The sequence below is a fragment of the Pseudomonas sp. HMSC08G10 genome, from assembly GCF_001808425.1.
GTDB classification, from domain to species: Bacteria; Pseudomonadota; Gammaproteobacteria; order Pseudomonadales; family Pseudomonadaceae; genus Aquipseudomonas; species Aquipseudomonas guariconensis.
On sequence record NZ_KV793292.1, the window covers coordinates 57,672 to 109,279 of the forward strand.

At 63.8% G+C, this 51,608-nt stretch carries 42 protein-coding genes; 19 read left to right on the top strand and 23 right to left on the bottom strand.

The annotated features are described in order from the left end of the window. Positions 1–165 precede the first annotated feature (165 nt). From nfuA to HMPREF3173_RS03765, 3 genes are all read right to left on the bottom strand, one after another. On the bottom strand, positions 166–750 hold the full coding sequence (gene nfuA / locus HMPREF3173_RS03755) for a Fe-S biogenesis protein NfuA (RefSeq protein WP_043206916.1): 585 nt from the start codon (positions 748–750) through the stop codon (positions 166–168). 58 nt (positions 751–808) lie between these two features. Further along, positions 809–1,843 carry an acyltransferase family protein gene (locus HMPREF3173_RS03760; RefSeq protein WP_070571595.1) on the bottom strand — a complete coding sequence of 345 codons (1,035 nt, stop codon included), beginning with the start codon at positions 1,841–1,843 and terminating at the stop codon, positions 809–811. Positions 1,844–2,057: 214 nt separating this feature from the next. After that, positions 2,058–4,358: a fatty acid cis/trans isomerase gene (locus HMPREF3173_RS03765; RefSeq protein WP_070571596.1), complete on the bottom strand. Its 2,301-nt coding sequence runs from the start codon at positions 4,356–4,358 to the stop codon at positions 2,058–2,060. A gap of 173 nt (positions 4,359–4,531) precedes the next feature. Here HMPREF3173_RS03765 and metH point away from each other — a divergent pair, with 173 nt between their 5' ends. Next, positions 4,532–8,239 carry a methionine synthase gene (gene metH, locus HMPREF3173_RS03770; RefSeq protein ID WP_070571597.1) on the top strand — a complete coding sequence of 1,236 codons (3,708 nt, stop codon included), beginning with the start codon at positions 4,532–4,534 and terminating at the stop codon, positions 8,237–8,239. Between the two features lie 161 nt (positions 8,240–8,400). Further along, positions 8,401–8,619 (top strand): DUF2970 domain-containing protein, encoded by a 219-nt coding sequence (locus HMPREF3173_RS03775; RefSeq protein WP_043206924.1) that lies wholly within the window; start codon positions 8,401–8,403, stop codon positions 8,617–8,619. 265 nt (positions 8,620–8,884) lie between these two features. Here the strand turns inward: HMPREF3173_RS03775 and HMPREF3173_RS03780 are convergent, their stop codons facing one another. After that, on the bottom strand, positions 8,885–9,967 hold the full coding sequence (locus HMPREF3173_RS03780) for an ABC transporter substrate-binding protein (RefSeq protein WP_070571598.1): 1,083 nt from the start codon (positions 9,965–9,967) through the stop codon (positions 8,885–8,887). 217 nt (positions 9,968–10,184) lie between these two features. On the opposite strand from HMPREF3173_RS03780, the gene HMPREF3173_RS03785 reads away from it, so the two are divergent. The 3 genes from HMPREF3173_RS03785 (at position 10,185) to dkgB (ending at position 13,350) form a co-directional block, all read left to right on the top strand. After that, positions 10,185–11,837 (top strand): nitrite/sulfite reductase, encoded by a 1,653-nt coding sequence (locus tag HMPREF3173_RS03785; protein WP_070571599.1) that lies wholly within the window; start codon positions 10,185–10,187, stop codon positions 11,835–11,837. Beyond that, positions 11,821–12,315 carry a DUF934 domain-containing protein gene (locus HMPREF3173_RS03790; protein ID WP_070571600.1) on the top strand — a complete coding sequence of 165 codons (495 nt, stop codon included), beginning with the start codon at positions 11,821–11,823 and terminating at the stop codon, positions 12,313–12,315. Before HMPREF3173_RS03785 ends, HMPREF3173_RS03790 begins: the two co-directional genes overlap by 17 nt. 231 nt (positions 12,316–12,546) lie before the next feature. After that, positions 12,547–13,350 (top strand): 2,5-didehydrogluconate reductase DkgB, encoded by an 804-nt coding sequence (gene dkgB, locus HMPREF3173_RS03795; RefSeq protein ID WP_070571601.1) that lies wholly within the window; start codon positions 12,547–12,549, stop codon positions 13,348–13,350. A 75-nt stretch (positions 13,351–13,425) separates the two neighbouring features. On the opposite strand, the gene HMPREF3173_RS03800 is transcribed toward dkgB, so the two are convergent. Next, positions 13,426–14,094: a DUF3313 domain-containing protein gene (locus tag HMPREF3173_RS03800; RefSeq protein WP_070571602.1), complete on the bottom strand. Its 669-nt coding sequence runs from the start codon at positions 14,092–14,094 to the stop codon at positions 13,426–13,428. Positions 14,095–14,133: 39 nt separating this feature from the next. After that, positions 14,134–14,445, bottom strand: coding sequence for a hypothetical protein (locus HMPREF3173_RS03805; protein WP_070571603.1), 312 nt, complete (start codon positions 14,443–14,445; stop codon positions 14,134–14,136). A gap of 146 nt (positions 14,446–14,591) precedes the next feature. Between HMPREF3173_RS03805 and HMPREF3173_RS03810 the strand changes: the two genes are divergently transcribed. Then, on the top strand, positions 14,592–15,317 hold the full coding sequence (locus HMPREF3173_RS03810) for a response regulator (protein WP_043206941.1): 726 nt from the start codon (positions 14,592–14,594) through the stop codon (positions 15,315–15,317). Beyond that, positions 15,314–16,648, top strand: coding sequence for an ATP-binding protein (locus HMPREF3173_RS03815; protein WP_070571604.1), 1,335 nt, complete (start codon positions 15,314–15,316; stop codon positions 16,646–16,648). Before HMPREF3173_RS03810 ends, HMPREF3173_RS03815 begins: the two co-directional genes overlap by 4 nt. Before the next feature lie 12 nt (positions 16,649–16,660). On the opposite strand, the gene HMPREF3173_RS03820 is transcribed toward HMPREF3173_RS03815, so the two are convergent. Together HMPREF3173_RS03820 and HMPREF3173_RS03825 are read right to left on the bottom strand one after the other, a co-directional pair. After that, positions 16,661–17,281, bottom strand: coding sequence for a LysE family translocator (locus HMPREF3173_RS03820; protein WP_070571605.1), 621 nt, complete (start codon positions 17,279–17,281; stop codon positions 16,661–16,663). Between the two features lie 65 nt (positions 17,282–17,346). After that, complete coding sequence (locus HMPREF3173_RS03825) at positions 17,347–20,139, bottom strand: amino acid adenylation domain-containing protein (RefSeq protein WP_070571606.1); 2,793 nt, start codon at positions 20,137–20,139, stop codon at positions 17,347–17,349. Positions 20,140–20,362: 223 nt separating this feature from the next. Here HMPREF3173_RS03825 and HMPREF3173_RS03830 point away from each other — a divergent pair, with 223 nt between their 5' ends. Next, positions 20,363–20,983 (top strand): TetR/AcrR family transcriptional regulator, encoded by a 621-nt coding sequence (locus tag HMPREF3173_RS03830; protein ID WP_043206947.1) that lies wholly within the window; start codon positions 20,363–20,365, stop codon positions 20,981–20,983. A gap of 144 nt (positions 20,984–21,127) precedes the next feature. On the opposite strand, the gene preA is transcribed toward HMPREF3173_RS03830, so the two are convergent. From preA to hydA, 3 genes are all read right to left on the bottom strand, one after another. Then, positions 21,128–22,402, bottom strand: a complete 1,275-nt coding sequence (preA, locus tag HMPREF3173_RS03835; RefSeq protein WP_043206949.1) for an NAD-dependent dihydropyrimidine dehydrogenase subunit PreA — start codon at positions 22,400–22,402, stop codon at positions 21,128–21,130. Next, complete coding sequence (locus HMPREF3173_RS03840; protein WP_070571607.1) at positions 22,403–23,770, bottom strand: NAD(P)-dependent oxidoreductase; 1,368 nt, start codon at positions 23,768–23,770, stop codon at positions 22,403–22,405. Positions 23,771–23,883: 113 nt separating this feature from the next. Then, entirely contained in the window at positions 23,884–25,323 is a 1,440-nt protein-coding gene (gene hydA / locus HMPREF3173_RS03845; RefSeq protein ID WP_070571608.1) for a dihydropyrimidinase, read from the bottom strand. 540 nt (positions 25,324–25,863) lie between these two features. Here hydA and HMPREF3173_RS03850 point away from each other — a divergent pair. Together HMPREF3173_RS03850 and HMPREF3173_RS03855 are read left to right on the top strand one after the other, a co-directional pair. Then, positions 25,864–27,354: an NCS1 family nucleobase:cation symporter-1 gene (locus HMPREF3173_RS03850; protein ID WP_070571609.1), complete on the top strand. Its 1,491-nt coding sequence runs from the start codon at positions 25,864–25,866 to the stop codon at positions 27,352–27,354. 47 nt (positions 27,355–27,401) lie between these two features. Further along, positions 27,402–28,688, top strand: coding sequence for a Zn-dependent hydrolase (locus tag HMPREF3173_RS03855; protein ID WP_070571610.1), 1,287 nt, complete (start codon positions 27,402–27,404; stop codon positions 28,686–28,688). Between the two features lie 164 nt (positions 28,689–28,852). Here the strand turns inward: HMPREF3173_RS03855 and HMPREF3173_RS03860 are convergent, their stop codons facing one another. From HMPREF3173_RS03860 to HMPREF3173_RS03890, 7 genes are all read right to left on the bottom strand, one after another. Beyond that, positions 28,853–29,434 (bottom strand): nucleotidyltransferase family protein, encoded by a 582-nt coding sequence (locus HMPREF3173_RS03860; protein ID WP_070571611.1) that lies wholly within the window; start codon positions 29,432–29,434, stop codon positions 28,853–28,855. Continuing rightward, on the bottom strand, positions 29,431–30,402 hold the full coding sequence (locus tag HMPREF3173_RS03865) for an XdhC family protein (protein ID WP_070571612.1): 972 nt from the start codon (positions 30,400–30,402) through the stop codon (positions 29,431–29,433). Before HMPREF3173_RS03865 ends, HMPREF3173_RS03860 begins: the two co-directional genes overlap by 4 nt. A gap of 3 nt (positions 30,403–30,405) precedes the next feature. Continuing rightward, positions 30,406–31,617 (bottom strand): cytochrome c, encoded by a 1,212-nt coding sequence (locus HMPREF3173_RS03870; RefSeq protein WP_070571613.1) that lies wholly within the window; start codon positions 31,615–31,617, stop codon positions 30,406–30,408. Between the two features lie 2 nt (positions 31,618–31,619). Then, a complete protein-coding gene (locus tag HMPREF3173_RS03875; protein WP_043206967.1) occupies positions 31,620–32,159 on the bottom strand; it encodes a (2Fe-2S)-binding protein in 540 nt (179 codons plus the stop codon). Then, on the bottom strand, positions 32,152–34,983 hold the full coding sequence (locus HMPREF3173_RS03880; protein WP_070571614.1) for a xanthine dehydrogenase family protein molybdopterin-binding subunit: 2,832 nt from the start codon (positions 34,981–34,983) through the stop codon (positions 32,152–32,154). Before HMPREF3173_RS03880 ends, HMPREF3173_RS03875 begins: the two co-directional genes overlap by 8 nt. Positions 34,984–35,228: 245 nt before the next feature. Further along, on the bottom strand, positions 35,229–35,528 hold the full coding sequence (locus HMPREF3173_RS03885; protein ID WP_070571615.1) for a hypothetical protein: 300 nt from the start codon (positions 35,526–35,528) through the stop codon (positions 35,229–35,231). Positions 35,529–35,592: 64 nt separating this feature from the next. Beyond that, positions 35,593–35,937 (bottom strand): hypothetical protein, encoded by a 345-nt coding sequence (locus HMPREF3173_RS03890; RefSeq protein WP_070571616.1) that lies wholly within the window; start codon positions 35,935–35,937, stop codon positions 35,593–35,595. A 172-nt stretch (positions 35,938–36,109) separates the two neighbouring features. On the opposite strand from HMPREF3173_RS03890, the gene HMPREF3173_RS03895 reads away from it, so the two are divergent. From HMPREF3173_RS03895 to HMPREF3173_RS03920, 6 genes are all read left to right on the top strand, one after another. Continuing rightward, the gene (locus tag HMPREF3173_RS03895; protein WP_070571617.1) at positions 36,110–36,973 is read left to right on the top strand and encodes a sensor domain-containing diguanylate cyclase; all 864 of its coding nucleotides are present in this window, start codon (positions 36,110–36,112) and stop codon (positions 36,971–36,973) included. A 90-nt stretch (positions 36,974–37,063) separates the two neighbouring features. Continuing rightward, a complete protein-coding gene (locus tag HMPREF3173_RS03900; RefSeq protein ID WP_070571618.1) occupies positions 37,064–37,693 on the top strand; it encodes a hypothetical protein in 630 nt (209 codons plus the stop codon). Positions 37,694–37,798: 105 nt separating this feature from the next. Next, positions 37,799–38,446, top strand: a complete 648-nt coding sequence (locus HMPREF3173_RS03905) for a cupin domain-containing protein (protein ID WP_256543880.1) — start codon at positions 37,799–37,801, stop codon at positions 38,444–38,446. A gap of 165 nt (positions 38,447–38,611) precedes the next feature. Then, on the top strand, positions 38,612–38,806 hold the full coding sequence (locus tag HMPREF3173_RS03910) for a hypothetical protein (protein WP_070571619.1): 195 nt from the start codon (positions 38,612–38,614) through the stop codon (positions 38,804–38,806). Positions 38,807–38,934: 128 nt separating this feature from the next. After that, positions 38,935–39,609, top strand: coding sequence for a cysteine hydrolase family protein (locus tag HMPREF3173_RS03915; protein WP_070571620.1), 675 nt, complete (start codon positions 38,935–38,937; stop codon positions 39,607–39,609). A gap of 16 nt (positions 39,610–39,625) precedes the next feature. After that, positions 39,626–40,981, top strand: coding sequence for a purine-cytosine permease family protein (locus tag HMPREF3173_RS03920; RefSeq protein WP_070571621.1), 1,356 nt, complete (start codon positions 39,626–39,628; stop codon positions 40,979–40,981). 191 nt (positions 40,982–41,172) lie between these two features. Here HMPREF3173_RS03920 and HMPREF3173_RS03925 read toward each other — a convergent pair whose 3' ends face one another. Then, the gene (locus HMPREF3173_RS03925; protein WP_070571622.1) at positions 41,173–43,371 is read right to left on the bottom strand and encodes an OsmC domain/YcaO domain-containing protein; all 2,199 of its coding nucleotides are present in this window, start codon (positions 43,369–43,371) and stop codon (positions 41,173–41,175) included. Between the two features lie 402 nt (positions 43,372–43,773). Here HMPREF3173_RS03925 and HMPREF3173_RS03930 point away from each other — a divergent pair, with 402 nt between their 5' ends. Beyond that, entirely contained in the window at positions 43,774–44,955 is a 1,182-nt protein-coding gene (locus tag HMPREF3173_RS03930) for a GGDEF domain-containing protein (protein WP_070571623.1), read from the top strand. On the opposite strand, the gene HMPREF3173_RS03935 is transcribed toward HMPREF3173_RS03930, so the two are convergent. After that, positions 44,952–45,869 carry a LysR family transcriptional regulator gene (locus HMPREF3173_RS03935; protein WP_070571624.1) on the bottom strand — a complete coding sequence of 306 codons (918 nt, stop codon included), beginning with the start codon at positions 45,867–45,869 and terminating at the stop codon, positions 44,952–44,954. The two genes, HMPREF3173_RS03930 and HMPREF3173_RS03935, sit on opposite strands and share 4 nt — an antisense overlap. A 105-nt stretch (positions 45,870–45,974) precedes the next feature. Between HMPREF3173_RS03935 and HMPREF3173_RS03940 the strand changes: the two genes are divergently transcribed. Together HMPREF3173_RS03940 and HMPREF3173_RS03945 are read left to right on the top strand one after the other, a co-directional pair. Then, positions 45,975–47,720, top strand: coding sequence for an amidohydrolase (locus HMPREF3173_RS03940; protein WP_070571625.1), 1,746 nt, complete (start codon positions 45,975–45,977; stop codon positions 47,718–47,720). 95 nt (positions 47,721–47,815) lie between these two features. Continuing rightward, positions 47,816–48,547 (top strand): TorF family putative porin, encoded by a 732-nt coding sequence (locus HMPREF3173_RS03945; RefSeq protein WP_070571626.1) that lies wholly within the window; start codon positions 47,816–47,818, stop codon positions 48,545–48,547. Between the two features lie 172 nt (positions 48,548–48,719). Here the strand turns inward: HMPREF3173_RS03945 and lipA are convergent, their stop codons facing one another. The 3 genes from lipA to HMPREF3173_RS24805 form a co-directional block, all read right to left on the bottom strand. Beyond that, on the bottom strand, positions 48,720–49,703 hold the full coding sequence (gene lipA / locus HMPREF3173_RS03950; RefSeq protein ID WP_139146806.1) for a lipoyl synthase: 984 nt from the start codon (positions 49,701–49,703) through the stop codon (positions 48,720–48,722). Positions 49,704–49,727: 24 nt separating this feature from the next. After that, positions 49,728–50,849, bottom strand: a complete 1,122-nt coding sequence (gcvT, locus tag HMPREF3173_RS03955; protein WP_070571628.1) for a glycine cleavage system aminomethyltransferase GcvT — start codon at positions 50,847–50,849, stop codon at positions 49,728–49,730. Positions 50,850–50,927: 78 nt separating this feature from the next. Beyond that, a partial coding sequence (locus HMPREF3173_RS24805) for a serine hydroxymethyltransferase (protein WP_256543884.1) occupies positions 50,928–51,608 on the bottom strand: 681 nt, incomplete at its 5' end.

A 51,608-nucleotide genomic window follows, 5' to 3' on the forward strand; every position in this document is an offset into this window, starting at 1 on the left:
CATGACACCCCAAGGGCATCCACCCGACGAAGGAGGGATCGGCCTGCAGCCCTTGAAATCCGGGCTGCGGCCTGTTGTCGCAGGGCTTGATTCCGTAACACTTTGTTGCTAGGTGCAACATCTTGCAAAGAGAACGCTGGATGAACCCACGCCAGGCAGCATGGATCAGTAGTAGGCGTTTTCCTTGTTGCTGTGGTCGGTCACGTCACGCACACCCTTGAGCTCCGGGATACGCTCGAGCAGGGTGCGCTCGATGCCGTCCTTGAGGGTGACGTCGGCCTGGCCGCAGCCTTGGCAGCCGCCGCCGAACTGCAACACGGCGATGCCGTCATCGACCACATCCACCAGGCTCACGGCGCCGCCGTGGCTGGCCAGTCCCGGGTTGATCTCGGTCTGCAGGTAATAGTTGATGCGCTCGTTGAGCGGGCTGTCCTCGTTGACCATCGGCACCTTGGCGTTCGGTGCCTTGATGGTGAGCTGACCACCCATGCGATCGGTGGCGTAGTCGACCAGCGCGTCCTCCAGGAACGGCTCGCTGACCGCATCGATGTACGCGGTGAAGCTCTTCAGGCCCACGGCCGTGTCGTCGGGCTTCTCCTCGCCTGGCTTGCAGTAGGCAATGCAGGTTTCAGCGTACTGGGTACCCGGCTGGGTGATGAAAATGCGGATGCCAATGCCCGGGGTGTTCTGCTTGGACAGCAGATCGGCCAGGTAATCATGGGCGGCGTCGGTAATGGTTATAGCGCTCATGGAAGTTCCTCACAGACTTGTCGGCAAGTGTACGCCAACCTGGCCCCCGAACAAAGTCCTAGTATTTGACTCGGGAAAGCGCCAGCACCTGGGCTGGCTCCCTGTCTTCACGCAACCAGGCCTGCATACGCCGGTACAGGCCGCGCTCCAGCCAGTGGAAGCTGAGCCACGACATTAGTCCAATGGACAGCACGCAGACGGCAAACACTGCATAGGGATTCAAGCCCAGGCGCTGACTGGCGAACCAGCCGCCATAGAGCACCAGCACGTGAATCAAGTACACCGAATAGGAGCAGTCGCCCAGTGCCTTGAGCACCCGGTTGCCATGGAAATACGGCTCCAGTGCGACAAACGCCAACACCACCAACGCACTCGGCACGCCCCAGTGCAGCAGGCGCACGGAGGCATCCAGCTGATACAAGGCATACCCCGCCAACCCCAGTACCATCAGCGGCAACCACAGCCCTTCGCGCACCAGCCCGCGGCGGTACAGCACGCCAATGCCGATGCCCAGCAAGAACTCGTAGATGATGCCGTTGCTGTAGAAGCGGCTCAGTACGCCCATGCGTCCAAGCACCTCACTGACCATCAACAGAGCCGCGGTCACCAGCAACAGATGGTGTCGCCGTCGCACCAGGAAGGCCAGGCCGAACAACAGGTAGAAGAACATCTCGAAGTTCAGCGTCCAGCCGACGTTGAGTGTCGGATACAAGCCGTAGCCGCCGGGGTTCTCCGCCGGGATGAATAACAGCGACAGCAGCAGATGCTGCCCGTCGAACACTTGGTGCGGCATCCAGCGACTGGCCACCAGCAACAGCAAGGCCATCAGCAATGTGTAGAACCAATAGGCAGGAACGATGCGCAGCACCCGATTGAGCAGGAACTGCCCGGGCGCGATGGGTTTGTCGCGGGTCGAGAGGTAGATCACCAGCCCGCTGATGACGAAGAAGATATCCACGCCCACGGCACCTCGTTCGGCGAGCAGTCGGCCGATCGGCCCGGTGGCGTGGAAGTCGAAGAAGATCTGCATGAAGTGGTGGCAGACCACCACCCAGGCGGCGAATGCCCGGAGAGCCTGAAGCGAATACAGCATGCCGGTTCCTGCGGTTTTCGGTGCATTGAGGCCCCGATCGAACGCAGCGGCGCACACTGCGCGCTCGTCGAAGCTAAACCCGCTTGCGCACGGTTTGCGGCGAAACCGTGGGAGCGGGTTTACCCGCCAAGGGCTGCCACACAGCCCCCGCGATGGATCAGGACCACCCGGCAGGTCCGACCGCAACGTATCCGAAAAGGTCAGCCCGACCCGATCAAAGGTTCTCGTAGCGGTTCATGTCCAGCACACCCGCTTCCACAGGCTCGGTCTCCTTGATGAACGTGTTCAGGTCATGGAAGTAGCGCCAGAACTCAGGGTGGCTGCGGCGCACGCCCCAGCGCATGACGATCCGCTCGAACTTGGCCGTATCGTCGCGGGCAGCCTCCATGTCCTCGACGAACTCCGGCACATCCTGGGTCGGGATGTTGAAGATGAAGTTCGGGTAGCTGCTGAGCACGCCCGGGTACAGGGTCAGCGTGTCCAGGCCCGGCTGGTAGCGATAGGCCTCGCCGAGCAGGAAGGCAACATTGCTGTGGGCGCGGTTGCGCAACAGGCTGTAGACCTGGCGCTTGCCGCCCTGCCCTTCGACGCGCAGCTGGGTCGCCTCGGGCAACTGATTGATCACCTTGAGCCCGGCAGCCGGGCGCGAGACCAGACGGCTAAGACTCTGCTCGGCATCTTGGAACTCGGCGCTCATCTGCGGACGCGAGCAATGGGCACCGGTGCAGCGGTTGATCGGATCGGGCGCCGCGTTGAGGCTACCAGTGCGTTGCAGCAATTTAAGGCCGAAATCACGCTTGGGATTTGCCTCGTCCAGTTTCAGCGCACTTGGTGTACTGGTGTCGATGTCCTCGTAGTCGAGCCACATCTTTACCTTGCCGCTGTTCTGGTACCAGTCGCTCAGGATCGCGCCGCGCTGGTCGGCCGGCATCAGGCGCAGGAAGTTGATCTCGGCACCATTGCGGATCAGGTCGAAGTACAGGCGGGTCTGCAACTGGTGCGAGACGTTGCCGAATACATCGAAGTTCACCGCCAATTGATAGTAGGTGCGCTCGAACAGCGGGTAGTCGAACAACCAGGTGGTCAGCGGCACGTCGCCGATCAGGCCCTTGCTCACCGACGCGCTGTCGAAGTGGCGGAAGATGGTCAGCAGCGCGTTGTCATTGCCCGCCCACAGGGTCGACCAGCTCGGTGCAGGCATCTGGGCATAAGCTTCGCGACGCAGCTTCTCGTATTCGTTGCGCTTGTCGCGATAGGCATGCCACAGACTCAGCACACTGCCCACGTCGTCGATCTGCCCAGGCATCGCCAGCAGCGGTGTCGCCTTGCCGCGGTACTCGGCATCGGTGATGTAGCGGTCATGGGCCGGTTCCTGGAACAGCGCCCAGAAGTTGTCGCGGATCACATCGGTGGCGATCTGCCCACGGCACACCGGGCCCCGGATGAAGGTGCGCACGAAGTATTCGGCGTTATCCAGCATGAACTGGTAGCGCGCCACCGCCGGAATCGCCTCGAAGGTCTCGAACGGGTTGGAGCGGTGGCGCGGGCCGTACCCCGGCAGTGAAGTGGCGTGCCAGTCACCGCTATAGAACAGTTGCTTGACGCGCTTGAGCTTCTGCGGCCCCATCGGGTAGGTGATGTGGGTCTTGTGCACGATCACGCCCTGTACCGGGATCAGGCGGTAATAGAAGTCAGTGCCGGGCGGGTCGTTGGGCCTGCGGGTGGCGATGATGTCCACCGGCTTTCCGCTTGGGGTGCGCGAACGCACCCACTGGAAGAAGTGCCCCGGCTCGCCCCCGTTGAAATAGACATGCGCCAGGAACAGATGCTCGTACAGCCAGCGGCCCACCAGGGCCTCGGTGGAACCCGGACGGTTGAGCAGCTCTTCCCACTCGGCGATCTGCCGGGCCTCGATGGCGCTGGGCTGGATCGGTTGGTATTCGACCGGCGCACCGGCCGCCAGCCAGCGTTGCAGGGTCTGGTATTCGGCATCGGTGAGCCCGGTGACAGCTAGCGGCATCCCCTCCTTGGGGTGGGCACCGGCGTAGGCATCGAACTCATGGGGCAATGGGCACATGTTGTTACGGTTGAGCCCCAGGACGATCTCCTCGGGCAGCTTGGCGTTGGGCGTCAGCGGGGTCTTGTGACCCAGCTCGAGCATACGTGCCATCAACGCGGCCTGGCTGCCCTGGTTGTCGAGCACCGAATAAAAGCCCATCTTGCGCCAGGCCTGCTCGTCGTGGGCGTCATAGAACAGCCGCGTGGTGGGCACCGCCTTGCTGCGCTCACCCTGGTACACCGGCGTCTTGGAAGCACCGCGCACCGCACCTTCTGGGCTTTCCAGCTTGAGCTGGCAGGCCGCGTCGTTGCATGCATGGCAGGCCACGCACTTCTCAGTGAAGATCGGTTGAATGTCCCGGGTGTACGAAATCGCCGGGCTCGATTGAGGGGCTTGCCCGAACGCCACGCCGCTGATGAGCAGGGCGAAAGCGCCAGCAAGTAAACGATGCACCATGTGCCGAATGTCCTGATTCCTGAAAGCCATCACGATTGCCTGACCGGTCCTTGGGTGCTTTGGCGCGCTCACCAACATGAAGGAAATTCATGCAAATGGCCGGCACGCCTAAAATCCGTGCAGCTTTGTTATTATTCAGCACCTTCCGAAATTCGCCCGACCAGGTAGTTCCTATGTCCGACCGCAGCGCTCGTTTCCAAGCACTCCAGCAAGCACTCAAGGAGCGCATACTGATCCTCGACGGCGGCATGGGTACTATGATCCAAAGCTACCGCCTCGAGGAACACGACTATCGTGGCACGCGCTTCGCCGATTGGCCAAGCGACGTCAAGGGCAACAACGATTTACTGCTGCTCACCCGCCCCGATGTCATCGCCTCGATCGAGAAAGCCTACCTCGACGCCGGCGCCGACATCCTCGAGACCAACACCTTCAACGCCACGCAGATTTCCCAGGCCGACTACGGCATGGAAGCGCTGGTGTACGAGCTCAACGTCGAAGGCGCGCGCATCGCCCGCCAGGTGGCCGACGCCAAGACACTGGAAACCCCGGACAAGCCTCGCTTCGTCGCTGGCGTGCTCGGCCCTACCAGCCGCACCTGCTCGATCTCCCCGGACGTCAACGACCCGGGCTATCGCAACGTCACCTTCGACGAGCTGGTCGAAAACTACACCGAGGCCACCCGCGGCCTGATCGAAGGCGGCGCCGACCTGCTGCTGATCGAGACCATCTTCGACACCCTCAACGCCAAAGCGGCGATCTTCGCCGTGCAGCAAGTGTTCGAGGAAGACGGCGTCGAATTGCCGATCATGATCTCCGGCACCATCACCGACGCCTCCGGCCGTACCCTGTCGGGCCAGACCACCGAGGCGTTCTGGAACTCTGTGCGCCACGCCAAGCCGATCTCCGTAGGCCTGAACTGCGCCCTGGGCGCCAAGGACCTGCGCCCCTACCTCGAAGAGCTGGCCACCAAGGCCGACACCCACGTCTCGGCCCACCCCAACGCCGGCCTGCCCAACGCCTTCGGCGAGTACGACGAAACCCCGGCTGAAATGGCCGCGGTGGTCGAGGAATTCGCCGCCAGTGGTTTTCTCAACATCATCGGCGGTTGCTGCGGCACCACCCCGCCGCACATCCAGGCCATCGCCGAGGCCGTGGCCAAGTACAAGCCACGCGAAATTCCGGACATCCCCAAGGCCTGCCGCCTGTCGGGTCTGGAGCCGTTCACCATCGATCGCCAGTCGCTGTTCGTCAACGTCGGCGAGCGCACCAACATCACCGGTTCCGCCAAGTTCGCCCGCCTGATCCGCGAGGAGAACTACACCGAGGCGCTGGAAGTCGCCCTGCAGCAGGTCGAGGCCGGTGCACAGGTGATCGACATCAACATGGACGAAGGCATGCTCGATTCGAAGGCTGCCATGGTCCGCTTCCTCAACCTGATCGCGGGCGAGCCGGACATCTCCCGGGTGCCGATCATGATCGACTCCTCCAAGTGGGAGGTGATCGAAGCGGGCCTCAAGTGCATCCAGGGCAAGGGCATCGTCAACTCGATCTCCATGAAAGAAGGCGTCGAGCAGTTCAAGCACCATGCCCGCCTGTGCAAGCGCTACGGCGCCGCCGTGGTGGTGATGGCCTTCGACGAGGTCGGCCAGGCCGACACCGCCGCGCGCAAGAAGGAAATCTGCCAGCGCAGCTACGACATCCTGGTCAATGAAGTGGGCTTCCCGCCGGAAGACATCATCTTCGACCCGAACATCTTCGCCGTGGCCACCGGCATCGAGGAACACAACAACTATGCCGTGGACTTCATCGAGGCCTGCGCCTACATCCGCGAGCATCTGCCATTCGCCCTGTCGAGCGGCGGCGTGTCCAACGTGTCGTTCTCCTTCCGCGGCAACAACCCGGTGCGCGAGGCGATCCACTCGGTATTCCTCTACCACGCCATCAAGAACGGCCTGACCATGGGCATCGTCAACGCCGGCCAACTGGAAATCTACGACGAGATCCCTGCGGCGCTGCGCGAGAAGGTCGAGGACGTGGTGCTCAACCGCACCCCTCACGGCACCGACGCACTGCTGGCGATTGCCGACGACTACAAGGGCGGCGGCGCGACCAAGGAAGTGGAAAACGAACAGTGGCGCGCGCTGCCGGTGGAAAAACGCCTGGAGCACGCACTGGTCAAAGGCATCACCGCCTTCATCGTCGAGGATACCGAGGAGTGCCGCCAACAGTGCGCACGCCCCATCGAGGTCATCGAAGGGCCGCTGATGAGCGGCATGAACGTGGTCGGCGACCTGTTCGGTGCCGGCAAGATGTTCCTGCCTCAGGTGGTCAAGTCCGCCCGGGTGATGAAGCAGGCCGTGGCCCACCTGATCCCGTTCATCGAAGCCGAGAAAGGCGACACCCCCGAGGCCAAGGGCAAGATCCTCATGGCCACGGTCAAGGGCGACGTGCACGACATCGGCAAGAACATCGTCGGCGTGGTGCTTGGCTGCAACGGTTACGACATCGTCGACCTGGGCGTGATGGTGCCGGCGGAGAAGATCCTGCAGACCGCTCGTGAGCAGAAGTGCGACATCATCGGCCTCTCCGGCCTGATCACCCCGTCGCTGGACGAGATGGTCCACGTCGCCCGCGAAATGCAGCGCCAAGGCTTCGAGCTGCCGCTGATGATCGGCGGTGCCACCACCTCCAAGGCCCACACGGCGGTCAAGATCGAGCCCAAGTACTCCAACGACGCGGTGGTCTACGTCACCGACGCCTCGCGTGCGGTGGGCGTGGCCACCCAACTGCTATCGAAGGAACTCAAACCGGCCTTCGTCGAGAAGACCCGCCAGGAATACGTGGAAGTCCGTGAGCGCACCGCCAACCGCAGCGCCCGCACCGAGCGCCTGGGCTATGACCAGGCCATCGCCGCCAAGCCTCAGTATGACTGGGCGGGCTACACCCCAGCGGTGCCCTCCTTCACGGGCGTCAAGGTGCTCGAGGACATCGACCTGCGCGTGCTGGCCGAATACATCGACTGGACGCCGTTCTTCATTTCCTGGGACCTGGCCGGCAAATTCCCGCGTATCCTCACCGACGAAGTGGTCGGCGAGGCCGCTACCGCGCTGTACAACGATGCCCGCGAGATGCTCGACAAGCTGATCGACGAAAAACTCATCAGTGCCCGTGCGGTGTTCGGCTTCTGGCCGGCCAACCAGGTCGAGCATGACGACATCGAGGTCTACGGCGACAACGGCGAGAAGCTCGCCACCCTGCACCACCTGCGTCAGCAGACCATCAAGCCGGACGGCAAGCCGAACTTCTCCCTGGCCGACTTCGTCGCGCCCAAGGACAGTGGCGTGACCGATTACGTCGGCGGTTTCATCACCACCGCCGGTATCGGTGCCGAGGAAGTGGCCAAGGCTTACCAGGACAAAGGCGACGACTACAACTCGATCATGGTCAAGGCCCTGGCCGATCGCCTGGCCGAAGCCTGCGCCGAGTGGCTGCACGAGCAGGTCCGCAAGCAGTACTGGGGGTATGCCAAGGACGAACACCTGGACAACGAAGCGCTGATCAAGGAGCAGTACAGCGGTATTCGCCCTGCTCCGGGTTATCCGGCCTGTCCGGACCACACCGAGAAAGCCACGCTGTTCCGTCTGCTCGACGGCACAGCCATCGGCGAGACCGGGCCGAGCGGTGTGTTCCTTACCGAACACTTCGCCATGTTCCCGGCAGCGGCGGTCAGCGGCTGGTACTTCGCTCACCCACAGGCGCAGTACTTCGCCGTGGGCAAGGTGGACAAGGACCAGATCGAGCGCTACAGCGCGCGCAAGGGCCAAGACATCAGCGTCAGCGAGCGCTGGTTGGCACCGAACCTCGGTTACGAGAGCTGATCTGCAAGGCGGCCGCTTTGCGGCCCTTTCGCGGGTAAACCCGCTCCCACAGGGTTAGCAGTGATCCTTGTGGGAGCGGGTTTACCCACGAATAGACCTGCGCAGCGTCCACAGGCCTGTCTACACTGTCGTGTGATTGTCTCTGTTTTCAGGAGCCCTTCATGGATGACAACGACCCCGGCAAACCGCCCACCTTCTGGCAGATGCTTCACAGCATCCTCGCCGCCGCCTTCGGCGTGCAGAGCGGCAAGAACCGCGCGCGCGACTTCACCCATGGCAAGGCCAGCCACTTCATCGCACTGGGCACCTTGTTCACCCTGGTGTTCATCCTGGCACTGATCGGCCTGGTGCAATTGGCCATGCACCTGACCGCCCGCTAGAACGCAAGCCGCCCGCGGATATCCCTTCCGCGGGCGGTTCCGGTTTGCTCGAGGTCTGAAGATCGGCGCTATTGGTGGCTGACCCAATACACGGCGGCCACGACGACCAGGACGATCAGGCAGAGGATCGCCCAGGCGTCGACAGTGCTGTCAGCTTTGCGCAACTTGGTCGAGTTTCCCATTGCATTGCCTCTTGTAGTGGTTATGGGAATGCACTTCAACCAGCAGTTAAGCCCAGCAATGGCCTTCTCTCAAGCAAGGTCTTTCAATAGTCGACAGGCTTGGCCAAAAACGGATAACGAAAACCTTCCGGTCGCCCTTCTGCGCTGTAGCGCAGAAAATCCACGCCCATGTCGTTGCAGCTTTCCAGCAACTTGAGCCAGCGGCGGGCCTTGGCCTGGTCGAACGACTGCAACACCGGCATCGTGTGCGCTTGCAGACCATCACGATTGATCGCCAGCCCCAAGGCATCGTCATGCAACATCACCATGGCCCAGCCGCCCAAGGTGAAATGCCCGCCCATCAGCACACTCAGACGCCCATCGATTCGCGCGTGCAGCGCTTCGGGAGAGCTGTTGATGGCGCCGAAAATCACATCACGCCCAGGCGTGCGCCCCTTCTCTTCAAATGCCTGCATTGCACCGAAAGCCATCTCGTCGTTGGCAGACCACACCAACTGCGTATCCGGATAGCGCTCTGCCAGCAACTGGGCCTGTTCATAGGCGCGCTTGCGACTCCAGCCGCCATAGACCACCTGGCGCAGGCGCACCTGGGGGAAGTCCGCCAGGGCTTGGCGCATGCCTTGCTCACGCAATTGGGAGGCTGGGGTGGTCTTGACCCCGGCGAACGCCACCAGGTCCACCGGTCCCGGACCTGGCGGCAGCGTGGCAACCATCTGGCGCAGCATCTGGTAGCCCGCCTGCTCGTCGTTGGCGGTCAGGGTGCCCAGTACCTGCGCATAGCGATCCGGCTGGGCCTGGATGCTGCGTGCCTGGGTTTCGGTCAGGCCGTTGTTGACCAGGAACAACTTGACGCCAAGCCCCTGTGCCAGACGGATGATTTCCGGGGCCAGGTATTGCTCGTTGACCAGGACCAGGTAGTCCGGCCGCTGGGGCCCGGTCAGCACCGCGCGGGCCTGGGCCAGCGCCAGGTCCGTGCGCCGCTCGCTGTATTCGATGCGCAAGTCCATGCGCAGCTCCTGCGCGGCCGCCTGCATGAAGCGCGAGTAGCCGACCCAGAAAGCCTCATGGGAAAAGCCCGGGTTGAGGAACACCACGGAGGCGGCCTGCGCGTTCGCTGCTGCCAGGAGCAAGCTCAGCGACAGGGCCTGGCACAAGGCCTTGAGCATTCGATGACATCCGTTGCGAAACAAACGCGCGAGTATAAACGGACGGGGCCTGAAGGCGGGCAAATGCCAGTGGGTCTCACTTAGTCCTATTGGTTCTTTTCATATGCAAAAACATCACTTTAGCGCATAAACACAACCTGATATCGTGCTCCGGCTCCGAAGCGGAGTGCGCGGCCGTGCGCGCGAATAGCTGCCTGCAGCCTGAGACAGGACTTATATGTACGTATACGACGAGTACGACCAGCGGATCATCGAGGACCGCGTCAAGCAGTTCCGGGATCAGACCCGCCGCTACCTGGCCGGTGAGCTGAGCGAAGAAGAATTCCGCCCTCTGCGCCTGCAGAACGGCCTGTATATCCAACGTTTTGCGCCCATGCTGCGTGTCGCTGTGCCCTATGGCCAGCTGAACGCACGCCAAGTCCGCGTACTGGCGAAGATCGCCCGTGACTACGACAAGGGCTACGCCCACATCAGTACCCGCCAGAACGTCCAGTACAACTGGCCGGCACTCGAGGACATCCCGGACATCCTGGCAGAGCTGGCCACCGTGCAGATGCACGCGATCCAGACCAGCGGCAACTGCCTGCGCAACACCACCACCGACCAATTCGCCGGCGTCGCCGCCGATGAAGTGATCGACCCACGCCCGTGGTGCGAAATCGTCCGCCAGTGGACCACCTTCCACCCGGAATTCGCCTACCTGCCGCGCAAGTTCAAGATCGCCATCAACGGCTCGAAGGAAGACCGCGCCGCCATCGAAGTCCACGATATCGGCCTGGAGCCGGTGTACAACGAGGCCGGTGAGCTGGGCTTCCGTGTACTGGTCGGCGGCGGCCTGGGCCGTACTCCTGTGGTCGGCTCGTTCATCAATGAATTCCTGCCCTGGCAAGACCTGATCAGCTACCTGGACGCCATCCTGCGCGTGTACAACCGTTACGGCCGCCGTGACAACAAGTACAAGGCGCGGATCAAGATCCTGGTCAAGGCCCTGACCCCGGAAGTGTTCGCCGAGAAGGTCGAGGCCGAGATGGCCCACCTGCGTGGCGGCCCGACCACCCTGACCGAAGCCGAGTTGCAGCGCGTGTCGCGTCACTTCGTCGACCCGGCCTACCTGGCCCTGGACAACGTCGACTACGCCTCGCTGGACCAGGAGTACCCAGGCTTCGCCCGCTGGCGCTCACGCAACACCCGCGCCCACAAGAAGCCCGGCTATGTCGCTGTCACCCTGTCACTCAAGCCCACCGGCGTTGCCCCGGGCGATATCAGCGACAAGCAGCTCGACGCCGTGGCTGATCTTGCCGAGCGTTACAGCTTCGGCTTCCTGCGCACCTCCCACGAGCAGAACATCATCCTGGCCGACGTCGAGCAGCGCCAACTGCACGCCCTCTGGCTGGAGCTGCGCGAACAGGGCTTCGCCACGCCTAACGTCGGCCTTTTGACCGACATCATCTGCTGCCCGGGCGGCGACTACTGCTCGCTGGCCAACGCCAAGTCGATCCCGATCGCCGAATCCATCCAGCGCCGCTTCGACGACCTGGACTACCTATTCGACATCGGCGAGATCGACCTGAACATCTCCGGTTGCATGAACGCCTGTGGTCACCACCACGTTGGCCACATCGGCATCCTCGGTGTGGACAAGAAAGGCGAAGAGTTCTACCAGGTCTCCCTGGGTGGCAACGCCGCGCGCGATGCGAGCCTGGGCAAGATCCTCGGTCCTTCCTTCGCCCAGGACGAAATGGCCGATGTGATCGAGAAGCTGATCGACGTGTACGTGGAACAACGTACCGAAGACGAACGCTTCATCGACACCTACCAGCGTATTGGCATCGACCCCTTCAAGGAACGCGTCTATGCAGCGAATCATTAAAAACAACCAACTGGTCGACGAAACCTGGCACCTGCTGCCCAAAGGCACCTCGTTCGACGAGCTGACCAACTGCGACGACTACATCGTCCCGCTGCAAATGTGGCGTGACCACGCCCATGCCCTCAAGGCACGCGACGGCGGCCTGGGTGTATGGCTGGACAGCGACGAGGAAGCCGAAGAGATCGGCGAAGACGTGGATGCCTTCCAGGTCATCGCCTTGAACTTCCCGGCCTTCACCGACGGGCGCAACTACTCCAACGCGCGCCTGCTGCGGGACCGCTACAAGTTCAAAGGCGAGCTGCGCGCCATTGGCGACGTGCTGCGCGACCAGCTGTTCTACATGGCCCGCTGCGGCTTCGACGCCTTCGCCATCCGCGCCGACAAGGATCCAGAAGACGCGCTGCAGAGCCTGAAGGACTTCTCGGTGACCTACCAGGGCGCCACCGACGAGCCGCTGCCGCTGTTCCGCCGCCGCTGATCGTCACAGCCAGTACCGACCGGCCCGCCCATTGGCGGGCCGTGTCGTTTTCGCCCATTGCCCCTGTCTCACGCACGCGCCACCGGCCATTGATGATTTGAAGTCAAATGACCTTGGTTCACCGGCGTCTTAATCAATCTTCGGTAAATCCGCACACTGGTCTCACTCGATCGATTCCGGGCCACACTATCTCTGGATTCGATCCTTGCCACACTTACCAGGAGCAGATCAATGAGCATTCCCTCTTTCGGCCTCGGCACCTTCCGCCTCACCGGTCAAGCCGTCATCGACTCGGTCAAGTCCGCCCTCGAGCTGGGTTACCGCGTCATCGATACCGCGCAGATCTACGGCAACGAAGCCGACGTGGGCCAGGCGATCTTCGAGAGCGGCGTACCGCGTGACGAGCTGTTCATCACCACCAAGATCTGGGTCGATAACTATGCCGCCGACAAGCTGATCCCGAGCCTGCGCGAGAGCCTGACGAAGCTGCGCACCGAACATGTCGACCTGCTGCTGATCCACTGGCCAGCCCCCGGCAACGGCGTCGAACTGCGCGAATACATGACCGCCCTGGCCGACGCCAAGAAGCAAGGCCTGACGCGTCAGATCGGCGTCTCCAACTTCAACATCGAACTGACCCGCCAGGCCATCGAAGTAGTCGGCAAGGGCGAGATCGCCACCAACCAGATCGAACTCAGCCCGTACCTGCAGAACACCAAGCTCGCAGCGTTCCTCAAGGAGCAAGGCATCACCGTCACGTCCTACATGACCCTGGCCTACGGCAAGGTGCTCAAGGACCCTGTGCTGGCCGACATCGCCGCCAAGCACAAGGCGACCGTCGCACAAGTCGCGCTGGCCTGGGCGATGCAGCTGGGCTATGCGGTCATCCCCTCCTCCACCAAGCCCGAGAACCTGGCCAGCAACCTGCTTGCCCGCGACCTGCGCCTGGATGACGAGGACATGACGCGCATCGCCAAGCTCGAGCGCAACGGACGCGAGGTCAGCCCTGACGGCCTGGCGCCGATCTGGGACTGAGCCAGGGCAAACGTCTGCCAATGCGAAAACAAAGGGCTGCTATGCAGCCCTTTCGTTCATCCCGCGCAAGAGTTTCTACTGAAGACGCGCCGAATAGGCCGTACGCAGGTCACCCGCCCAGCCATCGAGCACCGCCTTGACGTTGTGCGCGGTCAAGACCTGCTTGTCATTTTCCAGCGGTACACCCGTACCCTTGCGCACCAGCTCGGCGACGACCGCGCCGGTTTCGCCGTCCTCGAAGGACACCTCGGTGGCGATCTCGCTGTCCTGGTCGCGTATCCCCGTCGCCGCACTCACGCCAGCGGCCACCAGCGTGACCGGCAGCCACTCATAGAAGCGCAGGCCTTGGGTGGAGGTGGCGATCCGGGTGATGGCAGGCCTGACGACCAACGTGTCCGGGCCAGGCTTCGAGGCCAGGGGGACGACTTTTCCCAACTCCAGCCTCAGCGCCGCATCGTAGTAGCCGGTGACGTTGATCAAGGTGCTGCGGGGGATCCGCTCGGTCGGCTCAGGCCGCGGATAGAACTGGCTCGGTTCCAAGTACACCTGTTTGTAGCGACCGGTCTTGAGCGCCGGGCTGACCCAACTCGACACAGGCTGGCCCGAGGGTGACTGGTGCGGCGCCAACTGGCTGTAGTCCTTCAGAAACCCCGTGTACATCTTGGGGCTGACGGACTTGCTGCTGCATGCCGACAGGCTCAGGGTGGCCGCCAGCATCAGCGGCAGCGAGCGATGCTTTTTCATCAATCAAAGGTCCTTGTTCTGCTCGATGGCCGGCGCCGCTCAGGCGTGGCCGTGGGTGTCCGGGGTGTTGTCCGAGCATTCGATGTGCAACTGGCCATGGGTCATGATCCAGTGGATGAAATCGGCCGTGGGGATCGAGTGGACGTATTGCACCCAATGTCCGCTGTCCGGGCTGTAGCGCTCGAAATAGCGACGCAGGACGATGCGCTCTTGATCCTCGGCCACGCCTAGGCAGGACTGCTGGAACAGAATCGGTGCATCCTGCCCTGGCGCGGTGGTGCGTTGGGCCAGGATCAAGGGGCGGTCAGCCGCGCCCTGATCGGTGGTGTACCTGTTGCTCAAATCCTTCATGCAAGCCCCCAAAAACGAAGGCGTGCAAAGTACCCAAGGCGTTTTGCCAGAGGATGTCCGCTTGATGTCAGGCCTGAAGGAATGTTGCTCGATTGAAATAAATGACCCAAGCAGCAGAATGGTTTTAGATACCGCCCTTTCTAGCCCTGGACCCTGTGAACGTGAGCCGATTGCTGATCGTCGACGACGACGTGGAAATCCTGACCCTGCTGAAGAAATTCTTCGTTCAGCACGCCTATGAAGTGGACGTCGCAGCCGACGGCGAGGCCATGTGGGCGGCGATTGCGGCGCAGCGGCCCGACACCGTGATCCTCGACCTGATGCTGCCCGGGGAAAACGGCTTGAGCCTATGCCAGAAGGTCCATGCCCAGACCGGTATTCCGATCATCATGCTCACCGCCATGGCCGAGCTGAGCGATCGCATCGTGGGGCTGGAGCTCGGTGCGGACGACTACCTGACCAAACCTTTTGCACCGCGCGAGTTGCTCGCCCGGGTTCGCGCGCTGCAGCGACGCATCGGCCAGCCAAACCTCCCGGCAGGCGAGCCGACACGGCCGGTCATCCACTTTGCAGGTTGGCACCTGGATATCACCTGCCGCGAATTGCGCTCCTCCGAGGGCGTGATGGTGCCCTTGTCCGGTGGCGAGTTCGACTTGCTGGTGGTGTTTCTCGAACACCCCCAGCGCATCCTCACCCGCGAGCAGTTGATCGACCTGGCCCACGGCCAGGGCCATGAGGCGTTCGACCGCAGCATCGACGTGCAGGTCAGCCGCCTGCGGCGCAAGATCGAGCCGGACAGCAAACGCCCCGAACTGATCCGCACGGTGCGCAACGGTGGCTACCTGTTCACGGCCAAGGTCACCCGCTCATGATCGGGCCACTGCTGCGTCGCGACACCCTCAGGCGCCGCATCGCCCTGACCATCGTCGCCGCGATGCTCGCCTCGCTGGCCCTCAACGCCCTGTTCGTCCAGATCGCCGGCACCTGGGCGCGCCCGCCCATCGAACGCACCGGCCTGCTGGAGCAGATCGCCTCGACCACCCGGGTGATCGAAGCTGCGCCTGCGCCGCTGCGAGCGCAATTGGCAAGCGCCGCCAGCAACCCCATGCTGCGGGTGGCCTGGAATGCGCAGCGCGCTGACTTCCAGCTGCCCAGCGATGGCGCACGGCTCGATGCAGGCCAGGTGCCGGTGCTGCACCGATTGCTGGGCGATGGCCGGGAAATCGACATCTACACCCCCGACGACTGGCCCGGCGATAGCCCTCAGGCCCGTTACGTGGCGCTGGTTCAGCTTCAGGACCGCAGCTGGCTGTCCTTCACCCCGCCCGAACGCAGCTGGGGCTTGCGCGCCAACGTGCGCATCGCGGTGATCATCGCCCTCGGCCTGGTGGCCACCCTGCTGGTGGCCTGGATCGCCACGCGCCAGCTGGCCGGTCCCTTGCAGCGCTTCGCCAGCGCGGCGCGGCGCTTCGGCCATGACCTGCGCGCCCCGCCCATCGAGGTGCAAGGCCCCGAGGAAATCCGCCAGGCGATCATCGCCTTCAATACGATGCAGGCGCAGATCCAGCATTTCGTCGCAGAGCGCACCCACATGCTCGCCTCGATCTCCCACGACCTGCGCGCCCCGCTCACACGTATGCGCCTGCGCAGCGAGTTCATGGAAGACCTGGATCACCAGCGCAAGCTCATTCGCGATATCGAGGAAATGCAGTCGATGATCAACGCCGCTTTGGCGTTCTTTCGCGAAGACACCCAGCGCGAGCCCAGCACCGCGTTCGATCTCTCCGAGCTTTTGCACACCATCGTCGACGACTACCGCGACCAAGACATCGCCGTCGACTTCACAGGCCCTGCCCACCTGGTGCACGTGGGGCGTCCGCTGGGCATCAAGCGGGTGGTCGTCAACCTGCTGGAAAACGCCCTCAAGTACGGACGAAACCCGGCCATCACACTGGCCCAGGACGATCAGGCGGTGCGCATCGACGTCAGCGACGAAGGGCCAGGGATTCCCGAGGCCGCGCTGGAGCAGGTGTTCGCCCCGTTCTTTCGCCTGGAGGCCTCGCGTAACCGTGACACCGGTGGCGTTGGCCTGGGGCTTTCGGCGGCGCGGGCGATCGTTCGCGAACAGGGCGGCGAGCTGACCCTGCGCAATCGCGACAGCGGCGGATTGCTGGCGCAGGTGGTGCTTCCCGTGCGCCGCTGAACCGCGTGCTGCTCAGCGCCGGCTCAAGGCCAGACGCGCGGCGAAGGCAACGAAGATCAGCCCGGTGGTGCGGTCCATCCATTGGATCACCGGGCCCCGGCGCAGCACCGCCGCCAGCGGCTGGGTCGCGGCGATCAGGGCGCTCGCCCAGAGCAGCCCCAGCACCACATGGATCCCGACCAGGCCGAAGGTCCAGGCCACCAGCGGCTCGCCTTGGGGGATGAACTGAGACAGGAAGGACACATAGAAGATGCCGACCTTGGGGTTGAGCAGGTTGCCCATCATGCCCTTGAGAAACCAATTGGCCACAGGCCTGGCCTGCTGGCCGGCAGGCGGCAACACCTGGCGCGGGCGTAACAGCATGTTCAGCCCCAGGTAAGCCAGGTAGGCCGCGCCGCAGTACTTCAGCAGGTTGTAGGCCAGTTCCGAGACCGCAATCAGGGCCCCGAGCCCGAATGCCACCGCAGCACCCCATAGCAGGCAGCCTGCGTTGATGCCCAAGGCGGCGCGCATGGCTTGGGTGCGGCTCTCCACCGTGGCTGTACGCAAAATCAATGCGGTGTCCAGGCCCGGCGTGAGGGTCAGCACCGTGGCGGCGAAGGTGAAGGCGATCAGGTTGTCGACGACGGGCATGGGGCGAGGCCTGTGCAGGTGCAAGTGGGCACGTTAGCAGGCCAGTCAGGCCCCGCACAGCCCCGTCACAGGACGCGCTCGAACTTTTCCGCGCTGCGCTTGGCGCCGCCACTCCAGCGCATCGAGGCGAAGCGGACGGCTTTGTTCCAGGCATAGGCCACAGCGATCCCGCCGACGACGGCCAGAACCACATCGAGCCCCGGCACATCGCCCAGGCGGCGCGCGACGGACTGGAACTGATAGTGGGTCAGGTAGATGAACAGCGTCGAGGACGCGATCAAGGCAGCCCCACGGGCAATGAGGTCAGGCAGGGGAACGGCGCGCCACCAGATCATCGTCAGCACCGCCGGGATGGCCACATCGACGTATTGGCTGAAGTCCACCCCATGCGCCAGCACATCCACCACACGCTGCCCGCCCAGCACGAGCACCACCACCGCGCTGGCCAGCCATTTCTGCGGCGTGGTCCGGGCAAAATGAATCGCCATGCCCAGCACCAGGACCGCAAGGTAATGCTGGGGCACGCGGTTGTAGAGCGCACTTGCATCGAAGACATAGGCATCGATCAACAGGCCCGCCACGGCCGCCGCGCAAGCACCGGCCAGCAGCACGCGAAACGGCGCCGCCATGATCAGCGCCCTGATCCGGGCGAACGACAGCACCACCGCCATGATCGCCAACATCTGCACCAGTAGCTCAATGTACCAATACGAAAAACCTCCCGTGACCGCTGGCGGGTACCAGTTCGCGATCAGCAAGAAGGCCTGCCAGTGCACGTTGCCGAACACGACCTGGGTCAACAGCGTATAGAGCAGGGTCGGTACCACGATGACGGCGATCGAGCGGAGCAGCGTGCGCACGCTGCCATAGTCGTCGATGGCCTTGAGTTGAAACCGCGCCAGGGCAAGCCCGGACACCGCGAACAACACCGACGTTTCGCCCACGATCGGCCAACCCGAGCCACCGTGAAAATGCCCGATGACGATCAGCAGGATCGACAGCACCCGCAACAGCACAGGGATCTCCACGGCGCGGATCACAGGCCTGGACGCCGGTCGCGTTGCACTTAACTGACACAGCTCATGGATGGGCTTGAGCTCCCATTGCGCCGGTAGCGGGCCGATGAGCGTCTCCAGCACCATCGAGGCCTGGACGAACGACAGCGAATCGCCGCCCAGTTCGACGAATGACAGGTTCGGGTCGATCTCAGGCGTCTGCAGGATTTCTGACCAGGCGCTGACCAGCTTTTGCGCCACGGGCGATAGCGCCTGGTTTGCCTGCGCGGTGCTCGCCTCGGTGTCGCCGCGCAGCGCCTGCAAGGCACGCTTGTCGACCTTGCCGTTCGGCGTGATCGGAATCGCCTCGAGCATCACGAACAACGCCGGCACCATATAGTCCGGCAATTGGCTGGCAGCGTACTCGCGCAGCGCCTGAGAGGACGCTGCGTCGTTGGCAACGCAATAGGCCACCAGCTTGGTGCTGGGGCCTTCGGTGTCAGCCAGCACCACGCATTGCCTGAGCTGCGGGTGCCGGGCCAACACCGCTTCGATCTCTGCCAGTTCGATCCGGTGCCCACGTATCTTGACCTGGCTGTCTCTACGGCCAAGGAAGGTGACGCTGCCGTCGGCACCGTAACTGCCCAGGTCTCCGGTGCGGTAGCACAGGTCGTCTTCGACCTGGGTGAAGGGGTTGGGCACATAGCGTTGGCGGGTCTGGACCGTATCACCCCAGTACCCCTGGGACAGATAGGGGCTGCGGATCAGGATCTCGCCAACCTGCCCTTGCCCGGCCAGTTGGTTAGCGTCATCCACGACCAGCAGCTGCGCGCCATCGATGCCTTTGCCCAGGGGGATCCTGCTGTGGTCGGCGCCCGGATCGATCCGGTGGTACGCCATGGCCTGGGGCGTTTCGGTGGTGCCGTAGAAGTTGACGCAGCAGGCGTTGGGGGCGATTTCGCGTATTTGCCCATACAGGGCGCTGCCCAGCGCTTCGCCGCCCCAGAACAGGTAGCGCAGCGCATCGAGCCTGATGCCGACGAGCCTGGCGCCGGTCTCGATCAGCTTGCCCAGGGGCGGTGTGAGGTGAATCACCGAAACCGCCTGGGCCTGCAGCCAGGCCGCCAGCGCAGCCGGGTCGATCACTGTAGTCTGTGCAGGGATCGCAACCCTGGCACCGATGGACAGCGGCGTGAACACATCCCGGTACACCGGGTCATGGCCCAGCCCGGAGAGCAGCGAGAAGCAATCGTCTTGGGAAAATCCATGCTGGCGAACATGCCAGCCGATGAAGTGCACCAATGGCGCGTGGGTCGTCACCACACCCTTGGGCTCGCCAGTGCTGCCGGACGTGAAGGTGATATAGGCCGGCTGATCAGGATCGACCGATGGCAACTGCTGTTGATGATGGGCAAAGCGCGCCAGTGCCTCACCTGCCGGCTCCGGCACCTGCTCAACCTGGATGGACGCGTCATCGAGTTCAAGCTGCGCCGCCCCGGCCAACAAGACGAAGGCAGGTTGCAGCGTATGCATGACCTGAGCGATTCGCGCCTTCGGGTAGGCCGTGTCGACCACCGTGAAGATCGCCCCCGTCCGCGAGGCACCGAGCATGGCGTAGACCAGCCCCGCGCACCGGCTCGAAACGATCACGACACGATCGCCTTGACGCACCCCGCTTTCGATCAACCACGCTGCAATACCCCGGCTGATCGCCTCAAGCTCAAGATAAGTACAAATGCCATGCTCGGAAAAAATGGCAGGCGCCTGCGGCGAGCGCTGAGACTGCTGCAAAAATTCCATGAAGATCGGCTGCCCAGCATCGTGGGCCAAAGGAAGACGCGGGTTCGGACGGACATCCTGCATTTGCTTGTCTACTCCGTAAGCCAAACGAGTGACGTCGTCCTGACAACGTTGATCCGTGGTCTGGGCATGAAAGACAGCGATGGATGGCGCAGGCCCCGTTGCTTGAACGGTAGTGCACAGTGGCCATAGATGCCAACCAGAGGCTTGCAGGTCGCGCATTCGCTTTGGGCCGTGCCCTTTAAAGCTGTTAGCCTTGGCGGGCGAAGGTTGCAATGGACAGGCTATGACCAACCACAAGATCGAGATCCGTCGACGCAACGTCGAAAAGATCCTGCAGGCCGCCGAAAAGGTATTTGCCGAAAAAGGCTATGCCGGCACCTCCATGGGCGATATCGCCGAGCAAGCCGAACTGCCCCGCTCCAACCTGCACTACTACTTCAGCACCAAGGACGAGCTGTACCAGGCCGTGCTGCGCGATCTGCTGGAAGTGTGGAAGCAGGACGCCCTTTGCTTCGAGCGCTTCGAGGATCCGCGGGTGGTACTGACCAGCTACATTCGCGCAAAGATGGGTCATTCGCGCTCGCGGCCGCTGGGCTCGAAGGTCTGGGCCGAAGAGATCCTGCATGGCGCGCCCCTGCTCGGCGCCAGCCTGGACGACGACTTGGTGCCCTGGGCGCTGATGAAGGAGGCCAAGATCCGTCGCTGGGTGGAGGAAAAACGTATCCTGCCGGTGGAGCCTTCGGCACTGCTGTACATGATCTGGGCCGCGACCCAGCACTACGCCGACTTCGGCTATCAGGTGACGCTGCTCAATGGCGGCGAGCCGCTGTCAGACCCGGCCTTCGAGCGGGCCGTGCAGACCGTGACCTGCGTGATCCTGCGCGGCATCGGCCTGGAGCCCTGATCCCATTGCTGCCCCAAGGGCCGATACGCGCCCCATCGCAGGCTGTCGCCAGCGCCCACAGATCTTGCTGTTTACCCGTGGGAGCTGGCGACAGCCTGCGATGGGCTGCGCAGCAGCCCCAAGCTCACGTCCGGCAGCCAGGGATCAACTGGCCTCGCGATAGGGATTGCGCGGATCCTGGGTCCAGTTGAGGTAGGGCTTGCCGGTGTCCTGCGCCACCATGTCGATGCAGCCCTCCACCGGGCAAGTGATCTGGCACAGGTTGCAGCCCACGCATTCCTTGTCGATCACGCTGTAGGCATGGGTACCGTCGGCCTTGAGGGTGCTGGCGATGGCCTGGTGCGAGGTGTCCTCGCAGGCGATGTGGCAGCGACCGCAGCCGATGCAGGCCTGCTGGTCGATGTGGGCCACAACCTGGTAATTCATGTCCAGGTACTTCCAGTCGGTCGTGTGCCCCACCGCCAGACCGCGGAAGGCCTCCAGGCTGTGATGGCCGTGCTGATCCATCCAACGCGACAGACCATCCTTCATGTCCTCGACAATACGGAAACCGTGCAGCATCGCTGCCGTGCACACCTGCACCGCGCCACAGCCCAAGGCGACGAACTCCGCGGCGTCCCGCCAGTTGCCGATACCGCCGATGCCGCAGATCGGCAGGCCGCGCGTCTGCGGATCCCGCGCGATCTCGGCCACCATGTTCAACGCAATCGGCTTGACCGCCGAACCGCAGTAACCGCCATGGGTGCTCTGCTCGCCCACGATCGGATGCGCGACCATCCGATCAAGGTCGACACTGGTGATGGAGTTGATGGTGTTGATCAGCGACACCGCGTCCGCTCCGCCACGATGGGCGGCGCGGGCTGACTGGCGTATGTCGGTGATGTTGGGCGTCAGCTTGACGATCACTGGCAGCGAGCAATGGGTCTTGCACCAGCGGGTGACCATCTCCACGTACTCCGGCACTTGGCCGACCGCCGCACCCATGCCCCGTTCCGGCATGCCATGGGGGCAACCGAAGTTCAGCTCGATGCCGTCGGCACCCGTGGCCTCCACCAGCGGCAGGATGAATTTCCAGGACTCCTCCACACAGGGCACCATCAGCGACACGATCAATGCGCGGTCAGGCCAGTCTTTCTTCACCTGAGTGATCTCGCGCAGGTTGATCTCCAGCGAGCGGTCGGTGATCAGCTCGATGTTGTTGATGCCCTGCACCTGGCGGTTGGGGCCGTAGTGCGCGGAGTAGCGCGACGACACGTTGACCGCCGCAGGGTCCTCGCCGAGGGTCTTCCATACCACCCCGCCCCAACCGGCCTCGAAGGCGCGCACTACGTTGTAGGCCTTGTCGGTGGGCGGCGCGGAGGCCAGCCAGAAAGGGTTGGGCGCCTTGATACCGGCGAAGACGATAGACAAGTCGGCCATTTACGCTGCCTCCACGTTGAGCATGAGTTCGGCATGGATGGCTTGGGCAGCCAATTTGCCATGTTGCACGGCCTGGACAGTCAGGTCCTGGCCCAGCGCGGTGCAGTCGCCACCGGCGTAGACGCCTGGCAGGCTGGTGCGCATCTGCGCATCGACGCGGATGCGCTCGCCGTCGCGCTCCAGCTGCGCCGCCAGCGGATCGGCCAGGCTTGCATCGTCGAAGCGTTGGCCAATGGCCTTGAAGATTGCATCGGCGGCCAGCTCGAACGTCTCGCCCGTGTCGGTCAGTCGCCCATCGACCAGCGCCGTGCGGGCAAAGCGCATGCCGCGCACCCGGCCGCAGTCATCGAGCAACACCACGTCGGGGCGCGCCCAGGTGTGCAGGCGCACCTGGTTGGCCTTGGCGATGTCCTGCTCATGCCCGGTCGCGCCCATGTCGGCCTGGCCGCGGCGATACACCAGATTCACGTCCCGCGCGCCCAGGCGGCTCATCTGCACCGCCATGTCGATGGCGGTGTTGCCTGCACCGATGACCAGGCAGCGGTCGGCCACGGGCAGTTGCGTCAGATCGCTGGTCTGGCGCAACTCGCGGATGTACGCAGTAGCGCCAAGCACGCCTGGGGCCTCTTCATCCTGTAAGCCCAATTGGCGCACGGCCCCAAGGCCCAGGCCGAGGAACACTGCATCGTACTGCCCACGCAGCTCCGTCAAGGTGAGGTTGGCTCCCAATGCCTGGCCATGGCGGATTTCGATACCGCCGATACCGAGCAGGAATTCCACCTCGCGCTGGGCGTAGTCATCCACCAGCTTGTAGCGGGCGATGCCGTACTCATTGAGGCCACCGGCCTTCTCCCGCGCTTCGAAGATCACCACATCGTGGCCCTGCATGGCCAGGCGATGGGCGCAGGAAAGCCCGGCCGGCCCTGCGCCGACCACGGCAATGCGCTTGCCGGTAGCCGGTGAGCGCTGGAACGGATGCTCGGTGAAACCTGCATTGTCCAGCGCGTAGCGCTGCAACTGGCCGATCAGCACTGGCGCGCACTCCTGGGCGTTGTTGCGTACACAGGCCTGCTGGCAGAGGATCTCGGTCGGACAGACGCGGGCGCAGCTGCCACCGAGGATGTTGGCCGAAAGGATGCGCTCGGCAGCGCCCTGCAGGTTCTCGTCGGCGATGCGATGGATGAACGAGGGGATGTCGATCTCGCTGGGGCAAGCGTTGACACAAGGCGCGTCGTAGCAATAAAGGCAGCGAGCGCTTTCCACGGCAGCCTGGCGCGCGGTCAGCGCAGGTGCGAGATCGGTGAACGCCTCGGCCAGCTGCTCACGGCTGGCCCGGGGCTTGGGCAAGTGGTTCAGGGCATCGATCACGGTTGTAGCCTCTCTTTCTTATTGGCCGGGCGGCGGTCACCCGCCCGGCGTTCTCGGGATGGCAGTCAACGGCAGTTCGTGGTGTCTGAGGGGCTGCCAGGCAGTCCCCAGGCTCAGCGGCTGACGGGCGTCGGCCGCTGCTGCTCGGCACGTCGGCCCAGCACTTCGTACACCGCTGGGTAGGCCGGACGCTCCACATAGCGCCCTGCCCCGGGCTCGGCGCGCAGATCGCCATCGGCCCAGCACACGCGGCCCTGACTGATGGTGTGGCTGGGCACGCCACGGACCGTGCGCCCTTCGAAGATGTTGAAGTCCACTCGCTGGTGATGGGTCTGGGCGGAAATCGTGCGCGTGCCTTGGGGGTCCCAGAGCACCAGGTCGGCATCGGCCCCAACGCGAATGGCGCCCTTGCGCGGGAACAGGTTGAAGATCTTCGCGGTGTTGGTGGAGGTCAGCGCGACGAACTCGTGCATCGACAGGCGCCCGCTGTTCACGCCGGCATCCCACAGCACCGCCATGCGGTCCTCGATGCCGGCGGTGCCATTGGGAATGCGGCTGAAGTCGTTGCGGCCCATGGCCTTCTGCTCGGCGCAGAAGCAGCAATGGTCGGTCGCCGTGGTATGCAGGCTGCCCGATTGCAGCCCACGCCACAGCGCCTCCTGATGTTCGCGCGGGCGGAACGGCGGGCTCATCACGTAGCCTGCAGCCGTGGCCCAGTCCGGGTCGCGGTAGACGCTGTCGTCGATCAGCAGATGGCCCGGCAGCACCTCGCCGTACACCGGCTGGCCCTTGGCCCGGGCGTAGGTGATCTCATCCAGGGCTTCGCGGCTGGAGACATGCACCAGGTACAGCGGTGTCCCGAGCGTCTCGGCGATGCGAATGGCGCGGCTGGCGGCTTCGCCCTCGACCTGCGAGGGGCGCGACAGCGGATGCGCTTCAGGCCCGGTCAGGCCTTGGGCAAGCAACTTCTGCTGCAAGTGGAACACCAGCTCGCCGTTCTCGGCATGCACCGTGGGCACCGCCCCCAGTTGCAGGCACCGTTCGAAGCTGGCGACCAGGGTGTCGTCGGCCGCCATGATGGCGTTCTTGTAGGCCATGAAGTGCTTGAAGCTGTTCACCCCGTGGTGGGCGACCAGTTCGCCCATTTCTTCGGCCACCTGCTCGCTCCACCAGGTAATGGCGACATGAAAGCCATAGTCGGCGGCGGATTTCTGCGCCCAACCACGCCAGGTGTGGAAGGCCTCCAGCAGCGATTGCTGCGGGTTGGGGATGACGAAGTCGATGATCGACGTGGAGCCACCGGCAAGGCCTGCGGCCGTGCCGCTGAAGAAGTCCTCGCTGGCTACCGTGCCCATGAACGGCAACTGCATGTGGGTGTGGGGGTCGATGCCGCCTGGCATCAGGTATTGGCCGCTGCCGTCGAGAATCTCGCAGTCAGCCGGTGGGTCGAGGTTTTCCCCGATGGCGCGGATCAGGCCATCGGCGCACAGGACATCTGCGCGATAGTGTTCTTCATGCGTAACCACGGTGGCGCCACGGATCAACAGGGACATGCCGTTTTCCTCGCAGGCTGACCGGTCAGGGCCGGTTCTTGAAATTGTTATGTGGCCTAGGCCTGGAAAGGAACATGCAATCCTGTCAGGCCTGACAAGATTGGAATCTAGTTGCTGATCCGGGTTTGGTCAAAAAATTAATTGGCAAAACCTTCAATCATTAACATCTTGTTTTTGTTAGTTTTTTATAAAAAACAGGAAAAACAGAGGACCTCGAACCAGCTTGACTTACTTGACAAGAAGCGAAATTGGTCGAGATTTTCCATGCAAATTCAGCTGTTTGAAATCTGGTCCGTACAACACGAAAACAGCGGGCGCGGCAAGTGCCGCGCCCGCTGTTGTTGTCGAGAAATGCTTTGCAGCGCATTACCTTCGGTCGGCGGCGGCCATCCGGGAAGGTCCAGGGCCAACCCGGCACGTTTGTTGAGTGCGGCCCCAACCGCCTGGCCGGACCGAAGGTGCAGTACTGGTGGTGTGTGTACTCCGGCCATCGCATCAGCCCGATGAGCGAACAACTACAAGAAAAACCTGGAGAGCCCCATGCAACAGAGCAGATCGCAAGTGATCGAGCAGGACGGGCTGTTTGAGCTGTCCGCCGGCAGCGATGTCCTGGACAGCCCGCGCTACAACCACGACATCGCACCGACCAAGGTGCATCAACGGACCTGGAACAAATGGCACATCACCGCCCTGTGGGTGGGGATGTCCATCTGCGTACCCACCTACACCCTCGGTGGCGTGCTCACCGCCTATTTCGGCCTGAGTGTCGGCGAGGCGTTGCTAGCGATCCTGCTGGCCAACCTGATCGTGTTGATTCCCCTGACACTCAATGCCTTTCCCGGCACCAAGTACGGCATCCCCTTCCCCGTCCTGCTGCGCGCCTCCTTCGGCATCCTGGGCTCCAACGTGCCCTGCCTGATCCGCGCGGTGGTCGCTTGTGGCTGGTTCGGCATCCAGACGATGTTCGGTGGCCTGGCCATTCACCTGTTCCTCGGGTCGCTGTTCGAGGGCTGGAAGTCGTTGGGCGGCACCGGCGAGGTGATCGGTTTCATGGTGTTCTGGTCGCTCAACTTGTGGGTGGTGCTGCGCGGTGCGGAGTCGATCAAATGGCTCGAGACCCTGTCGGCCCCACTGCTCGTGGCGGTGGGCTTCGGCCTGTTGATGTGGGCGCTGCCGCACATGTCGATGACCGAGTTGCTGGCCCAGCCGCCCAAGCGTCCGGAAGGCGCCAGCGTGGTGGGCTACTTCTGCGCGGGTCTCACGGCCATGGTGGGGTTCTGGGCGACGCTGTCGCTGAACATCCCGGATTTCAGCCGCTACGCCAGGAGCCAGAAAGATCAGATCCTCGGGCAGATCTTCGGCTTGCCGCTGACCATGTTCCTGTTCGCCTCCCTGGGCGTGATCATGACGGCGGCCTCGGCGTCCCTGGTCGGTGAGACAGTGTCGGACCCTGTCAGCCTGATCGGTCACATCCAGAGCCCAGGCTGGGTGGCACTGGCCATGGCGCTGATCATCATCGCCACGCTGTCGACCAACACGGCGGCGAACATCGTCTCGCCGACCAACGACTTCCAGAACATCGCCCCGCGACTGATCGGCCGTAGCCGCGCCGTGTGGCTCACCGGCTTCATCGGCCTGGCCCTGATGGCCCATGAGCTTTTGAAAAAGCTTGGCTGGATCGTCTCCGACCTGAGCCTTGAGAGTGTCTACTCCAATTGGTTGCTGGGCTACTCCAGCCTGCTCGGGCCGATTGCCGGGATCATGGTGGTGGACTACTTCCTGGTCCGCCGGCAACGCCTGGACCTGGCCGGACTGTACCGTGACGACGTTTACCCAGCCTGGAACTGGGCGGGTTTCGCCGCCTTCGCCCTGCCCGTGGCGCTGACGATCATGGCCATCGGCAACGACCGCTTCAGCTGGTTCTACGACTACGGCTGGTTCACAGGCTCCCTGCTCGGCGGCACGCTCTATTACGCCCTGGGCAGCGTGGCGCTGCGCAAACCCAGCCGACTGGCCAAACCGATACCGTGACGCAAGGCCTGCGCCCAACCGGATAACAACAGCCTGAGGAGATACCCATGAGCACTCCCGCCCAGCATGTCCTGCAATCGAGCGAGCGCCATATCGACAGTGCGCGCCTGTGGCAATCCCTGATGGACCTGGCGCGCCTTGGCGCCACCGCCAAGGGTGGCGTCTGCCGCCTGGCCCTGACCGACCTCGACCGCCAGGCGCGCGACTTGTTCGTGCAATGGAGCGAGGCCGCCGGTTGCGACGTCAGCATCGATGCAGTCGGTAACATTTTCGCCCGCCGGCCAGGACGCAATCCGAAGCTGCCACCGGTGATGACCGGCAGCCACATCGACACCCAGCCCACCGGGGGCAAGTTCGATGGCTGCTTCGGGGTCATGGCCGGCCTGGAAGTGATCCGCACCCTCAATGACTTGGGCGTGGAGACGGAGGCGCCATTGGAAGTGGTGGTATGGACCAACGAGGAAGGCTCGCGCTTTGCCCCGTGCATGATGGGCTCAGGTGTGTTCGCCGGTAAGTTCACCCTCGAAGAAACCTTGGCCAAAGTCGATGCCCAGGGCGTGACCGTCGGCGAGGCGCTCGATGCCATCGGCTATGCCGGTCAACGGGCCGTGCTCGGTCACCCGGTGGGTGCCTACTTCGAGGCGCACATCGAGCAAGGGCCGATCCTCGAGGACCAAGCCAAGACCATCGGCGTGGTGCTGGGCGCCTTGGGCCAGAAGTGGTTCGACCTGACCCTGCGCGGCGTCGAGGCCCATGCCGGTCCAACGCCGATGCACCTGCGCAAAGACGCCTTGGTGGGTGCCGCCGACGTGGTGGCGGCGGTAAACCGCACGGCGCTCAGCCACCAGCCTCACGCCTGCGGCACCGTGGGCTGCCTGCAGGCCTACCCTGGCTCGCGCAACGTCATCCCCGGCGAAGTGCGCATGACCCTCGATTTTCGTCACCTGGAGGGTGAACAGCTGGATGCGATGATCGCTGAAGTCCGCCAGGTGATCGACAGCACCTGCCAGCGCCATGGCCTGAGCTACACGCTGACACCGACCGCGGACTTCCCTGCCCTGTACTTCGACACAGGCTGCGTCGATGCCGTACGCGACTCGGCGCGCAACCTGGGCTTGGCGCACATGGACATCGTCAGCGGTGCGGGGCACGACGCGATCTTCCTCGCCGAGCTGGGCCCTGCAGGGATGATCTTCGTACCCTGCGAAGGCGGCATCAGCCACAACGAAATCGAGAATGCCACGCCAGAGGACCTGGCGGCCGGCTGCGCGGTGTTGCTGCGCGCCATGCTGGCGGCTTCGCAGGCGATTGCCAGCGGGCGCCTGGCGGCCTAGCCAGACGGAAGATCATCGGCGCTGCTGCGCAGCCCATCGCGGGACAAGCCCCGCTCCCACTGGGACAACACCGCTGAGCCGGTGGGAGCGGGTTTATCGAAGCGTCGAACCGCCGCGAAGCAGACTGTGCGGTGGCGGCCGGTGTTCGTGGTGTGAACCCGCTCTTACAGGGGCGAGGCCTTTGCCGCCAACGCGTCCGGCGTATCCACATCACGCAATACGCCGGCGTCGTCCACCTCGAGCAGCACACAGCAATCCCGGTGTGAGCGCACCACCGAGCGCGCCCCCTCGTCACCCGTAAGGCGCATCAGCTCCGGCCAAAAGGCACGGCCGAACACCACAGGATGCCCCTGTCGCCCCTCATGCGAGGGCAACAGGATGCTGGACGCCGAAGCGGCCTGCGCCATTCGCCGCAAGGTGTCCGGCAAGATCCAGGGCATGTCCCCCAACAGGATGGCGACCGCGTGGGCATTGCCGTCCTGGAGCGAGGCCACGCCCGCCGCGAGGCTGTGGCCCATGCCCAAGGCAGCATCCGGGCTGGGGACCACCCGGCAGCCGGCAGGCAGTCCCAACTCCTGCATACCTTCCCCCTCACGCAGCACCACCCGCACCTCATCGAACACGGCCAGGGCCTGCTCGACACTGTGGGCCAACAGGCTACGCCCGTCGTCCAGAGGCGCACGGCGCTTGTCGCTGCCGAAACGCACGCTGCGTCCGGCGGCCAGTACCAGCGCGACGACCGTCACAGCGCCTCGCGGGCGATGCCGCTGCGGGTACGCAGCACATCCGCAAGCACTGCCAAGGCGATTTCCGCAGGGGTCTTGCTGCCCAGGTTCAGGCCGATGGGAGCATGAATCCGCCCCAGCGCCTGCTCATCCAGCTTGCCGATGCGCTGGAGGCGTTCGCGGCGTTTCTCTGAGGTGGTGCGCGAGCCCATCACCCCGATGTAGAACGCCTCGGTGCGTACCGCTTCGAGCATGGCCAGATCATCGATCTTGGGATCGTGGGTCAGGGCCACGACCGCCGTGTCGCGGTGGCAGCCGCCATTGGCAATGAACACCGACGGCAGCTCGCGACGAATCTCGATGCCGTCGAGCACCACCCCGTCGAGCACCTCCTCGCGGGGTTCGCAGAGGATGACTTCAAAACCAAGCCCCTTGCCGAACTCCGCGCAGAAGTGCGCGACGCTGGAATACCCTGCCAGCAGCAAACGCTGGGCCGCGCCCACCCGCACATGGACGACGGCCTCGTCATAGGCCACCCGAGGCCCCTGCTCGATATCGTCGCTCAACCGGCGCTGGCCATCGTGCAGGCTCACCTGGCGTAACAGCCGACGCTGGCCGAGCAAGGCCGACTCCAGCTCGCGCAAGTGCGCCTGCACGTCGCAATCCGCTGGCAGGTTCTCCACCAGGACATCGAGCACACCGCCGCACGGAAGCCGAATGTTCGAGCGGCTGTCGCTACCATCGCCATAGCGCACCACCGCGACCGGCCCTGCAAACTCGCCTTCGCCGACCCGCGCCAGGAAGTCTTCCTCGACGCAGCCGCCAGAAAGCGACCCCACCCACTGCCCGCGCTCGTTGACCGCCAACAGCGAGCCCGGCGCACGGGGCGCCGAGCCGTAGGTGAAGAGCACGGTGCACAGCCACACACGCTGGCCCTGGCCGGACCATTGCAGCGCCTGTCGTACCACTTGCAGATCAAGATGCTGCACGGCTCACTCCGTCTTCAGGTTCGCCAGCTGCTGGGTACTCAAGTCCCCCGGCAGCCCGCCCCATGCTTCACGCAGGTAGTTGACCAGGTCGGTGACTTGCCCGTCGTCGAGCTTGTCGGCAAAGCCCGGCATGGGCTGCATGCGCTCGAAGCCGGTGAACTGCTGCTCGCGGATGCCTTCGAGGATCACCTTGGCCAGGTTGCGCGAGTCGGCCTGGCGCAGCACGGTGTTGCCCTGCATGGCGACCGCGATGTGCGGCTTGCCCTCGCCCTCGACGCCATGACAGCCGGCGCAGACGTTGAGATACTGCTGGCGGCCACGCTTGGCGCTCTCGCCGAGCTGGTCCACCGGCACAGCCTGCACGACCTTGGCCTTCGGTGGCTGGTCACCCAGCAGATAGGTCGCCATCGCGGCCAGGTCGGCGTCTTCCAGATGCTGGGTGCTGTGGTGCACCACCGGGAACATCTCGTTGAACATGCTGCCCTGGGCACTGATGCCGTGCTTGAGGAACGTGGTCAGGTCCGGCTGGGTCCAGCCGCGCTCGGCCAGGTCCTGGGCCAGCAGGCTGGGTGCCAGGTAGCCGGCCAACAGGCCACCGGTCAAGCGCTTGTCCTGCTCCAGGGCGCCGATGCGGTTACGTGGGGTGTGGCATTCGCCGCAGTGGCCGAGTACCTCCACCATGTACTGCCCGCGCTGCCAAGCCTCGCTCTTGCCCTCGGTGGCCTGCAGCTGCACGCTCTTGCCATACAGCATGTTCCAGCCGGCCAGGCCCATGCGCACGTTGAACGGGAAGCTCAGGCTGGTTTCAGGCGCGGGCCGGTTGATCGGCGGCACGGTCATCAAGTACGCGTGGATGGCGTCGGCATCCTCGCGCTTGATCAAGTGGTACGAGGTGTAGGGCATCGCCGGATACAGGTTGGCGCCGTCCTTGCGCTTGCCCTCGGTGAGGGCGGCGAAGAATTCGTCGCGGCTGTAGTCACCGATCCCGAACTGCTTGTCCGAGGTGATGTTGGTGCCGTAGATGGTGCCGAACGGAGAATGGATCGGCAGGCCGCCGGCGAACGGCGCACCGCCTTCGGCCGTGTGGCAGGCCATGCAGTCGGCCGCGCGGGCCAGGTATTCGCCACGCTTGACCTGCGCCTGGTCGGCTGCCTGTACACCGAGCGACAGCGCCGCACCCATGGCCAGCGCCAGGCCCGAAAGAACGTGCCTCATGCTCAACCCTCCTTGACCAGGCCGAGGTCACTGAGCACTTCGCGGGTGGCGTCGTAGTAACGCACATACCCGGTGCAGCGGCAGATGTGATGGCCGAGGCTGGCTTCGATGGCGCCTTCGAGCTCACTCTTTTTCAGCGGCTGGCGCTGGGCCTTTTCCACCAGCACGGTGGCGGCATTGACGAAGCCGGGTGCGCAGTAGCTGCACTGGAAGGCGAAGCGGTCGACGAACTTCTGCTGGATCGGGTTCAGCTCACTGAGGTTGCCCGCCTCGTCATGCTTGGCATGACCCTCGATGGTGCGCACCTTCTTGCCTTCGAAGTAATGCGCGCCGGTGATGCAGGTGCGCACTTCCTCGCTGGTGCCGTCGGGGTTGTCGACGATCACCACGCAGGCGTGGCAGATGCCCTGGCCACAGCCCAGGCGGGAGCCGGTGAGGTTCTGGTATTCGTGCAGGTAGTCGATCATTGCCAGGTCTTCGGGCACTTCGGCCGGACCGACGGTTTGACCATTCAAGGTCATTTGAAGCGGACGGTTAGCCATTGAGGGCCTCCTTGACGCGGGCGGGGGTGATAGGCAGGTCGCGAACACGCTTGCCGATGGCATGGGCCACGGCGTTGCCGATCGCGCCGACCACCGGGATCATCACCACTTCGGCGATGCCCTTGGAGGGGTCGGTCGGTGACAGTGGCGGCAGGATCTCCGATGTCTGCTGCCACACTGCCACGTCCTTGGCCATCGGCAGGCGATAGCGGTTGAAGTTCCAGTCGCCCTCGCCCGGGCCGCCTTCGTACAGCGGCATTTCTTCGGTCAGTGCATGGCCGATGCCCATGGCGATACCGCCTTCGAGCTGGCCCTTGACCAGTTCCGGTACCAGTACACGGCCACACTCCACCCAGCTGTGGTGGTTGAGTACCTGCACCTGGCCGCTGCCTTTGTTCACTTTCACCTGCACCAGGGTCGCCACCGGGCTGTAGTAGGTCACCATGGCGTTGTTCAGCTGGGTGGCCGGATAGGCGGCGTTCTGGCGGTCCAGCAGGTGGTAGCTGGCGCTGTTCATCTGCGCTTTCTTGACGTTCGGCGCGCCGTCGCCGTACTTGACCGCCATCGCATCGAGCGGCAGGCGCTCACGCACGCCATCGATGACGAAGTCGGATTCGGCCCAGCTCCAGCGGTTGAACGCGTGGACGCTGACGCCGGTCACCAGCCCCATCTCGTGGGCTTTCTTGGCCAGCTCGGCGAACGGGATCGGTGCCAGGCCATTGCCGGTGAGTTCACCGTTGACCCAGACCGCGTTCTCGCGGCGCACCACCAGCGGATTGGCCTGGCCACCAAACGGGCCCTGGCGCCACAGCGACAGCGCCGCCGGCCACAGGCCGTGGTTGAACAGCACACGTGCGGCTTCGCGCGTGGCGTGGCTGAAGTAGAAGGCCGAGTTGGTCGCCGAGGATGGCGAGGCCAACTTGCCGACCCAGCGTGGGTCGCGCAGGGCAGCGTCCTGCTCGGCCTGGCTCATCAGGTAGGGGTTGCCGTGGGTGGCCAGTTGCAGCTCCGGCCACTCGGTCTCGGCGGTTTTCACTTCATCGGCCGGACGCCCCAGGAAGTCGCTGACCACGAACGCCTGGGAGGTCGACATGCCAGTGCCCAGTTCGGTGCCGATATGACGCAGGCTGATACGCCCGTCGGCCGTGAATTCGATGCTGGCCATGGGCGCTTCGGCGCCGGTGCCGAAGTCCTTCTGGCAGATGGCAAAGCCCACGCCGTACCAGTTGTCGGCGTCCTTGGCTTCCATGGTCTTCTTGTAGGCGTCGCGGTTCTTCCACAGCTCGTGGGCGCTGGCCTTGTCGAGGATCTCGTGCAGGCGCAGGGCCCCGGCCGGCACGGCGCCCTGGGTGTTCTTCATGCCCGACTTCAGGGCATTGACCCGGCGCAGCTCGATGGCATCCACACCCAGGCGACCGGCGATCTCATCGACCATCATCTCGGTCGCGGCCATGGTCTGCAGGGTGCCATAGCCCCGCATGGAGCCGGCCTCGACACCGCGGGAGTGGTAGGCGGACACGGCCAGGTCGCTCTGTGGCATGTAGTAGATCGACTGCGCCGCGGTCGCGCCCACGGCGGCCACCGAAGAGCTGTAGTTGGCACGTCCGCCACCGTCGACACTCATGTCAGCGCGGAAGATCTTGAACGACATGTCCTTCTTGTCCACCGCCAGTTGGTAGTGGATGTCGAACGGATGGCGCTTGATGCCGCTCTGGAACTGCTCGTAGCGGTCGTTGGCCAGGCGCACGGGCACACCGTTGCCGTACAGGGCCGCGACGGCAGCGTAGAACACGAAGATGTTGTTGTCCTTGGAGCCGTAGCCGACCGTATAGCCGGGGTGCATGTTCAGTGTCTTGAGGGCAAAGCGCGACGGTTTGATCATGTGCACGCATTCCTGCGCCACCTCGAAGGGGCACTGGGTCGCCACTACGAAATGCAGGGTGCCGCTTTGTGGGTCGTACCAACCGTTGCCGTTGTCCGGCTCGAGCGCCGCCGGCTCGATGGAGGGCGTCTTGTAGCGCTCATCGAACACCAACCAGTCCTCGGGAGCCTGCTTGAGCTGCTCGGCCATGCGATCTGCATAGAACAGCCCTTGCTCGGTGAGGGTGCCGTGCTGCTTGGGCTCGTTGGTCCAGACCGGTTTGCGGTTGAGGATGGTGGGGAACAGCATGGAGTTCTTCAGGCTGGAGAACTCGTCCTCCTCGAACGGCGTCTTGCCCGCCACCCGCACGAAACGGAAGCTGCCATAGGGGTCGCCTTGATACAGCGGCGCTTGGGCGCCGTAGCGGATGGCCTTGTCGTTGAATTGCAGCTTGAGCTTGGCCTGGCGGTAACGCTCGAAGTCGTTCCAGATCAGGATCGCCACCGGGTGGCCGATGAACATCGGCACCTTGCCAGGTGGCAGCAGCGGGTCCGGCGAGTGGGCCTCAGGCCAGGCGATGCCATCCTTGTGCAGGTCTTCGGCGGTGACGACGCGGTCCGGCTGCAGGTCGGCGCCCAGCCAGGCAAGGTCCAGGCCTGCATAGATGCGGTCGGCCTTGATGGTCTTGAGCAGCAGGGCGTGGCCTTGCTGCTGGGGCCAGCCGGGCATGTCCTTGGCGCGGATGTCGCGGGCGAACACCTTGTTGCCGCACACCTTGGACAGCGCATCGTTGCGAAAACGTGTCTTGCCGTCATGGCTCATCCACTTCTGCGGGGAAGTGGTGACACTGTTTTCCATCAGGGCGGCGAAGGCCGGGCTGCCGAGCGGTGCGAGGGTCACCCCTACGCCCGCAATCACGCCGCCTTGCAGGAAGGCGCGCCGGGAAATATCACGGTGGGTCATGCTTCATCCTCTGGGCAGAGCGCGCCTGCCCATGACGTATTCTGGTACTTGATAGCTCGGAGGGCGGAATCACTGACGTTCCGAAAGCAAGGTCGGAGTGGAAATCACAAAAACTGACCTTGGCGTCAAGTTTAGCGCAACGACCGCGCCCCTGGCAAAGTCAAGCAGACAACTTGTCGCGCCGACGTACGAATTTTCGCCACAGCCATTGAGAATGAAGACAATTGCTCAGGCGGCGCTGGCCATCAGCGCTTGCACTTGGCCAACACCACCTGACAGGTATGCGGCGTACCGCCGGAGCGGCTGGCGTAGCGCATGCAGTTGTGCAGGGACTTCTGCCGGGCAATGCTCATGCTCGCCCCCCAGGCCAGACCGCCCTCGCCCGCTGTCGGCAAGGCCTTGGCATAGCAGTTCGACCCCGCTGCCGCAGCAGCGTACCGAGCCGTGCTGGCTTTGCTGCTGCAGCCAGCGGCCAGGGCGAGGTTGATGGCAAGCAAGGTGCACAAGGCCCATGACAGGCTCTGGCGCGCAGGTTTTCCCCACATGTCGAGGACTCCAGAAACAAAAGCTGCAGAGCCTGGCCGGTCTGCCTGAAGATTTCAACCGCGGCTATTGGGCCCTGAAACGCCAGACGATCTCGACCACCCGTGAAGCCAGAACCAGATAAAGCACGCACAACAACACCTGCAGCACCGAGTGGTAAGGCAGCTTGGCCAAGCGGTGCAACGTATCGCTGACATTGAGCAACAACAGCACCGCCGAGACCAGGATCAGGCCCCAACCCGTCAGATTCGATACCCAAAGCCCGAGCAGAACCTGGTGGTTACCGTGGATCGCCTCGGTGCCTGCCGCGAACAGCAACGCACAGACCAGCAGATTCTTGAAGTTATCGAAGACTTTGGTGCTCAGGTCGGCGTCCAGCAGCTCAAGGTACTTTCGCCAAAGTTTGCGCATAACCTCTCCCGACAGAGCGGTGCCCGCGTTAGCGAAATTCTAGAAGAAGTTGAACGACTTGCCGGCCATCGACAGGACGGGTTTTCTTTCCCGCCCCAGTAGTGACGCAGGCATGACCCTTGTATGCTGTCCTGCGCCGCGAACGCCCTTCTGCACCGGACTCCGCTGACCTATGGCCGTCGACCTCCAAGCGCTTTACCCCAAACTGATCCATCTGATGCTGGACACGGTCTTTGTGGTCGACCGGGACAACGAAATCGTCTTCGTGAGTGACGCCTGCGAAACCCTGCTCGGCTATCGAGCCAGCGAATTGGTCGGCACCCCGATCACCCACTACATGCATCCCGACGACCTGGAAGCCACCCGCGCCTCGATCATCCGCATCATGAATGGCCAGCCCCATGTGGATTTTCGCAATCGTTACATCCGCAAGGATGGCGGTGTGGTGCACATCCTGTGGGCGGCCTTCTGGTCCGATGAAGTCGGGGCCCGCATCGGCGTGGCGCGCAACGTCACGGCCCTGGCCCAGGCCGAGAAGGAACTGCGCTTTCTCGCCCACCATGACCCGCTGACTCAGCTGGTCAACCGCTCGCTGTTCAACGACCGGCTGGAATCGGCCCTGCACACGGCACACCGCCAACAGAGCACACTGGCGCTGCTGTTCGTGGACATCAACGACTTCAAGGGCATCAATGATGTCCATGGCCATGCAGCGGGCGACCGCGTGCTGTGCACGGTCGCGCGACGGCTCGAAGCCTGCGTGCGCGAGACCGACACCGTGGCACGCATAGGCGGTGACGAGTTCATCGTGCTGTTGACCGACATCCCATCGCACAGCGCGGTGGCCGAAAAGATCGCGCAGATCCTCGCGGCCATGGCCGAGCCGTTGGACGCCGAGTTCGGCGAGATCAAGATGCCTTCCTGCAGCATCGGCGTGGCCTGCTACCCGGCGGATGGCGAGGATGCCGACGCGCTGCTCAGCCATGCCGATCACGACATGTACCGGATCAAGCGACAGCGCTCGGGCACGCGCTGATACGCGCCTGAAATCAAGCGCTTGAGACAACCTGGCGCGATTGCGCGATACTATTGTGCCACCACTTTTTCTGGAAAAGGACTTCACCCCATGAAGCGTCTGTTTGCCTACACCCTGGTCGCGCTGGCCCTGGCCGGCTGCGACAAAGCCGAGCAGAACACCGCCCAGGCCACCGTACCCACCGGACAATGCGCCAAGGACATCGACTGCAAAGGCGATCGCATCTGCGAAAGCGGCCAATGCGTCAGCCCGCAGGCCCCGCACACCCTCGCCGCCAAGCCCCCGGTGGCGCCGGAACTGGCCCCCGCTGCACCGACCATGGCCTACGAAACGCTGCTGGTCAGCGGCGACAGCGCAGGCCCCTTCAGCATCCAGCGCATGGAACTGGGCACCGCGCTGATGTACCCGTCGCGGGCCGGCGTCGTGAACGTCATGGAGTCGGTCGTCGAAGATGTCGAAGCGACCGGCTATGTCACCATCGAGAAGGCCTATTCGTTCGGTCCCAGCAAATACGTGGTGGTGGTGTCCACCGGTGAAGGCGGTAACGCCTGCCCCGCGTCCACCTATGTCTTCAGCTTCGACACCAAGGGCGAGTACGTGGACGGCAAACAGGCAGTCGATGGCTGCTCCGAAGTCGTCGAGTCGCTGGCCGAGGGCAACAAGCTGACGGTCAAGAAGGATGGCGTCGCGACGGTGGTGTACAACGGCGTCGTGCAGTAACACCGGAACGCCCAAGCCCAGCGCCAGCACTGGGCTTTTTTCACCCTCGATTTTCCGGCCACGGCGGTGGATCATCAGTCGATCGGATGTGTGGAGATGACTTCGATGGCAATGCCGGCCCTGATCAATGCCGACCTGCGGCAAACGGTGATCGTGCAGGGACACGCCCTGCCCTGGATCCCCAGCCCGCAAGCCGGGGTGGAGCGACGCCTGTTGTTCCGCATCGGCCAGGAGCAGGCCCGCGCCACTTCGCTGGTGCGTTATGCGCCAGGCAGCCGGTTCAATGCCCACGCCCATCCGGGCGGTGAGGAATTCCTGGTGCTGGAGGGGGTCTTCGAGGACGAACAGGGGCAGTATCCAGCTGGCAGCTATGTGCGCAACCCACCCGGCAGCCGGCACTCGCCGGGGTCGGCCCAGGGCTGCGTCATCTTCGTGCACTTGCGCCAGTTCCATCCCGAGGACCATGAGCGCGTGGTCGCACAGGTGCCCGACCAGGGTGACCGGGCACTGTGGCACAACATGCATGAACGGGTATGGGTGCAGCAGGCCCGGCCCGGACAGACGCTGGAGATTGCCAACCCGCGAGGCCTGGAACTGTTCGTGCTCGACGGCCAGTTACGGGGTGACGGCTTCGCGTTGCGGCCCTGGAGCTGGATGCGCCTGCCGCCGGGGGCTGCGGTCCAGGCGGTGGCGGGCGATGCCGGGGCGCGGATCTGGATCAAGGATGCCGCGCTGGACCTCACGGCCTGTTGATCCAGCGCGCGCTTCGCTACTTTTGGTATCACAGTATTACGGTATACCTAAAATCGCGACACCTCTACGGCCCTGAAATGCCCTTGGAATGCGCCTTTTGGGCAAAACGCCGAGCGTGGCCCGAAGATTGCTTTGCTCTTTTCAACCGTTTCTGGGCGCACCCACATGGGCACTTTCTTCACCACCGCAGGCAATCGTCATCAAGCTGCCCCCAACAGGGCTGGCGATGACCGACATGCCCTGCCCAGTGCCATGCAAGGCTTCCTTCGCCATGGAGTCGCCCCCGCTCAGGTCACCCTGCCACGCCTGCCGGCCTGCGTGGCGGCCAAACAGAACGGGTTCTGGCAAATAGTCGCGTAAGCCCCCCCTTCGAGCGTCGTCTCGACCTTCCCACAAGCGCCCGGCTCGCCTGGACGCTGCGACTGTTCGTTCGCCCTCAAGGCGCCTCCTGCGACGGCGCCAGGGGCACTGTACCCGAGTGATTTACCATGACCTGTACCAGCGCACTTCTCGTGATCGACCTGCAACAGGAGGACGGCTTCCCCCTGGAGCGTTTCGACCAGGTCGTCGGCAACGCCGGCGCCCTCATCGGCGCAGCCCGCCGCCTTGCCATCCCCGTGATCTACACCCGCCACGTCAACAACGCCCAAGGCCACGACCTGGCGCACGGGGAGCCGGTGGACGAGCATGGCCAACCGACCAGCTACCGCGCCGGCACCTCGGCGGTAGAGGTCCTCGACGCCCTGGCGCCACATGCCGGCGACCAGGTGCTGGACAAGCACCGTTACAGCGCCTTCCATGGCACCGACCTGGCGCAGCGGCTTCGAAGCCAGGGGATCGAACATCTGGTGGTGTTCGGCGTGCTGACCGATGTGTGCGTCATGACCAGCGTGTTCGATGCCTACCAGCACGGCTTCACCCTGAGCCTGGTCGCCGATGCCTGCACGGCCACGACGCTGGGTGCGCACTATTCAGCCCTGATGATCCTCTCCAACTGGATCTACGGGCTGGAGATCTTCTCCACGTCACAGCTGCTGCGCCATTGGCAGCAGCAGCCGGCAGGCTCGGTGCGTACCGATACGCCCGACCACCTCGCCTTCCACCCCGAGGCATTCGTCGACGCGATCCAACGCTTCGAACACCGCCTTGCCCATGATTGCTAAGTGTGGAGAGATCCTGATGAAAGTTGAAAATCGCAGCATCGATTTCATCCCTGAAGGCGAGCGCTACGGCCAGGCGCGTTCGCTGTTCTTCGTGTGGTTCGGCGCCAATGCCAACATCACCACGGTCGCGGCCGGCGTCTTGCCCATCAGCCTGGGCCTCAACCTGTTCTGGAGTGCGCTGTCGATTCTTTTGGGCTCGATGATCGGTGCCCTCTTCATGGCGTCACATTCTGCCCAGGGGCCCAAGCTGGGCATCCCACAGATGATCCAGAGTCGGGCCCAGTTCGGCGTCTATGGCGCGATCGTGCCCTTGTTGTTCGTCATGCTCATTTACCTGGGCTTCTTCGTCAGTAATACCCTGCTCGCCGCCCAGGCCGTCGCCAGCGCCAGCCCGATCGGCAATGGCGGCAACATCGTGGTGCTGGGTGCGGTGTGCTTCCTGGTCGCGCTGTTCGGCTACCAATTGATCCATCGCCTGCAAAAGCTACTGACGCTGGCTTCGCTGGCGGTGTTCGGCATCGCGACCTGGCTGGCGCTCAGCTTGCCGTTGCCAGCCGGGCAATGGTCGCTCGAGGGCTTCAGCCTGCCGACCTTCCTCGCCTCGGTGAGCATCGCGGTCACCTGGCAACTTTCCTATGCGCCCTACGTGGCCGACTACTCCCGCTACTTGCCTACCGAAACCCCGACGCGGCAGGTGTTCTGGTACAGCTACCTGGGCACGGTGATCGGCGGGAGCTGGATGATGCTGCTGGGTGCGGTGCTGGCCAAGGCAATGGCCGGATTCGGGGACAACGTCGGCTTGAACCTGGTGGGCTTGCTCGGCGGCAGCACGGTGTTGATGTTCGCCTTCGTGCTCTACGGCCAGATCGCCATCAACGTCTTCAACCTGTACGGGGCATTCATGTCGACAGTCACCGTGATCGAGCCCTTCACCGCGCTCAAGGTCACCGCGTGGGTGCGGGCAGGGTTGCTGCTGGTGATTGCCGCTGCGGCTACAGGGTTGTGCACGCTTGCCCAGGATGACTTCATTGCGTTCTTCCTGAACTTCATCTTCTTCATGAGCTACTTCCTGATCCCGTGGACGGCCATCAACCTGGTCGACTACTACGTCGTGCGCAAAGGGGTATACCGCATCGAGGACATCTTCCGGCCGAGCGGGATCTATGGACGGGTGAATGGCGTGGCGATCGGCGTATTCCTGGTCACCATCGTGCTGGAGGTGCCGTTCATGAACACTTCGATGTACGCCGGGCCCATCGCCACCCACCTGCAAGGGGTTGACCTGGCCTGGGCAGTCGGCCTGATTTTCCCAGCGCTGACCTATTACTGGCTGATGGGCAGACGCAAGGCGCTGGCCGGCGCCTGCGCATAAGACCAGGCCCTTCTGCGGCGCGTTCTTCGCGGATGAACCCGCTCCTACAGGATCGGCGCCGATCCGGTGGGAGCAGGTTCATCCGCGAAAAAAAGCTGCGTGAGAGGGGCTACGGAGTTTGAGGGAGCGGCCGAAGGGCCGCGAAAGGGGCGCACCGCGCCCCCCGATAGCCGCCAAGGCTGGCGACTGGCTCAGCGCAGGGTCACCTTGGCCCGTGCGCTGTGCAGCTTCTTGTAGCTGTCGATCAAGCGCAGGTGGCGGTCGAGGCCTTCGAGCTTCATGCTCGTCGGTGTCAGGCCATGGAAACGCACGCTGCCGTCAACCGAACCCAGTACCGCATCCATGCGCGCATCGCCAAACATGCGGCGGAAGTTGGCTTCGTAGTCGGCCAGCTCCAAGTCCTCGTCCAGTTCCACTTCCAGCACCACGTTCAAGGCCTGGTAGAACAGCCCGCGCTCGACGGTGTTATCGTTGAACTGCAGGAAAGTCTCCACCAGTTCCTTGGCCGCCTCGAACTGCTCCAGGGCGAGGTAGATCAGCAGCTTGAGCTCCAGGATGGTCAACTGCCCCCAGACCGTGTTGTCGTCGAACTCGACGCCGATCAAGGTGGTGATGTCGGTGTAGTCATCCAGCTCGCTCTCTTCCAGCCGCTCGACCAGCGCCGCCAGGGCGTCATCGTCCAGGCGGTGCAAGTTGAGGATGTCGGCACGGAACAACAGGGCCTTGTTGGTGTTGTCCCAGATCAGGTCATCCACCGGATAGATTTCCGAGTAGCCCGGCACCAGGATGCGGCAAGCGGTTGCACCGAGGTGCTCGTACACCGCCATGTACACCTCTTTGCCCATGTCCTCGAGGATGCCGAACAATGTGGCGGCCTCTTCGGCGTTGGAATCCTCGCCTTGGCCGGAGAAGTCCCACTCGACGAACTCGAAGTCGGCCTTGGCACTGAAGAAGCGCCAGGACACCACGCCGCTCGAATCGATGAAGTGCTCGACGAAGTTGTTCGGCTCGGTCACGGCGTGGCTGGAGAAGGTCGGCTGAGGCAGATCGTTCAGGCCCTCGAAGCTGCGCCCCTGCAGCAGCTCGGTCAGGCTGCGCTCCAGTGCCACTTCGAAGCTTGGGTGTGCACCGAAGGACGCGAACACACCGCCGGTACGCGGATTCATCAAGGTAACGCACATCACCGGGAACTCACCGCCGAGCGAGGCGTCCTTGACCAGCACCGGGAAGCCCTGCTCTTCGAGCCCCTGGATACCCGCGAGGATCGCGGGGTACTTGGCCAGCACCTCCTGCGGCACATCCGGAAGCGCCAGCTCGCCTTCGAGGATTTCGCGCTTGACCGCCCGCTCGAAGATTTCCGACAGGCACTGCACCTGCGCTTCGGCCAGGGTATTGCCGGCGCTCATGCCGTTGCTCAGGAACAGGTTCTCGACCAGGTTGGACGGGAAGTACACCACCTCGCCGTCGGACTGGCGCACATAGGGCAGCGAGCAAATGCCGCGCTCGACGTTGCCAGAGTTGGTGTCGTACAGGTGCGAGCCACGCAGCTCGCCTTCAGGGTTGTAGATTTCCAGGCAGTACGGATCGAGGATTTCCGCAGGCAGTGCGTCTTTGCGACCCGGCTTGAACCAGCGCTCGTCCGGGTAATGCACGAACGGCGCGTTGGCGATGTCCTCGCCCCAGAACTGGTCGTTGTAGAAGAAGTTGCAGTTCAGGCGTTCGATGAACTCGCCCAGGGCCGACGCCAGGGCGCTCTCCTTGGTCGCGCCCTTGCCATTGGTGAAGCACATCGGCGAGTGGGCATCGCGGATGTGCAGCGACCATACGTTGGGCACGATGTTGCGCCAGGAGGCGATCTCGATCTTCATGCCCAGACCGGCCAGGATCTGCGACATGTTGGCGATGGTCTGCTCCAGTGGCAGGTCCTTGCCTGGGATGTAGGTGCTCGCGCTCGGGTCAGTGTCCACCATCAGCAACGCCTGGGCATCGGCGTCGAGGTTCTCCACCTCTTCGATGACGAACTCAGGCCCGGTCTGTACAACCTTCTTCACCGTGCATCGCTCGATCGAACGCAAGATGCCCTGGCGGTCTTTTTCGCTGATGTCCGCCGGCAGTTCCACTTGGATCTTGAAGATCTGTTTATAGCGGTTTTCCGGATCGACAATATTATTCTGAGACAGACGAATATTATCGGTCGGAATGTTTCGTGTATTGCAGTACAACTTTACAAAGTACGCCGCACACAAGGCCGAGGAGGCCAGGAAATAATCGAACGGCCCCGGTGCCGAACCATCGCCCTTATAGCGAATCGGCTGGTCGGCCACGACCGTGAAGTCATCAAACTTGGCTTCAAGTCGAAGGTTGTCGAGAAAGTTGACCTTGATTTCCATGCGGGGGATACCGTGATAACGAGCAAAACGAAAATGGCGGCCATTATCCGGTTTTTCCCCGCGAAAGTCTTGTGCTTTTCGGCCGTGGGCGCGGCGCCCGGCAGGCCAGGCGCAGGGCGCCTCCCGGCTTGTTCAGGCTCGCTCCCGGGCCTGCATGCACCGTGCTTGGTCACCTGCGCAAGCCCGACCAACCGGCCCGGCATAATGCTTCCCCGAACAATTAACAGATTGTTTAAAAATACTTTTCCCCGAGAGTACGCCATCCGTGAGCTTATTCTTGCGACATTAAGGACTGCCCCACCAATAGCGAATTTAATAACTTTCCGCACATTGGCAAACTGCCACGCTGGCGCTTAACATGGCAAAACTGATGGACCTGCCGCCGAGCCCAAAGGACTTCCCGTGCTCTTGAGTATTCCCACCCTCATTCTCGTCACCGTCTTCCTGCTCGGTCTGATGGGCACACTCACCCTGCACACCTGGGCGCGTGGCAAACGTGAGCGGCCGCTGGGTTATCTGGGCGCGATGTTGTTGCTGGCCTCGGTGGGCGTCGCCTTGATCAGCCTGCGCGAGCGCGGCTACGACCTCGTTCCCCTGGTGCTGGGCAATATCGTGCTGTTGTTGTCAGCCGCACTGGGCTGGACAGCCATGCGCACCCTGGCCGGGCGCGCGCCCTACTTGCCCGGCATTGCCATGGGTGTGGTGGTGTGGCTGCTGTTCTGCTTCACGCCGGTGTTCTACGACTCGCTGTCACTGCGCATCACGGTGTATTCGACCCTTGCCGCGGCCTACTCGGGCCTGGGCATCGTCGAGCTGTGGCGCAGCCGCAATCGCCTGGACATGGCGTACCTGCCGGCCCTGTTGATTCTGGGCATGCACACCATCTTCTACATCGTGCGCCTCATCGTCGATGAAGGCCTCTCGCTGGAAAACGCCTTGTCCGGCAGTGGCGATGGCGCACGGTTCTTTGCCGTCATGCTGTTCGAGTCGATGCTCTATGCCACTGGCATCGCCTATATCACCCTGGCAATGGTCAAGGAGCAGGCCGAGAAGAAGTACAAGACGGCCGCCAACACCGACGAGTTGACGGGCATCGGCAACCGCCGGGCATTCATCACCCAAGGTGAGCAGATCCTGGCCGAGGCCAAACGCACCCACACCCCCATCACCCTGCTGCTGTTCGACCTGGACCATTTCAAGCGCCTCAATGACAGCCTCGGTCACCAGGCAGGCGACCAGGCGTTGATCGCCTTCAGTCAGCTGGCGACCCGCAACCTGCGCCACGGCGATGTGTTCGGCCGGATCGGCGGCGAGGAATTCGCCTGCCTGCTGCCCGGTGCGGGGGAGCAGATCGCGACCCTGGTCGCGCAGAACATTCGTCAGCGCTTTCACAGCGCTGCACTGCCCACGCCAGGGAGTCTGAGCGTCAGCATCGGCGTTGTCACCAGCGAGGCCGCAGGCTACGAACTCTCGCGCCTGCTGGCGCTGGCGGACGACGCGCTGTATGCCGCCAAGGCCGCGGGACGCAACCGTGTCCATGTGTTCGAGCACAGCGCAGCCAACGAGCCGGCCATCGAAGGCTAGGCCAACCCCGTGCGCTCCAGGTATGCCGCCAAGTACTCGATGAACGCCAGCACCTTCCCCGTCGCCCGCCGATGGCTGGGGTACACCGCCAGGATCTTCGGCCCGAAGGCATCGGGGTCGATCGCGTAATCTTCCATCAAGCGTACCAGGCGCCCATCGGCCAGATAGGGCGCGCCACTCCACAGCGGCACATGAAACAACCCGCCACCGGCCAGCGCGCTGGCCAGCAGCAGGTCGTAGTTGTCGCTTTCCAGTCGAGCATGGGTGGGCTGCAGCAGGCTCAGACGCTCGCCGTCCTTCTCCACCCACCAGTAGGTGCGGCTCAGGGCGGCATGGCGATACAACAGCCAGTCGTGCTGATCGAGGGTCTGGGGCGTGACCGGTATCGGGTTGCGCGCCAGGTAGTCGGGGCTGGCGCACAGGGTCAGGCGGTTGCGACCGACCTCCTTGGCGATCAACCCGGGCAAGTCGTTGTGGCCTTCGCGCAGGGCCAGGTCGTAGCCGCTTTCCACCAGATCGACGAAGTCATCGGAGAGGTCCACGCGCAGGCGGATCTGCGGATAGTCGCGCAGAAACTGTGAGCACACCGGGTCCAGAAAGGCCCGCCCATAGGCCAGCGGCGCCGTCAGCCGCAGGATCCCATGCAGACCGTGTTGCATCTGCCCCACCACTTCGCCGACTTCATGCATGCGCATGAGCACCTGGCGCGCGGTTTCCAGGTAGACCTTGCCGGCTTCGGTCAGCACCGTGCGCCGCGTGCTGCGCTCGAACAGCCGCACGCCCAGGTCAGCCTCCAGATGGCTCACGGCTTTGGTCAGGGCCGACGGGGTCTTGCCCAATTGCTCGGCGGCGCGGCTGAAACTGCCGTGCTCGGCAGTGGCGACGAACATGGTGATGGCGGCGAACTTGTCCATGGTTTTTCCATTCAGGAAAAAAGCTTTTGCGCATTTCGGGCGTTCTGCCTGCCCGGGCCAGCCGTTAGTCTCGCCAACAGCCCCCAAAAAACAAGAGGTTTTGCAATGAGACGTTTCACGCCTACGTTGCTGTCCGTGGCGCTGGCCTTTGCCTCGATGGATTCGATGGCCGCTGTGGATCTGGTGCTGCTCAATGGCAAGCTGTACACCGCCGACCCCGCCCACCCGTCTGCGCAGGCCATGGCCGTACAGGACGGCAAAGTGCTCGAAGTAGGCACCGATGCCCAGATCAAGGCCCTGGCCAGCAGCACGACCCAAGTCGTCGACCTGGGCGGAAAGCGGGTCATGCCGGGGATGATCGACAGTCACTCCCACGCCATCTTCGGTGGCCTGGAGCTGTCGGCGGCCAGCCTGGCCGATGAGGAGGACGTGCCCACCGCGGAGCTGGAAAAACGCTTGCGCACCTGGCGTGACGACGGCACAGCCCGCCAGGGCGATGTGCTGACCGTGGTCGGGGTAAGCTCCACCTACTGGTCCAAGGCCGAGGAACTGGGCGCGACCTTCAACCACGGTGAGTGGGCAAAGGTGCCGGTGGTGTTCATCGGCAGTGACCATCACACCGCCTGGGCCAACCAGGCCATGCTCGACCGCGCCGGTATCGACGCCAAGCTGCTGGCCGCCCTGCCCGCCGCCGAACGCGACACCCTGGGCCAGAAGCAAGATGGCACACCCAATGGATTTGCCGTGGATGCCGGCTGGGACCGCATCAGCGCCGCCATACCCTCCCCCAGCGCCGACGCCCTGCTGCACGCTGCCGACGCCGCGGTGAAATACAACAACGCCTTCGGCATCACCGCCTGGATGGACCCGGCCGCCAACGCCGCACCTGGGGAGTCGGTGTTCAGCCTCAAGCCCACGGAAAAATCCATCGGCGTACTGCCGGCCTACAAGGCCCTGGCCGAGAAAGGCCAGTTGAACGCCCATGTCGCCGCGCTGCTGGTGGCCAACCCCAAGAGCCTGCCGGCCGACCTCGACACCCTGGACAAAGTTCGCCAGAAATTCCAGGGCATCCCCAACCTGACGCTGCCCGGCATCAAGGTATTCGCCGACGGCGTGGTGGAATACCCGGCGCAAAGCGCGGCGATGCTCGAGCCCTACAGCAACTCCCACAAAACCGGAGAGCTCTTGATCGACCCGGCGCATTTCGGCGAGCTGGTCAGCGCCGCCGACGCCCGAGGCTGGCTGGTACACATCCACGCCATCGGTGACCGGGCGGTACGCGAATCGCTCAACGGCATCGCCCAGGCGCGCAAGGACCGCCAGAGTGGCGTCACCCACTCCATCACCCACCTGCAACTGGTGAACCCCACCGAGTTCGCCCGCTTCAAGCCCTTGAACGTGATCGCCTCGATGCAACTGCTCTGGGCCTCGGGCGACGAATACACCCTGGACATGGTCAAGCCCTACGTCAGCCCCCATGTCTTCCCCTACCAGTACCCTGCCCATTCGCTGCTCAGCCACGGCGCCACCATCGCCGGGGCCAGCGACTGGTCGGTGTCCTCGCCCAACCCGTGGCTGGCCATTCACCAGGCCATCACCCGCGAAGGCCCCAAGGGTGTGCTCAATCCCAAGGAGCGCATCGACCGCCAGACCATGTTCCAGGCCTACACCCTCAACGCCGCACGCACCATTGGCCTGGACAAGCAGATCGGCTCGCTCACACCCGGCAAGCAAGCCGACTTCATCGTGCTGGACCGCGATGTGCTCACCGTTGCAGACAATGACCTGGCCGACACCCGCGTCCTGCAGACCTGGTTCGGCGGCCGCGAAGTCTACAAAGCCGAGCACTGATCCCCATTGCACCACACCAAGCTCCCGGGCCACCCGGGAGCCAGGCCGCGCTTTGCCCGCACCTGCCAGAACAATCACAACAAACAGGTACCTTCATGCGCCGCATCCTGCTCCTTGCCTCGACCCTGGCCCCCTTGACCAGCCAGGCCGTGTCCCTGAGTGATGACTTCTACCTGGAGATCGAACCCGCGCTGGTCAGCGATTACCGTACCCGCGGCATCTCCCAGACCCAGAACGACCCCGCCGCCCAGCTCGCCATCACCCTGCAGCACGCCAGCGGCCTGTACCTCGGCGCCTGGACCTCCAACGTGGACTTTGGCTTCGGCACCAAGACCCGCCAGGAGGTGGACTACTACGCTGGCTGGTACTGGCAGGCCACCGATGAGATCAGCCTGGATGTGGGCTACCTCAAGTACACCTACCCCAAGTCGAGCCTGTACAACCTGAGCGACTACTACGCCGCCCTCACCGTCTACGGCGTCACCCTGGGGGCGAACTACTCCAACGACACCGGCAGCGCCCTGGGCGATGACCAGGACACGCTCTACAGCTACGTGAGCTACGAAACCGCCCTGCCGCTGGAGATCGGCTTGCAGCTGCGCTACGGGCGCATGGACTTCAAGGATCCGATGTACACGGCCGCCGATGGCAAGGCATCGTCCGATCACCACGAATGGGAAGTGAAGCTGACCCGTGAGCTGGCCGGTCTGACCTGGGGCTTGTCGTACATCGACACCGACCTGTCCAAGACCGAATGCGCCAGCAGCTATGGGTTCGATGATGTGTGTTCGGCGACCTGGGTGGGGAGTGTGAGCAAGAAGTTCTGAATCAGGGCTGCACAGGCAGCCCCGGCACACTGTCGTTGCGTTGCCTGCACGGACGCTTTCGCGGGTGAACCCGCCCCCATAAGGATCATCGCCAACCCTGTGGGAGCGGGTCTATCCGCGAAGCAGTCGTCACATATCCAGGCATGCGAGCCCTTGCGTCGAAAGCGTTGGGTCAGGTGGTGCGCGTCGCAACCGCCGCCACCTGCTGATCGGCATGGTACGACGAGCGCACCAACGGCCCCGAGGCGACGTTGCCAAAGCCCATGGCCAAGGCCTGCTCGGCGAACCAGGCAAAAGTGTCCGGATGCACGAAGCGCTGCACCGGTAGGTGGCTGCGCGAGGGTTGCAAGTACTGGCCCAGGGTCAGCATGTCGACCTGGTGTTCGCGCATGCGCTGCATCACCTCTAGCACCTCCTCGTCGGTCTCGCCCAGCCCCAGCATCAGCCCTGACTTGGTTGGCACGCCAGGGATACGCTGCTTGAACCGCTCCAGCAAATCCAGCGACCACTCGAAATCCGAGCCCGGCCGCGCCGCCTTGTACAGGCGTGGCACGGTTTCCAGGTTGTGGTTGAACACATCCGGCGGCGCCTGTTCGGTGATCGCCAGGGCCACATCCATACGCCCTCGGTAGTCCGGCACCAGGGTTTCCAGCTGGATGCCCGGCGAACGCTGGCGGATCTCGCGCAGGCAGTCGACGAAGTGCTGCGCCCCGCCGTCGCGCAGATCGTCCCGGTCGACCGACGTGATGACCACGTACTTCAGGCGCAACTCGGCGATGGCGATCGCCAGGTTGCGAGGCTCATCGACATCCAGCGGCTTGGGCCGGCCATGGCCCACGTCGCAAAACGGACAACGGCGCGTGCAGATGTCGCCCATGATCATGAACGTCGCCGTGCCACCGGAGAAACATTCCCCAAGGTTCGGACAGGACGCCTCCTCGCACACGCTGTGCAGCTTGTGTTTGCGCAACAAGGCCTTGATGCGCGCCACCTCCGGCGTGGTCGGGATCTGCACGCGGATCCAGTCCGGTTTGCGCGGTACCTCCTCGGTGGGCAGGATCTTGACCGGGATGCGCGCCACCTTCTCGGCGCCGCGCAGCTTGACCCCGGGCTCCAGGGGCGCCGGGCGGGTAGCGACAGGCTGGGTTTGGTTCATCTTCATGCTCCGGCAGGCAGGCCTTCAGCCTCGGTAGTAACGTTGCGCCACGAACGGCGTGCGGGTCACGCGCATCGGCACCCGCTTGCCTCGCACCTCGGCGAAGACCTCGGTGTCCAGGGTCGCCCCGGCGCTCTGCACGTAGCCCATGGCCAACGGGCCGCCCAGGCTCGGGCCGAAACCACCGCTGGTGACCTGGCCGATCACCTGGCCTTGGTCATCGAGCAATGGCGCGCCTTCGCGCACCGGCACTCGCTCCTGGGCCAGCAGACCGACTCGCTTGCTCGGCACGCCATCGCGCAACTGGGCGAGGATGCGCTCGGCACCGGGGAAGCCACCTGGGCGCACGCCATCGACACGACGGGCCTTGGAAATCGCCCAGGCCAGGCTCGCCTCGACCGGCGTGGTGTGTTGGGCCATGTCGTGGCCATACAGGCACAGCCCGGCCTCCAGGCGCAGCGAGTCACGCGCCCCCAGGCCGATGGCCTCGACCTCGGGCTCGGCCAGCAGCGAGCGGGCCAGCATCAGGGCATCCTGGGTCGGCACGGAGATCTCGTAGCCGTCCTCACCGGTATAGCCCGAGCGGCTGACATAACAGTCGACACCCAACAACCGTACGCGAGCGAACTGCATGAAGGTCATGGCTTTGACTTCAGGGGCCAGGCGCGCCAGCACCGTGGCGGCCGCCGGCCCCTGCAGGGCGAGCAAGGCGCGGCTGTCGAACAGCGACTCGACCTCGCACAGCCCTTCCAGATGCTGCTTGAGGTGCTGCAAGTCCTGCGCCTTGCACGCGGCGTTGACCACCAGGAACAGGTAGTCCCCGGCGTTGGCCACCATCAGGTCATCGAGGATGCCGCCTTGGGCGTCGGTGAACAGCGCATAGCGCTGCATGCCCACCGGCAGGTCGACGATATCGACCGGCACCAAGGTCTCCAGGGCCTTGGCGGCATTGGCGCCGTGCAGACGGATCTGCCCCATGTGCGAGACGTCGAACAGGCCGGCCTGTTCACGGGTATGGAGGTGCTCCTTGAGCACCCCCAGTGGGTACTGCACCGGCATGTCGTAGCCAGCGAACGGCACCATGCGGGCGCCCAGTTGCAGGTGCAGGGCATGCAGCGGCGTTTTTTGTAGTGGTTTGTTGGACACGGAAGACTCCTGGCATTCGATGAGGTGAACGATCACGCCGCCGTGGCGCCATACGCCCGCGGTGGCGAGCCCTGCGGATCAGGCCGAATAGACCGGGAACCGCGCGCACAGCTCGGCGACCTGGCGGGCCACCTGGGCCTCGACATCGGCATCGCCCAGATGCTCGAGAATGTCGCAGATCCACGACGCCAGGGCGCGGCACTCCGGTGCCTGGAAGCCACGGGTGGTGACGGCCGGCGTGCCCAGGCGCAGGCCCGAGGTCACGAACGGCGATTGCGGGTCGTTGGGCACCGCGTTCTTGTTGACGGTGATATGCGCACGGCCCAAGGCGGCATCGGCGTCCTTGCCGGTGATGCCCTGACGGATCAGGCTGACCAGGAACAGATGGTTGTCGGTGCCGCCGGAGACCACATCGAAACCGCGCTGCATGAAGATCTCGGCCATGGCCTGGGCGTTGGCGACCACCTGCTGCTGGTAGGCCTTGAACTCAGGCGCCAGCGCTTCCTTGAAGCACACGGCCTTGGCTGCGATCACATGCATCAACGGGCCGCCCTGCCCTCCCGGGAATACCGCCGCATTGAGCTTCTTCTCAAGCTCCGGATCAGCCTTGGCCAGGATCAGACCGCCGCGCGGGCCGCGCAGGGTCTTGTGGGTGGTGGTAGTGACCACATCGGCATAAGGCAGCGGATTGGGGTAGACGCCCGCCGCGACCAGGCCCGCCACGTGAGCCATGTCGACGAACAGGTAGGCACCGACCTT

Bases quoted from the DNA above. Each gene is read 5' to 3' on its own strand.
- nfuA (WP_043206916.1), bottom strand. From the start codon at position 750: ATGAGCGCTATAACCATTACCGACGCCGCCCATGATTACCTGGCCGAT.
- HMPREF3173_RS03760 (WP_070571595.1), bottom strand. From the start codon at position 1,843: ATGCTGTATTCGCTTCAGGCTCTCCGGGCATTCGCCGCCTGGGTGGTG.
- HMPREF3173_RS03765 (WP_070571596.1), bottom strand. From the start codon at position 4,358: ATGGTGCATCGTTTACTTGCTGGCGCTTTCGCCCTGCTCATCAGCGGC.
- metH (WP_070571597.1), top strand. From the start codon at position 4,532: ATGTCCGACCGCAGCGCTCGTTTCCAAGCACTCCAGCAAGCACTCAAG.
- HMPREF3173_RS03775 (WP_043206924.1), top strand. From the start codon at position 8,401: ATGGATGACAACGACCCCGGCAAACCGCCCACCTTCTGGCAGATGCTT.
- HMPREF3173_RS03780 (WP_070571598.1), bottom strand. From the start codon at position 9,967: ATGCTCAAGGCCTTGTGCCAGGCCCTGTCGCTGAGCTTGCTCCTGGCA.
- HMPREF3173_RS03785 (WP_070571599.1), top strand. From the start codon at position 10,185: ATGTACGTATACGACGAGTACGACCAGCGGATCATCGAGGACCGCGTC.
- HMPREF3173_RS03790 (WP_070571600.1), top strand. From the start codon at position 11,821: ATGCAGCGAATCATTAAAAACAACCAACTGGTCGACGAAACCTGGCAC.
- dkgB (WP_070571601.1), top strand. From the start codon at position 12,547: ATGAGCATTCCCTCTTTCGGCCTCGGCACCTTCCGCCTCACCGGTCAA.
- HMPREF3173_RS03800 (WP_070571602.1), bottom strand. From the start codon at position 14,094: ATGAAAAAGCATCGCTCGCTGCCGCTGATGCTGGCGGCCACCCTGAGC.
- HMPREF3173_RS03805 (WP_070571603.1), bottom strand. From the start codon at position 14,445: ATGAAGGATTTGAGCAACAGGTACACCACCGATCAGGGCGCGGCTGAC.
- HMPREF3173_RS03815 (WP_070571604.1), top strand. From the start codon at position 15,314: ATGATCGGGCCACTGCTGCGTCGCGACACCCTCAGGCGCCGCATCGCC.
- HMPREF3173_RS03820 (WP_070571605.1), bottom strand. From the start codon at position 17,281: ATGCCCGTCGTCGACAACCTGATCGCCTTCACCTTCGCCGCCACGGTG.
- HMPREF3173_RS03825 (WP_070571606.1), bottom strand. From the start codon at position 20,139: ATGCAGGATGTCCGTCCGAACCCGCGTCTTCCTTTGGCCCACGATGCT.
- HMPREF3173_RS03830 (WP_043206947.1), top strand. From the start codon at position 20,363: ATGACCAACCACAAGATCGAGATCCGTCGACGCAACGTCGAAAAGATC.
- preA (WP_043206949.1), bottom strand. From the start codon at position 22,402: ATGGCCGACTTGTCTATCGTCTTCGCCGGTATCAAGGCGCCCAACCCT.
- hydA (WP_070571608.1), bottom strand. From the start codon at position 25,323: ATGTCCCTGTTGATCCGTGGCGCCACCGTGGTTACGCATGAAGAACAC.
- HMPREF3173_RS03850 (WP_070571609.1), top strand. From the start codon at position 25,864: ATGCAACAGAGCAGATCGCAAGTGATCGAGCAGGACGGGCTGTTTGAG.
- HMPREF3173_RS03855 (WP_070571610.1), top strand. From the start codon at position 27,402: ATGAGCACTCCCGCCCAGCATGTCCTGCAATCGAGCGAGCGCCATATC.
- HMPREF3173_RS03870 (WP_070571613.1), bottom strand. From the start codon at position 31,617: ATGAGGCACGTTCTTTCGGGCCTGGCGCTGGCCATGGGTGCGGCGCTG.
- HMPREF3173_RS03875 (WP_043206967.1), bottom strand. From the start codon at position 32,159: ATGGCTAACCGTCCGCTTCAAATGACCTTGAATGGTCAAACCGTCGGT.
- HMPREF3173_RS03880 (WP_070571614.1), bottom strand. From the start codon at position 34,983: ATGACCCACCGTGATATTTCCCGGCGCGCCTTCCTGCAAGGCGGCGTG.
- HMPREF3173_RS03885 (WP_070571615.1), bottom strand. From the start codon at position 35,528: ATGTGGGGAAAACCTGCGCGCCAGAGCCTGTCATGGGCCTTGTGCACC.
- HMPREF3173_RS03890 (WP_070571616.1), bottom strand. From the start codon at position 35,937: ATGCGCAAACTTTGGCGAAAGTACCTTGAGCTGCTGGACGCCGACCTG.
- HMPREF3173_RS03895 (WP_070571617.1), top strand. From the start codon at position 36,110: ATGGCCGTCGACCTCCAAGCGCTTTACCCCAAACTGATCCATCTGATG.
- HMPREF3173_RS03900 (WP_070571618.1), top strand. From the start codon at position 37,064: ATGAAGCGTCTGTTTGCCTACACCCTGGTCGCGCTGGCCCTGGCCGGC.
- HMPREF3173_RS03905 (WP_256543880.1), top strand. From the start codon at position 37,799: ATGGCAATGCCGGCCCTGATCAATGCCGACCTGCGGCAAACGGTGATC.
- HMPREF3173_RS03910 (WP_070571619.1), top strand. From the start codon at position 38,612: ATGGGCACTTTCTTCACCACCGCAGGCAATCGTCATCAAGCTGCCCCC.
- HMPREF3173_RS03915 (WP_070571620.1), top strand. From the start codon at position 38,935: ATGACCTGTACCAGCGCACTTCTCGTGATCGACCTGCAACAGGAGGAC.
- HMPREF3173_RS03920 (WP_070571621.1), top strand. From the start codon at position 39,626: ATGAAAGTTGAAAATCGCAGCATCGATTTCATCCCTGAAGGCGAGCGC.
- HMPREF3173_RS03925 (WP_070571622.1), bottom strand. From the start codon at position 43,371: ATGGAAATCAAGGTCAACTTTCTCGACAACCTTCGACTTGAAGCCAAG.
- HMPREF3173_RS03935 (WP_070571624.1), bottom strand. From the start codon at position 45,869: ATGGACAAGTTCGCCGCCATCACCATGTTCGTCGCCACTGCCGAGCAC.
- HMPREF3173_RS03940 (WP_070571625.1), top strand. From the start codon at position 45,975: ATGAGACGTTTCACGCCTACGTTGCTGTCCGTGGCGCTGGCCTTTGCC.
- HMPREF3173_RS03945 (WP_070571626.1), top strand. From the start codon at position 47,816: ATGCGCCGCATCCTGCTCCTTGCCTCGACCCTGGCCCCCTTGACCAGC.
- lipA (WP_139146806.1), bottom strand. From the start codon at position 49,703: ATGAACCAAACCCAGCCTGTCGCTACCCGCCCGGCGCCCCTGGAGCCC.